The 53,035-nt window shown below is 64.4% G+C and carries 60 protein-coding genes, 1 tRNA gene, 2 rRNA genes and 7 pseudogenes (2 of these 70 only partly in view); 45 read left to right on the forward strand and 25 right to left on the reverse strand.

Annotated features, from left to right (window positions below; translation table 11 throughout):
* The 3 genes from E3U25_RS24030 to E3U25_RS24040 form a co-directional block, all read left to right on the forward strand.
* Positions 1-853, forward strand: a 23S ribosomal RNA gene (locus E3U25_RS24030) (it extends 1,994 nt beyond the left edge of the window).
* A 139-nt stretch (positions 854-992) separates the two neighbouring features.
* A 5S ribosomal RNA gene (rrf, locus tag E3U25_RS24035) occupies positions 993-1,107 on the forward strand.
* Positions 1,108-1,168: 61 nt separating this feature from the next.
* Positions 1,169-1,245 (forward strand) — tRNA-Met (locus E3U25_RS24040).
* Here E3U25_RS24040 and E3U25_RS24045 read toward each other — a convergent pair.
* The 4 genes and pseudogenes from E3U25_RS24045 to E3U25_RS24060 all read right to left on the reverse strand — a co-directional run.
* A complete protein-coding gene (locus E3U25_RS24045) occupies positions 1,202-2,860 on the reverse strand; it encodes a recombinase family protein (protein WP_116222834.1) in 1,659 nt (552 codons plus the stop codon). The genes E3U25_RS24040 and E3U25_RS24045 overlap by 44 nt on opposite strands.
* A 19-nt stretch (positions 2,861-2,879) precedes the next feature.
* A complete protein-coding gene (locus E3U25_RS24050) occupies positions 2,880-3,062 on the reverse strand; it encodes a hypothetical protein (protein ID WP_081465088.1) in 183 nt (60 codons plus the stop codon).
* Between the two features lie 183 nt (positions 3,063-3,245).
* Positions 3,246-3,671, reverse strand: a pseudogene (locus E3U25_RS24055) (hypothetical protein); the annotation flags it as partial.
* Positions 3,670-4,200: pseudogene (locus tag E3U25_RS24060) on the reverse strand (Mu transposase domain-containing protein); the annotation flags it as partial. The pseudogenes E3U25_RS24055 and E3U25_RS24060, both read right to left, overlap by 2 nt.
* Here E3U25_RS24060 and E3U25_RS24065 point away from each other — a divergent pair.
* The 8 genes and pseudogenes from E3U25_RS24065 to E3U25_RS24100 form a co-directional block, all read left to right on the forward strand.
* Positions 4,199-4,847 (forward strand): annotated as a pseudogene (locus tag E3U25_RS24065) (recombinase zinc beta ribbon domain-containing protein); the annotation flags it as partial. The pseudogenes E3U25_RS24060 and E3U25_RS24065 overlap by 2 nt on opposite strands.
* A complete protein-coding gene (locus E3U25_RS24070) occupies positions 4,844-5,248 on the forward strand; it encodes a hypothetical protein (RefSeq protein ID WP_072464323.1) in 405 nt (134 codons plus the stop codon). The pseudogene E3U25_RS24065 and the gene E3U25_RS24070, both read left to right, overlap by 4 nt.
* The gene (locus tag E3U25_RS24075) at positions 5,248-5,517 is read left to right on the forward strand and encodes a helix-turn-helix domain-containing protein (protein WP_232221010.1); all 270 of its coding nucleotides are present in this window, start codon (positions 5,248-5,250) and stop codon (positions 5,515-5,517) included. Before E3U25_RS24070 ends, E3U25_RS24075 begins: the two co-directional genes overlap by 1 nt.
* Entirely contained in the window at positions 5,514-7,652 is a 2,139-nt protein-coding gene (locus E3U25_RS24080; protein ID WP_028717455.1) for a type I restriction-modification system subunit M, read from the forward strand. The genes E3U25_RS24075 and E3U25_RS24080 overlap by 4 nt, the downstream gene beginning before the upstream one ends.
* Complete coding sequence (locus E3U25_RS24085; protein WP_072464324.1) at positions 7,649-9,109, forward strand: restriction endonuclease subunit S; 1,461 nt, start codon at positions 7,649-7,651, stop codon at positions 9,107-9,109. The genes E3U25_RS24080 and E3U25_RS24085 overlap by 4 nt, the downstream gene beginning before the upstream one ends.
* A gap of 2 nt (positions 9,110-9,111) precedes the next feature.
* A complete protein-coding gene (gene darT, locus E3U25_RS24090; protein WP_028717457.1) occupies positions 9,112-9,783 on the forward strand; it encodes a type II toxin-antitoxin system toxin DNA ADP-ribosyl transferase DarT in 672 nt (223 codons plus the stop codon).
* A 17-nt stretch (positions 9,784-9,800) separates the two neighbouring features.
* Positions 9,801-10,865, forward strand: coding sequence for a type II toxin-antitoxin system antitoxin DNA ADP-ribosyl glycohydrolase DarG (darG, locus tag E3U25_RS24095; protein ID WP_028717458.1), 1,065 nt, complete (start codon positions 9,801-9,803; stop codon positions 10,863-10,865).
* On the forward strand, positions 10,865-13,804 hold the full coding sequence (locus E3U25_RS24100; RefSeq protein WP_036698973.1) for a type I restriction endonuclease subunit R: 2,940 nt from the start codon (positions 10,865-10,867) through the stop codon (positions 13,802-13,804). The genes darG and E3U25_RS24100 overlap by 1 nt, the downstream gene beginning before the upstream one ends.
* Before the next feature lie 144 nt (positions 13,805-13,948).
* On the opposite strand, the pseudogene E3U25_RS24105 reads toward E3U25_RS24100, so the two are convergent.
* The 4 genes and pseudogenes from E3U25_RS24105 to E3U25_RS24935 form a co-directional block, all read right to left on the reverse strand.
* Positions 13,949-14,143: pseudogene (locus tag E3U25_RS24105) on the reverse strand (IS5/IS1182 family transposase); the annotation flags it as partial.
* A gap of 84 nt (positions 14,144-14,227) precedes the next feature.
* The gene (locus E3U25_RS24110) at positions 14,228-15,784 is read right to left on the reverse strand and encodes an ISL3 family transposase (RefSeq protein WP_011749544.1); all 1,557 of its coding nucleotides are present in this window, start codon (positions 15,782-15,784) and stop codon (positions 14,228-14,230) included.
* Between the two features lie 65 nt (positions 15,785-15,849).
* Positions 15,850-16,035 (reverse strand): DCC1-like thiol-disulfide oxidoreductase family protein, encoded by a 186-nt coding sequence (locus E3U25_RS24930; RefSeq protein ID WP_338117759.1) that lies wholly within the window; start codon positions 16,033-16,035, stop codon positions 15,850-15,852.
* Between the two features lie 89 nt (positions 16,036-16,124).
* Positions 16,125-16,232 (reverse strand): annotated as a pseudogene (locus E3U25_RS24935) (DCC1-like thiol-disulfide oxidoreductase family protein); the annotation flags it as partial.
* Between the two features lie 169 nt (positions 16,233-16,401).
* Between E3U25_RS24935 and tnpA the strand changes: the two are divergent.
* The 4 genes from tnpA to E3U25_RS24140 all read left to right on the forward strand — a co-directional run bounded on the left by tnpA (position 16,402) and on the right by E3U25_RS24140 (position 19,116).
* Entirely contained in the window at positions 16,402-16,785 is a 384-nt protein-coding gene (gene tnpA, locus E3U25_RS24125; protein WP_017998946.1) for an IS66-like element accessory protein TnpA, read from the forward strand.
* Complete coding sequence (gene tnpB, locus E3U25_RS24130) at positions 16,782-17,129, forward strand: IS66 family insertion sequence element accessory protein TnpB (protein ID WP_011746417.1); 348 nt, start codon at positions 16,782-16,784, stop codon at positions 17,127-17,129. Before tnpA ends, tnpB begins: the two co-directional genes overlap by 4 nt.
* A gap of 62 nt (positions 17,130-17,191) precedes the next feature.
* Positions 17,192-18,820 carry an IS66 family transposase gene (gene tnpC, locus E3U25_RS24135; protein ID WP_116222469.1) on the forward strand — a complete coding sequence of 543 codons (1,629 nt, stop codon included), beginning with the start codon at positions 17,192-17,194 and terminating at the stop codon, positions 18,818-18,820.
* Positions 18,820-19,116, forward strand: coding sequence for a hypothetical protein (locus E3U25_RS24140; protein ID WP_011746419.1), 297 nt, complete (start codon positions 18,820-18,822; stop codon positions 19,114-19,116). The genes tnpC and E3U25_RS24140 overlap by 1 nt, the downstream gene beginning before the upstream one ends.
* Positions 19,117-19,361: 245 nt before the next feature.
* Here E3U25_RS24140 and E3U25_RS24145 read toward each other — a convergent pair whose 3' ends face one another.
* The 10 genes and pseudogenes from E3U25_RS24145 to E3U25_RS24190 all read right to left on the reverse strand — a co-directional run bounded on the left by E3U25_RS24145 (position 19,362) and on the right by E3U25_RS24190 (position 28,893).
* Positions 19,362-19,655 (reverse strand): hypothetical protein, encoded by a 294-nt coding sequence (locus E3U25_RS24145; RefSeq protein WP_116222470.1) that lies wholly within the window; start codon positions 19,653-19,655, stop codon positions 19,362-19,364.
* Positions 19,656-19,664: 9 nt separating this feature from the next.
* A protein-coding gene (locus E3U25_RS24150; RefSeq protein ID WP_076611590.1) for an IS3-like element ISPbe1 family transposase occupies positions 19,665-20,752 on the reverse strand; the annotation gives its coding sequence in 2 pieces (ribosomal slippage) (positions 19,665-20,497 and positions 20,497-20,752; 1,089 coding nt in all).
* Between the two features lie 34 nt (positions 20,753-20,786).
* Complete coding sequence (locus tag E3U25_RS24155) at positions 20,787-22,592, reverse strand: ATP-binding protein (RefSeq protein ID WP_208861623.1); 1,806 nt, start codon at positions 22,590-22,592, stop codon at positions 20,787-20,789.
* 785 nt (positions 22,593-23,377) lie between these two features.
* Positions 23,378-24,742 carry a chromate efflux transporter gene (gene chrA, locus E3U25_RS24160; protein ID WP_072464431.1) on the reverse strand — a complete coding sequence of 455 codons (1,365 nt, stop codon included), beginning with the start codon at positions 24,740-24,742 and terminating at the stop codon, positions 23,378-23,380.
* Entirely contained in the window at positions 24,739-25,584 is an 846-nt protein-coding gene (locus tag E3U25_RS24165; protein WP_024844638.1) for a chromate resistance protein ChrB domain-containing protein, read from the reverse strand. Before E3U25_RS24165 ends, chrA begins: the two co-directional genes overlap by 4 nt.
* A 210-nt stretch (positions 25,585-25,794) precedes the next feature.
* The gene (gene arsH, locus E3U25_RS24170; protein WP_017998456.1) at positions 25,795-26,502 is read right to left on the reverse strand and encodes an arsenical resistance protein ArsH; all 708 of its coding nucleotides are present in this window, start codon (positions 26,500-26,502) and stop codon (positions 25,795-25,797) included.
* Entirely contained in the window at positions 26,499-27,572 is a 1,074-nt protein-coding gene (gene arsB / locus E3U25_RS24175) for an ACR3 family arsenite efflux transporter (protein WP_116222835.1), read from the reverse strand. The genes arsH and arsB overlap by 4 nt, the downstream gene beginning before the upstream one ends.
* Positions 27,573-27,584: 12 nt before the next feature.
* On the reverse strand, positions 27,585-28,010 hold the full coding sequence (gene arsC / locus E3U25_RS24180; RefSeq protein ID WP_166435598.1) for an arsenate reductase (glutaredoxin): 426 nt from the start codon (positions 28,008-28,010) through the stop codon (positions 27,585-27,587).
* A gap of 201 nt (positions 28,011-28,211) precedes the next feature.
* Positions 28,212-28,547, reverse strand: a pseudogene (locus E3U25_RS24185) (arsenate reductase ArsC); the annotation flags it as partial.
* Entirely contained in the window at positions 28,531-28,893 is a 363-nt protein-coding gene (locus E3U25_RS24190; RefSeq protein WP_010400452.1) for an ArsR/SmtB family transcription factor, read from the reverse strand. The pseudogene E3U25_RS24185 and the gene E3U25_RS24190, both read right to left, overlap by 17 nt.
* Positions 28,894-29,607: 714 nt before the next feature.
* Between E3U25_RS24190 and E3U25_RS24195 the strand changes: the two genes are divergently transcribed.
* From E3U25_RS24195 to E3U25_RS24205, 3 genes are all read left to right on the forward strand, one after another.
* Entirely contained in the window at positions 29,608-29,805 is a 198-nt protein-coding gene (locus E3U25_RS24195; protein WP_010400443.1) for a hypothetical protein, read from the forward strand.
* A 121-nt stretch (positions 29,806-29,926) separates the two neighbouring features.
* Positions 29,927-30,175, forward strand: a complete 249-nt coding sequence (locus E3U25_RS24200; RefSeq protein ID WP_017998452.1) for a hypothetical protein — start codon at positions 29,927-29,929, stop codon at positions 30,173-30,175.
* A 433-nt stretch (positions 30,176-30,608) separates the two neighbouring features.
* A complete protein-coding gene (locus E3U25_RS24205; RefSeq protein ID WP_010400439.1) occupies positions 30,609-30,968 on the forward strand; it encodes a hypothetical protein in 360 nt (119 codons plus the stop codon).
* Positions 30,969-31,038: 70 nt separating this feature from the next.
* Here the strand turns inward: E3U25_RS24205 and E3U25_RS24210 are convergent, their stop codons facing one another.
* Complete coding sequence (locus E3U25_RS24210; protein WP_072462952.1) at positions 31,039-31,971, reverse strand: IS5-like element ISPko1 family transposase; 933 nt, start codon at positions 31,969-31,971, stop codon at positions 31,039-31,041.
* A 64-nt stretch (positions 31,972-32,035) separates the two neighbouring features.
* Between E3U25_RS24210 and E3U25_RS24215 the strand changes: the two are divergent.
* Positions 32,036-32,152, forward strand: a pseudogene (locus tag E3U25_RS24215) (S1 domain-containing protein); the annotation flags it as partial.
* 54 nt (positions 32,153-32,206) lie between these two features.
* Positions 32,207-32,407 carry a hypothetical protein gene (locus tag E3U25_RS24220; RefSeq protein ID WP_011749412.1) on the forward strand — a complete coding sequence of 67 codons (201 nt, stop codon included), beginning with the start codon at positions 32,207-32,209 and terminating at the stop codon, positions 32,405-32,407.
* A 331-nt stretch (positions 32,408-32,738) separates the two neighbouring features.
* Here the strand turns inward: E3U25_RS24220 and E3U25_RS24225 are convergent, their stop codons facing one another.
* Positions 32,739-33,782, reverse strand: coding sequence for an IS5 family transposase (locus E3U25_RS24225; protein WP_116222471.1), 1,044 nt, complete (start codon positions 33,780-33,782; stop codon positions 32,739-32,741).
* Between the two features lie 130 nt (positions 33,783-33,912).
* On the opposite strand from E3U25_RS24225, the gene E3U25_RS24230 reads away from it, so the two are divergent.
* From E3U25_RS24230 to E3U25_RS24255, 6 genes are all read left to right on the forward strand, one after another.
* Positions 33,913-34,191 (forward strand): plasmid pRiA4b ORF-3 family protein, encoded by a 279-nt coding sequence (locus tag E3U25_RS24230; protein ID WP_244295329.1) that lies wholly within the window; start codon positions 33,913-33,915, stop codon positions 34,189-34,191.
* A gap of 75 nt (positions 34,192-34,266) precedes the next feature.
* Positions 34,267-34,623: a hypothetical protein gene (locus E3U25_RS24235; protein ID WP_017998434.1), complete on the forward strand. Its 357-nt coding sequence runs from the start codon at positions 34,267-34,269 to the stop codon at positions 34,621-34,623.
* Positions 34,624-34,658: 35 nt separating this feature from the next.
* The gene (locus tag E3U25_RS24240) at positions 34,659-35,012 is read left to right on the forward strand and encodes a DUF2200 domain-containing protein (protein ID WP_017998433.1); all 354 of its coding nucleotides are present in this window, start codon (positions 34,659-34,661) and stop codon (positions 35,010-35,012) included.
* A gap of 241 nt (positions 35,013-35,253) precedes the next feature.
* A complete protein-coding gene (locus E3U25_RS24245; protein WP_017998432.1) occupies positions 35,254-35,670 on the forward strand; it encodes a hypothetical protein in 417 nt (138 codons plus the stop codon).
* 482 nt (positions 35,671-36,152) lie between these two features.
* The gene (locus tag E3U25_RS24250) at positions 36,153-36,830 is read left to right on the forward strand and encodes a DNA methyltransferase (protein ID WP_028714416.1); all 678 of its coding nucleotides are present in this window, start codon (positions 36,153-36,155) and stop codon (positions 36,828-36,830) included.
* 70 nt (positions 36,831-36,900) lie between these two features.
* Positions 36,901-37,203: a hypothetical protein gene (locus tag E3U25_RS24255; protein WP_028714417.1), complete on the forward strand. Its 303-nt coding sequence runs from the start codon at positions 36,901-36,903 to the stop codon at positions 37,201-37,203.
* A gap of 303 nt (positions 37,204-37,506) precedes the next feature.
* Here E3U25_RS24255 and E3U25_RS24260 read toward each other — a convergent pair whose 3' ends face one another.
* Positions 37,507-37,932 (reverse strand): VOC family protein, encoded by a 426-nt coding sequence (locus tag E3U25_RS24260; protein ID WP_028714418.1) that lies wholly within the window; start codon positions 37,930-37,932, stop codon positions 37,507-37,509.
* Between the two features lie 121 nt (positions 37,933-38,053).
* Positions 38,054-38,263, reverse strand: a complete 210-nt coding sequence (locus tag E3U25_RS24265; protein ID WP_166435566.1) for a hypothetical protein — start codon at positions 38,261-38,263, stop codon at positions 38,054-38,056.
* A 580-nt stretch (positions 38,264-38,843) separates the two neighbouring features.
* On the opposite strand from E3U25_RS24265, the gene E3U25_RS24270 reads away from it, so the two are divergent.
* The 4 genes from E3U25_RS24270 (at position 38,844) to E3U25_RS24285 (ending at position 40,666) form a co-directional block, all read left to right on the forward strand.
* Complete coding sequence (locus E3U25_RS24270; RefSeq protein ID WP_017998428.1) at positions 38,844-39,254, forward strand: single-stranded DNA-binding protein; 411 nt, start codon at positions 38,844-38,846, stop codon at positions 39,252-39,254.
* 550 nt (positions 39,255-39,804) lie between these two features.
* Positions 39,805-40,008, forward strand: coding sequence for a hypothetical protein (locus E3U25_RS24275; protein WP_017998427.1), 204 nt, complete (start codon positions 39,805-39,807; stop codon positions 40,006-40,008).
* Between the two features lie 99 nt (positions 40,009-40,107).
* Positions 40,108-40,320 (forward strand): hypothetical protein, encoded by a 213-nt coding sequence (locus E3U25_RS24280; RefSeq protein WP_017998426.1) that lies wholly within the window; start codon positions 40,108-40,110, stop codon positions 40,318-40,320.
* 79 nt (positions 40,321-40,399) lie between these two features.
* Entirely contained in the window at positions 40,400-40,666 is a 267-nt protein-coding gene (locus E3U25_RS24285; RefSeq protein WP_028714421.1) for a hypothetical protein, read from the forward strand.
* Positions 40,667-40,776: 110 nt separating this feature from the next.
* On the opposite strand, the gene E3U25_RS24290 is transcribed toward E3U25_RS24285, so the two are convergent.
* A complete protein-coding gene (locus E3U25_RS24290) occupies positions 40,777-41,067 on the reverse strand; it encodes a helix-turn-helix domain-containing protein (RefSeq protein ID WP_244295255.1) in 291 nt (96 codons plus the stop codon).
* Positions 41,068-41,271: 204 nt separating this feature from the next.
* Here E3U25_RS24290 and E3U25_RS24295 point away from each other — a divergent pair, with 204 nt between their 5' ends.
* The 4 genes from E3U25_RS24295 to E3U25_RS24310 all read left to right on the forward strand — a co-directional run bounded on the left by E3U25_RS24295 (position 41,272) and on the right by E3U25_RS24310 (position 43,437).
* A complete protein-coding gene (locus E3U25_RS24295; RefSeq protein WP_024845688.1) occupies positions 41,272-41,532 on the forward strand; it encodes a DNA -binding domain-containing protein in 261 nt (86 codons plus the stop codon).
* A 130-nt stretch (positions 41,533-41,662) separates the two neighbouring features.
* Positions 41,663-41,965, forward strand: coding sequence for a transcriptional regulator domain-containing protein (locus tag E3U25_RS24300; RefSeq protein WP_072462957.1), 303 nt, complete (start codon positions 41,663-41,665; stop codon positions 41,963-41,965).
* On the forward strand, positions 41,883-42,434 hold the full coding sequence (locus E3U25_RS24305; protein ID WP_244295257.1) for a DUF2285 domain-containing protein: 552 nt from the start codon (positions 41,883-41,885) through the stop codon (positions 42,432-42,434). The genes E3U25_RS24300 and E3U25_RS24305 overlap by 83 nt, the downstream gene beginning before the upstream one ends.
* Before the next feature lie 103 nt (positions 42,435-42,537).
* The gene (locus E3U25_RS24310; protein ID WP_072462949.1) at positions 42,538-43,437 is read left to right on the forward strand and encodes a DMT family transporter; all 900 of its coding nucleotides are present in this window, start codon (positions 42,538-42,540) and stop codon (positions 43,435-43,437) included.
* Between the two features lie 183 nt (positions 43,438-43,620).
* Here the strand turns inward: E3U25_RS24310 and E3U25_RS24315 are convergent, their stop codons facing one another.
* Together E3U25_RS24315 and E3U25_RS24320 are read right to left on the reverse strand one after the other, a co-directional pair.
* Positions 43,621-44,019, reverse strand: a complete 399-nt coding sequence (locus tag E3U25_RS24315; protein ID WP_072462948.1) for a type II toxin-antitoxin system VapC family toxin — start codon at positions 44,017-44,019, stop codon at positions 43,621-43,623.
* Entirely contained in the window at positions 44,016-44,255 is a 240-nt protein-coding gene (locus E3U25_RS24320; RefSeq protein ID WP_017998419.1) for an AbrB/MazE/SpoVT family DNA-binding domain-containing protein, read from the reverse strand. Before E3U25_RS24320 ends, E3U25_RS24315 begins: the two co-directional genes overlap by 4 nt.
* 202 nt (positions 44,256-44,457) lie before the next feature.
* Here E3U25_RS24320 and E3U25_RS24325 point away from each other — a divergent pair, with 202 nt between their 5' ends.
* From E3U25_RS24325 to E3U25_RS24375, 11 genes are all read left to right on the forward strand, one after another.
* Positions 44,458-44,739 (forward strand): helix-turn-helix transcriptional regulator, encoded by a 282-nt coding sequence (locus E3U25_RS24325; RefSeq protein WP_011749445.1) that lies wholly within the window; start codon positions 44,458-44,460, stop codon positions 44,737-44,739.
* Positions 44,740-44,749: 10 nt separating this feature from the next.
* The gene (locus tag E3U25_RS24330; RefSeq protein ID WP_036714532.1) at positions 44,750-45,862 is read left to right on the forward strand and encodes a replication initiator protein A; all 1,113 of its coding nucleotides are present in this window, start codon (positions 44,750-44,752) and stop codon (positions 45,860-45,862) included.
* Positions 45,863-45,998: 136 nt separating this feature from the next.
* Positions 45,999-46,514: a DUF2840 domain-containing protein gene (locus tag E3U25_RS24335; RefSeq protein WP_017998417.1), complete on the forward strand. Its 516-nt coding sequence runs from the start codon at positions 45,999-46,001 to the stop codon at positions 46,512-46,514.
* Positions 46,484-47,884: a DNA cytosine methyltransferase gene (locus E3U25_RS24340; RefSeq protein WP_244295259.1), complete on the forward strand. Its 1,401-nt coding sequence runs from the start codon at positions 46,484-46,486 to the stop codon at positions 47,882-47,884. The genes E3U25_RS24335 and E3U25_RS24340 overlap by 31 nt, the downstream gene beginning before the upstream one ends.
* Positions 47,881-48,480, forward strand: coding sequence for a S26 family signal peptidase (locus E3U25_RS24345; protein WP_072462946.1), 600 nt, complete (start codon positions 47,881-47,883; stop codon positions 48,478-48,480). Before E3U25_RS24340 ends, E3U25_RS24345 begins: the two co-directional genes overlap by 4 nt.
* A gap of 1 nt (position 48,481) precedes the next feature.
* Positions 48,482-48,817: a DUF736 domain-containing protein gene (locus tag E3U25_RS24350; protein WP_072462945.1), complete on the forward strand. Its 336-nt coding sequence runs from the start codon at positions 48,482-48,484 to the stop codon at positions 48,815-48,817.
* Between the two features lie 3 nt (positions 48,818-48,820).
* Positions 48,821-49,636, forward strand: coding sequence for a lytic transglycosylase domain-containing protein (locus tag E3U25_RS24355; RefSeq protein WP_072462944.1), 816 nt, complete (start codon positions 48,821-48,823; stop codon positions 49,634-49,636).
* A 49-nt stretch (positions 49,637-49,685) separates the two neighbouring features.
* On the forward strand, positions 49,686-50,267 hold the full coding sequence (locus E3U25_RS24360; protein ID WP_072462943.1) for a hypothetical protein: 582 nt from the start codon (positions 49,686-49,688) through the stop codon (positions 50,265-50,267).
* Positions 50,264-50,521 carry a hypothetical protein gene (locus E3U25_RS24365; protein WP_139294029.1) on the forward strand — a complete coding sequence of 86 codons (258 nt, stop codon included), beginning with the start codon at positions 50,264-50,266 and terminating at the stop codon, positions 50,519-50,521. Before E3U25_RS24360 ends, E3U25_RS24365 begins: the two co-directional genes overlap by 4 nt.
* A complete protein-coding gene (locus tag E3U25_RS24370; RefSeq protein ID WP_072462942.1) occupies positions 50,518-52,311 on the forward strand; it encodes a relaxase/mobilization nuclease domain-containing protein in 1,794 nt (597 codons plus the stop codon). Before E3U25_RS24365 ends, E3U25_RS24370 begins: the two co-directional genes overlap by 4 nt.
* Before the next feature lie 32 nt (positions 52,312-52,343).
* Positions 52,344-53,035, forward strand: the 5' portion of a protein-coding gene (locus E3U25_RS24375) for a conjugal transfer protein TraG (RefSeq protein ID WP_072462941.1). Its footprint extends 1,309 nt past the window's final position; only the first 692 of its 2,001 coding nucleotides appear in the window; the start codon lies at positions 52,344-52,346; its stop codon lies off the right edge, out of view.

A 53,035-nucleotide genomic window follows, 5' to 3' on the forward strand; every position in this document is an offset into this window, starting at 1 on the left:
GCAGACTTCCCGCGGTTAGACGGAAAGACCCCATGCACCTTTACTATAGCTTCGCACTGGCATCAGGATTGCGATGTGCAGGATAGGTGGTAGGCATTGAGCCCGGGACGCCAGTTCCGGTGGAGCCATCCTTGAGATACCACCCTTCGCACTCTTGATGTCTAACCGCGGCCCGTTATCCGGGTCCGGGACCCTGCGTGGTGGGTAGTTTGACTGGGGCGGTCGCCTCCCAAAGAGTAACGGAGGCGCGCGAAGGTTGGCTCAGAGCGGTCGGAAATCGCTCGTCGAGTGCAATGGCAGAAGCCAGCCTGACTGCAAGACTGACAAGTCGAGCAGAGACGAAAGTCGGCCATAGTGATCCGGTGGTCCCGAGTGGAAGGGCCATCGCTCAACGGATAAAAGGTACGCTGGGGATAACAGGCTGATGATGCCCAAGAGTCCATATCGACGGCATCGTTTGGCACCTCGATGTCGGCTCATCTCATCCTGGGGCTGGAGCAGGTCCCAAGGGTATGGCTGTTCGCCATTTAAAGAGGTACGTGAGCTGGGTTTAGAACGTCGTGAGACAGTTCGGTCCCTATCTGCCGTGGGTGTAGGATACTTGAGAGGAGTTGCCCCTAGTACGAGAGGACCGGGGTGAACGTTCCACTGGTGGACCAGTTATCGTGCCAACGGTAGTGCTGGGTAGCTATGAACGGACAGGATAAACGCTGAAGGCATCTAAGCGTGAAGCCCCCCTCAAAACAAGGTATCCCTTGAGAGCCGTGGAAGACCACCACGTCGATAGGCCGGAGATGTAAGCGCAGCAATGCGTTCAGTTGACCGGTACTAATCGCTCGATAGGCTTGATTTGATCCGGAAGAAGACAGACCAGCTTGTCAAGGACAAGCAGCCCGCCTTCTTCCAAAAGCATCCTTGGACAATGTCTTCCCGATCCCGAAGCGGCGAAAGCCCGAAGGGAAGCGGAAACGCCGATTTCGCTCCTTTTCCGGTCTGGTGGCTTTAGCACGAGCAAAACACCCGATCCCATCCCGAACTCGGCCGTTAAGTGCCGTCGCGCCAATGGTACTGCGTCAAAAGACGTGGGAGAGTAGGTCACCGCCAGACCTGAAAAGAAGCGAAAATCTCTCGGAACGAAAAAGCACCGCAAACCACGCGATGCAAATGGCGCGGGGTAGAGCAGCCCGGTAGCTCGTCAGGCTCATAACCTGAAGGTCGCAGGTTCAAATCCTGCCCCCGCAACCATCTTTACTTGCGCCCCCGCTGCATCCGCCGCGGGGTTTTTGCGTTGCGCCGAAAGCGTAAGGATTCCGGCAAGATCGCCCTGAACGTCGATCTCGATCCGATCCTCCCCCGGCGTCAGCACGATCCGGTCGATCAGCGAGCGGATGATCTCCGCCGCCTCGATGCGCTGCGTCTCGTCGTCGCTCTGCAGCGTCTCGTAGAGCTGCTGCACCCGCGCCCGGTATTGCAGCGCCATCGAGGGATGCAGCAGGGGCGGGGGCTCGTCGGTACTGGCCAGGAAATCCTGCAGCTCCGCCTTGCGGGCGCGCAGCTTGTCGCCGCGCTCCTTCACCGCCTCGATCGAGATGGCGTCCCGCATGTAGAGATCCATCAGCTTCTCCTCCTCGCGGGCGATCCGCTTCAGTTCCGCCTCGGCCTTGTCGATGCCGGCGCCGCTTTCCATGCGCAGCCGGTTGGTCTCCCTCGTATAGGCGTCGCAGAACTCGGCGAAGAGGTCGGGGTCGACCAGGCGGGTGCGCAGGGCGTTCAGCACCCGAGATTCCAGCTCGTCGCGGCGGATGTTCATCCGGTTGTCGCAGGTGCCCTTGTTGCGCGCCGTCGAGCAGCCGATCAGCTCCTTCGAGATCGCCGAATAGCCGCCGCCGCAGCAGGCGCACTTGGTCAGCCCCGAAAACAGGTATTTGGGCCGCCGGCGGTGGTTCACCTTGCGGACGTCGGCGATGCCGCGCGCGTCCCGTGCAACGGTATTGGTCTTCTGCCGCGCCTTCACGGCGTTCCAGAGATCGTCGTCGAGGATGCGCAGTTCCGGCACCTCCTGGATCACCCAGTCCTCTTCCGGGTTGGGACGCGCCTGGCGCTTGCCGGTATCGGGATCCTTGATGAAGCGCTGCCGGTTCCAGACGATCCTGCCGACATACATCTCGTTGTTGAGGATGCCGTTGCCGCGCTTCGGGTTGCCGTTGATCGTGCTGAAGCCCCAATCTCCGCCCGAAGGGGCGGGGATGCCGTCCTTGTTCAATGCCATGGCGATGGCCTTGGCCGATTTGCCGGCGGCATAGTCGCGGAAGATCCGGCGCACCACCTCGGCCTGCGCTGCGTTGATCGTGCGGTCGCCGCGGCTCGGCTCGCCATCGCCGTCGAACTTCTTGACCACGTCGTAGCCGTAGGAATTGCCGCCGCCGGACTTGCCGGCCTCGACCCGGCCGCGCTGGCCGCGCCGGGTCTTGTCGGCCAGATCCTTCAGGAACAGCGCGTTCATCGTGCCCTTCAGCCCGACATGCAATTCGCTGATCTCGCCCTCGGAGAGCGTGAACATCTTCACGTCGGCATAGCGCATGCGCTTGTAGATCCCGGCGATGTCCTCCTGGTCGCGGCTGATCCGGTCCAGCGCCTCGGCCAGCACTAGGTCGAAGCGGCCGCGCGTCGAATCCATGACCAGTGCCTGGATGCCGGGACGCTGGATCATGCTGGCGCCGGAGATGGAATGGTCGGAATATTCCTCGACCACCCGCCAGCCTTCCTTCTCGGCCCGCAGCCGGCACATGCGGAACTGGTCGGTGATGGACGCATCGCGCTGCTGGTCGGAGGAGTAGCGGGCGTAGATTGCGACCTTCATGGCGGCACTCCCTGTCGGATCAGGAGGCGCCGGGTTCCCTGGTCTTGCCCTGCGCCTCGAAATTGCCTCTGGCGGCCTGCCTACCCAGCAGGCGCACCAGCCTGACGAGGCGCGGGTCGGGATTGCCGCGGGGCGTGAAGCCGAGTTCCGGCTCGCCGAGCAGCAGGGCGTCGAGCAGCGCCTCGCGTTCGCTCCGCGTCATCGTGGCCTGGGTTCGGGAAGCTGGCAAGGTCATAATCGCCAGCATCGGCACAGAGATCCGCTTAAGCAATGGAAATCGCTGTGGAATAATCGGCGGTGAATGGCATGGGCCGGGGTGCGGCAAGGCAGGGTGGCGTAGAGCAGCGCGCTCCGGCGTCGTGCAATGACTTGCCGGAATCCGGGATCAGCGCGACCGATGCCGGCGCCAGACCTCGATCATCCAGCCCAGCATCACCGCATTGAGGACATGCCACAGGAAATGCGTGCCGAAGGGCAGGGCGCCGCAGAGGGGCTGATCCAGCGTGCGGAAGGTCAGCGAGACGATCAGGATCCCGGCGCCGACGGCGAGGCCGCGCGCCGTTTCCGGCAGGCGTCTGCGCAGCAGCAGCGCATAGATCAGAATCAGCAGCGGCACCGGCGCATAGCTGGCAGACGAGCCGAGGCCGGGGATCATCGCGAAGACCGGCACCGTCGCGGCAGCGTAGGGAATGAAGCCCGCCGTTACCAGGGCGGCGATCCAGGGACGCGCCCCGAAATAGTCCCGTGTGGCGGCGAAGACGTAGAGCAGGATGAAGCCGACGATCGGCAGCACGTCCATCAGCCCGGTCATAGGCCCGGATCGAGACGTCCTGATGGCCGTAAGCGACCGGCACCGAGTAGTCGTTGGTCTTGTAGCGCACCAGAGATTGCGACGAGACGCGCCCGGTCGCCTGATCGCAGGCATCAAACGGTGCCGCCGGGAGCGGGCGCATCGCGGCGAGGTCGCGCTGCAATCTCTCGCCGATCGTTTCGCTTTCGCCGCGCAGGACATCGAGCTGGCGCCGCTCGCATTGCTCCTCCAGCCAGAGGTTGAACGCGTCCCAGGTCGCGAATTCCGGCATCGGCACCATGAAGTTGCGACGACAATAGCCCACCAGGCCTTCGACATTGCCTTTGTCGTTACCCTTGCCCGGGCGGCCATACCGATCCCGGATCAGGTAATGCGACAGGAAACCGCTGAACAGCGAAGCACGCTTGCGGGTGCCGTCTGGCAGGATCTTCGCCACCAGACAGCGGTCGTTGTCATAGACGATCGACTGAGGAACCGCCTCGAAGAAGGAGAAGGCGTGGATGTGACCGTCAACCCAGGCTTCGGCCAACCGGATCGACAAGAAATATCTCTACCGGATGCTGAGCAATCGCGCCTATATCGGCGAGGCGGTCCACAAGGGCGAGCTACCCCGGCGAGCATGACGCCATCATCGACACCGGGATGTGGGACAAGGTCCACGCCATCCTGACCGAAAGCCCGCGCAAGCGTGCCGCGCGCACCCGCGCGGAGACACCAGCGCTGCTGAAGGGGCTGCTGTTCGGGCCGGACGGCGCAGCGTTCTCGCCGACACACACCCGCAAGGGCGGCAGACTCTACCGCTACTACGTCAGCCAGACGGTGCTGAAGCACGGCGCGGGGGCGTGCCCCGTCGGCCGCGTCCCTGCGGGCGAGATCGAGGCGGCCGTGCTCGACCAGTTGCGCGCCGTGTTCCGCCAGCCCGAGATCGTTGCGGGGACGTGGAAGGCGGCGCGGGCCCACACCGACGACATCACCGAGGCCGATGCCCGCGCGGCGCTGCAGCAGATCGACCCGCTTTGGGACGAACTCTTCCCCGCCGAGCAGGCTCGCATCGTGGCGCTGCTAGTCGAGAGCGTGGACATCGGCACGGACGGGCTCAACGTCCGGCTGCGCGTCGACGGGCTCAGCGGTTTGGCCCGCGAGATGCTGGCCGGCGACATCGGAGAAGCTGCATGACCCGCGGGGTTCCGATCCCGGAGACCGTGACGCTCCGCGTGCCGTTCCGCATCGTGAAGCGCGGCGGGCGCAAGGAGATGCACCTCCCCGATGGGGCCGCGACCCAGCGCCGCCCCGACGATGCCCTCGTCAAGGCACTGGCCCGGGCCTTCCGCTGGAAACGGATGCTGGAATCGGGCGAGTTCGCCACCATTGCCGAACTTGCGGAACGTGAGGGGATCGCGGTGTCCTACGTCACCCGGCTTCTGCGACTGACGCTCCTCGCGCCGGACATCGTGGAGGCCATTCTCGACGGGCGGCAGGGACCGGCGGTGACGCTGGCGCGATTGATGGAGCCGTTCCCACTGGGGTGGAAGCGCAAGTGCCCCTTGATGACAAGCAGTGACAGGAATGGGCACTGATGGACTGGCTTACCCCGGCTTCCCCTGCTAGGATCTCCGAAATCTTCGAGAGGACAGGGATGGTTATGCAGCCCGAACCCGCGATGACTGTTCGCGACGTCGCTGGTTACCTGAACGTCGATGAAAAGACGGTCTACCGCCTGGCCAAGCGGGGTGAACTGCCCGGCTTCAAGGTTGCAGGCGCGTGGCGCTTCAAGAGGGCCGATCTGGATGCATGGATCGATCAACAAAAGCAGGCTGCGCAAGATAATTCCGGGGGCGGGCATTGAGTGAACTGAACATCAGCAATTTCATCTGGAACATCGCCGATGATATCCTGCGCGACGTCTATGTCCGGGGAAAGTACCGGGATGTCATTCTGCCGATGACGGTTATTCGGCGTCTCGACGCGGTGCTGGAGCCGACCAAGGACGCCGTGCTCGCGATGAAGACACAGCTCGACAAGGCTGGAGTTGCCAATCAGCACGCCGCGTTGTGCCAGGCGTCCGGGGAAGCGTTCTACAACACCTCGCAGTTCCGCCTGCGCGACCTCACATCCCGCGCGCGTCGCCAGCAGCTGAAGGCGGATTTCGAGGCTTACCTCGATGGCTTCTCCCCGAACGTCCAGGAAGTGCTGGACAAATTCAAGTTCCGCAATCAGATCCCGACATTGGTCGAAGCCGACGCGCTCGGCTTCCTGCTCGAGAAGTTTCTCGATCCATCGGTCAACCTCAGTCCGAAGCCCGTGCTGCACGCCGATGGCACCGTTCGCCTGCCGGGCCTCGACAACCACTCGATGGGCACGATCTTCGAGGAGCTGATCCGACGCTTCAACGAAGAGAACAACGAGGAAGCCGGCGAGCACTTCACCCCGCGCGACGTGGTGGAGCTCATGTCCCATCTCATCTTCATGCCGATCGCCGACGACATCCAGTCGGGCACCTACCTCGTTTACGACGGGGCATGCGGCACCGGCGGCATGCTGACCGTGGCGGAGGAGACATTCACCAGGCTCGCGACCGACCACGGCAAGGAGGTCTCGGTTCATCTGTATGGCCAGGAGGTCAACCCCGAGACCTTCGCCATCAGCAAGGCCGACCTGATCCTGAAGGGCGAAGGGCTCGAAGCCGAGAACATGAAATTCGGCTCCACGCTCTCGTCGGATGCCTTCCCGTCCCACGAGTTCGACTTCATGCTGTCGAACCCGCCCTACGGCAAATCGTGGAAGACCGATCTCGAACGCATGGGCGGGAAGAAGGACATCCGCGATCCCCGCTTCCTGATCGAGCATGGTGGCGACCCCGAGTTCAGCCTGATCACCCGTTCGAGCGACGGCCAGATGGTGTTTCTGGCCAACATGCTCAGCAAGATGAAGACCGCGTCGCCCCTCGGCAGCCGCATTGCCGAGGTTCACAACGGATCGTCGCTCTTCACCGGCGACGCCGGGTCGGGCGAGAGCAATGTCCGGCGCTGGGTCATCGAGAATGACTGGCTGGAGGCCATCGTCGCCCTGCCGCTGAACATCTTCTACAACACCGGGATCGCGACCTACATCTGGGTGCTCAGCAACCGCAAGGCAGAACACCGCCGCGGCAAGGTGCAACTCATCGACGCCACGTCCTGGTTCAGGCCGCTCCGCAAGAACCTTGGCAAGAAGAACTGCGAACTGGGGCCCGACGATCTTCGCCGGATCACCGACGCCTTCATGCAGGGCCGCGAGGACGAGACGTCGAAAATCTTCCCCAACGCGGCGTTCGGCTACTGGAAGGTCACCATCGAGCGCCCGTTGCGCCTGAAGGTCGAATTGACGGATGCTGCGCTGCGCCGCTTCCGCAGGGCCTGCGCCGATGTGGGCGAGGACGATCTGGCGCGCGCGGTCGAGGCGGTCGCCGACCATGCGGGCGCCGGCCCGCATCTCGACTTCAACCGGTTCGCAATGCAGGCCGAGGCGGCCGCCGCCGGGCTTGGCATCCGGATGACCGCCAAGCGGCAGAAGCTGCTGATGTCGGCGCTGGGGGTCAAGGCGGCCGAGGCGGCGCCGGTCATCCGCAGGGTCGCGAAGCCGAAAGCCGGCGCCGACATCGACCACGACGCGCTGCACGGCAGCTATCGCACCACCATCGATGGCAAGCCGGTTGTCGTGGATTACGAGCCGGATACCGACCTGCGGGACACCGAACAGGTGCCGTTCCTTGAGGATGGCGGCATCGAGGCCTTCGTCCGGCGCGAGGTGCTGCCCCATGCGCCCGACGCCTGGATCGACGCCTCGAAGACGGTGATCGGCTACGAGATCAGCTTCACCCGGCATTTCTACAAGCCGCAGCCGCTGCGAACGCTCGACCAGATCGAGGCGGATATCCGCGCGCTGGAGAGGCAGACGGATGGCCTGCTGGAGGACGTGCTGGTAGGAGGCCGGGGCGCATGAGGGCGCGCGCGCTTGCCGTGGCGCCGTCGGCGGAGCGTGGGGGACTTGCCCCCTACGCCTCCTGTCGCGACAGCGGGTTGCCTTGGCTCGGCGCGATCCCGTCGCATTGGGATGTGCGGCGCGGGAAATACCTCTTTCGCGAAATCGACGACCGGACCGACACGGGGACGGAGACCTTGCTATCCTTGCGTCAGGCTCATGGCCTGATCCCGCATGCCAAGGTTTCGACCAAGCCGGTCACGCCTGACGAATTGAAGGGATACAAGCGCATTCGCGCGGGGCAGATGGTCCTGAACCGGATGCAAGCGTCGAACGGCATGTTCGCAGTGGCGCACGAAGACGGGCTGGTGAGTCCTGACTACGCGGTTTTCCAGCCCATCCAGCCGATGGAACCCGATTACTTCATCAACCTTTTCAAGACGAACATCTACCGCGCGAAATTCCGTCAGGAGTCGAAAGGGCTTGGAACCGGCATGTCGGGTTTCCTGCGCCTCTATTCGGATCGCTTCGGGGCCATTCATGTCCCGCAGCCACCGCAGGACGAACAGCGGCAGATTGTCGAGTTCGTTAGATCCTATGATCGTCGCGTCCGCCGCCTGATCCGCAACAAGCGGCGGCTGATCGGGCTGTTGAACGAGCAGAAGCAGGCGATCATCAACCGCGCCGTCACGCGCGGCCTGAACCCCGCCGCCCCGATGAAGCCCACCGGCATCGACTGGATGCCCGAGGTTCCGGCGCATTGGGAGGTTCGAAAGGTCAAGCAGGTTGCTTCCTTCAACCCCTCCAGAACGGAAAGCTCGACGGATTTTGACGACGACGATGAGGTCGTCTTCCTGCCCATGGAGAACGTTTCTGTCGCCGGTGAGGTTGACTGTAGCGCGCGTGGCAAGGTCGCGGACCTGCGGAGCGGATACACCTATTTTAGGCGGCATGACGTTGTGGTCGCCAAGATCACGCCATGCTTCGAGAATGGGAAGGGCGCGTATCTAGGCGCTCTCGACACCGAGATTGGCTTCGGCACGACAGAGTTCGTGGTGTTGAGAGCAAACCCGGAAATCGACCCCGGCTTTTTGTATCAGGTGACGATGCTGCACGCGTTCCGTCGTGATGGCGAAATGGCAATGACTGGGGCAGCGGGCCAGCAGCGTGTGCCCTTGAACTTCATGCGGGAGTTCATGTTCGGCCTCCCAGATCTGCAAGAGCAGCGACGCGTCCTCGCCTTCGTGGAACTCGAAACCCAGAAGATCAATCAGACGATCGAGAAAGCGAAATCGGAAATCTCGCTCGTCATGGAATACCGCGAGCGCCTGATTGCCGATGTCGTCACCGGCAAGCTGGACGTGCGTCACATCAAGATCACGACGCCCACCGACGAGCCGGTCATCGACGAGGACGACGCGCTGGATGAGGACCTGAACGCCGAGGACACGGACGAACTGGCGGAGGCCGAGGACTGACCATGCCGCCACCCGCCGCCCCGAAAATCTATCACATCGTGCACGTGGACCGGCTGCCCTCGATCATCGCCGAGGGCGGTCTGCTGTGCGATGCCGAGATCGTCCGGCGCGCGGCGGCCAACCCGGCCATGGGCACCACCATCGGGATGACCAGCATCAAGGAACGGCGGCTGAACGAGCTCGAGCTTTCCAGCCATCCCGGCCTGCGTGTCGGCGGCTGCGTGCCCTTCTACTTCTGCCCGCGCTCGATCATGCTCTACCTGATCCATTGCGCGAACCATGCCGAACTTGCCTATCGCGGCGGCCAGGGGCCGATTGTCCATCTGGAGGCCGACCTGCGCGACAGCGTCGCTTGGGCGAATCAGAACCGGTCCCGCTGGGCCTTCACCCTGTCGAACGCCGGGGCCTATTACTTCGAGGACCGGGCCGACCTCGAGCAGCTTGACGCCATCAACTGGGACGCGGTCCAGACGAACCGCTGGGCGGGGAACGGCATCTCGCGCTCGGTCAAGGAAGGCAAGCAGGCGGAATTTCTCATGGAACGGGCTTTTCCATGGCAGCTTGTGACCCGGATCGGGGTAAGGTCGCAACAGGTCTACGGGCAAGTCAGGGCGGCCTTGCAGGCGGCGGGCCATAAGCCGCATGTCGAAATCAAGCCGGATTGGTACTATTGATGGGGAGGGAGGCAGCGATGTTCGAATACAAGACGGGCGATATTCTGGCCGCCGATGCCGACGCCCTGGTGAATACGGTGAATTGCGTCGGCGTGATGGGCCGAGGGATCGCGCTTCAGTTCAAGAACGCGTTCCCGGAGAATTTCCGTGCCTACGAGCAAGCCTGCAAGCGTGAGGAAGTCCGGCCGGGCCATATGTTCGTCTTCGAGACCGGCCAGCTGACCAGCCCGCGATACATCATCAACTTCCCGACCAAGCGCCACTGGCGCGGCAAGAGCCGTATGGAGGACATCGACGCGGGGCTGAAGGATCTGCAGCGAGTCATTCGGGAGAGGAAGATTCGGTCAATCGCCATTCCCCCGCTTGGCAGCGGGCTGGGCGGCCTCGACTGGAATGAGGTCCGGCCAAGGATCGAAGAGGCGCTGCGCGGCTTCAGCGACCTGCATGTCATCATCTTCCAGCCGAATGGCGCCCCGGAACCGGCCCGGATGGCAAGGCGGCAGACGGCCCCGAACATGACCCCCGGCCGTGCGGCGCTGGTCGGCCTGATGGACCGTTACCTCAGCGGGCTTCTGGATCCGTTCGTGACGCTGCTTGAGGTGCACAAGCTCATGTATTTCATGAAAGTCAGTGGCGAGCCGTCGATGGAGCGGCTTCGGGTGGTGAAGGGTCCATACGGCCCGTATTCGGAGAACCTGACCCACGTCCTGCGCGAGATCGAGGGATATTTCGTCTCCGGCTACCGCGACGGGGGCGATGCGCCCAACAAGCAGCTCGAGCTTGTGCCGGGAGCGGTGAAGGACGCCGACGAATTCCTCGAAGAGCATCCAGACACGCGGGCCCGTTTCGACAAGGTGGCCAGCCTCGTCGAAGGCTTCGAGACGCCATTCGGGCTTGAGCTTTTGTCAACGGTCCACTGGGTGATCACGCACGAGTCCCCGCACTCGATCAATGAGGCGGTCTCCAAGGTTTACGGGTGGAATGATCGCAAGAAACAGTTCTCGCCGAGGCAGGTCGCACTGGCGGCGGAGGTCCTTCAGAAGAAGGGCTGGATCGATGCCGGTGCATTGCAGGCGGGCTGATGACGACGGACACCAGCGAGAAAGGCCTCGAAGCCCTCATCGTCCGCTCGCTCATTGACGAGGCGGGTTACGTCGCCGGGGCTTCGAAGGATTTCGACCGGGACCACGCCGTTGACCTGACGAAGCTGTTCGACTTCCTCAACGCGACACAGCCCGAGGCTGTCGAGGCGCTCGGCATCGGCGAGGATGGACCGAAGCGGCTGCAGTTCCTGCACCGACTGCAGGGCGAGATCGCCAAGCGCGGCGTCATCGACGTGCTGCGCAACGGCGTGAAGCACGGCCCCGGCTCGGTGGAGCTGTTCTTCGGCACGCCGACCCCGGGCAACGCCAAGGCCGAGGCGTTGTTCGCCGCGAATATCTTCAGCGTCACCCGCCAGCTGCGCTATTCGAAGGACGCCACCAAGCTGTCGCTCGACGCGGCGGTCTTCATCAACGGCCTGCCGGTTGCCACCTTCGAGTTGAAGAACAGCCTGACCAAGCAGACGGTCGAGGATGCGATCGAGCAATACAAGCGCGACCGCAATCCGAAGGAGTTACTGTTCCAGTTCGGCCGCTGCGTCGTCCACTTCGCCGTGGACGATCACGAGGTGCGGATGTGCACACAGCTGAAGGGCAAGGCGTCCTGGTTCCTGCCGTTCAACAAGGGCTGGAACGACGGCGCGGGCAATCCGCCGAACCCTCATGGGCTGAAGACCGACTACCTGTGGAAGGAGTATCTGACGAAGCGGAACCTCACCGACATCCTTGAGAACTACGCGCAGGTGGTCGAGGAGGTCGACGAGCGTGGCAAGAAGAAGCCGCCGAAGCAGGTCTTCCCGCGGTTTCACCAGCTTGACGTGGTGCGCAAGCTGCTGGCCGATGCCGAAGCCGTAGGGGCCGGAAAGCGGTACCTGATCCAGCACTCGGCCGGTTCGGGCAAGAGCAACTCGATCGCCTGGCTTGCCCATCAATTGATCGGCTTGGAGACGGCCGGAAAGACGACCTTCGAGTCCGTCATCGTGGTCACCGACCGGCGTGTTCTGGACAAACAGATCCGGGACACGATCAAACAGTTCGCGCAAGTGTCATCCGTCGTGGGCCACGCCGAAAAGTCCGGCGACCTGCGCGCCTTCCTGAAGGCCGGCAAGAAGATCATCATTACGACGGTGCAGAAGTTCCCCTTCATTCTCGACGAGATCGGCGACGAGCACCGTGGGCGAACCTTCGCCATCATCATCGACGAGGCCCATTCCAGCCAGGGCGGTCGCACTGCCGCGAAGATGAACATCGCGCTCGCGGCGAATGGCGCCGAGGAGGAGGACGAGACGGTCGAGGACGCCATCAACCGTCTGATGGAAGCTAGGAAGGTGCTGCCGAACGCCAGCTATTTCGCGTTCACTGCGACGCCAAAGAATAAGACGCTGGAGGTATTCGGCGCTCCGGTCCCGCAGGACGACAAGGTCAAGCACGTGCCTTTCCACAGCTATACGATGAAGCAGGCGATTCAGGAGGGCTTCATCCTCGACGTGCTGAAGCACTACACGCCGGTTGACAGCTACTACCGGCTCATGAAGACGGTTGAGGACGATCCCAAGTTCGACACGAAGCGGGCGCAGAAAAAGCTCCGCAAGTATGTGGAATCCCATGACCATGCGATCCGGAAGAAGGCCGAGATCATGGTCGATCACTTCCACGACCAGGTCATCGCGCACCGCAAGATCGGCGGCGCGGCCAGGGCGATGGTCATCACCAACGGGATTCAGCGCGCAATCCAGTACTTCCACGCCTTCCAAGCCTATCTGAAGGAACGTAAGAGCCCGTACCAAGCTATCGTCGCTTTCTCGGGCGAACATGACTATGGCGGCCAGAAGGTCACGGAAGCGACGATGAACGCCTTTCCGAGCAGCCAGATCGAGGAGCTGATTCAAAAGGATCCGTATCGCTTCCTGATTGTCGCGGACAAGTTTCAGACCGGCTATGACGAGCCGCTGCTGCACACGATGTACGTGGACAAGACGCTGTCCGGCGTGAAGGCGGTGCAAACGCTGTCGCGCCTCAACCGGGCGCATCCGCAGAAGCACGATACCTTTGTTCTCGACTTCATGAACGACTTCGACGCGATCAAGGCATCCTTCGAGCCGTACTATCGGACCACGATGCTCAGCGAAGAGACCGATCCCAACAAGCTGCACGATCTGAAGACCTCGCTGGACGGCTACCAGGTCTATTCTTGGGAACAGGTGGAGGACTTGGTGGCGCTCTACCTCGGCGGCGCGGACCGGGACAAGCTCGACCCGATCCTCGACTCTTGCGTGGCCGTATACAAGGCAGACCTCGACGAGGACGGACAGGTCGACTTCAAGGGCAAGGCGAAGGCGTTTACCAGGACATACGGCTTCCTGGCTGCGATCCTTCCCTTCAGCAATGCCGATTGGGAGAAGCTGTCGATCTTCCTGAATTTCCTGACGCCGAAGCTGCCGGCCCCGGAGGAGCCGGACCTGTCAAAGGGTATTCTCGAGGCAATCGACATGGACAGCTATCGGGTCGAAGCTCAGGCAACCATGGCCATCGTGTTGCCCGACGCAGACGCAGAAATCGGGCCCGTGCCGACCACGGGGGGCGGCGGCCGGCCCGATCCCGAGCTCGATCTCCTGAGCAATATTCTGAAGGTCTTCAACGAGATGTTCGGCAACATCGATTGGAAGGACAAGGACAAGATCGGGAAGGTGATTGCAGAGGAGCTGCCCGCGAAAGTCTCGGCGGACAGGGCGTATCAGAACGCCATGAAAAACTCGGACAAGCAGAACGCCCGGATCGAGCACGACAAGGCGCTTGAACGCGCGGTGATCGAGCTGCTCTCCGACCATACCGAGTTGTTCAAGCAGTTCTCCGACAACCCGTCGTTCAAGAAATGGCTGTCCGAAACGATCTTCACAGCGACATACGCCGATGCATCGTAACGGCGCGACCGGACAAGTTCGACGTGAGGGGCGACAGGAAGCGAAGGGAACCGGGATCGGAGTCCGCGCTGGTTCGAAATAAAATCATTTGTGGACAGATGCTTACAAGCTGTTCACCTAAACAGTCCGGCCTGAACAACTCTCTCAAGCGGCGGATGCGACGCTGTGACGGCGCCTCTCGCACAGGGTGACGGCGTTGATGAGGTAAAGCAGCAGACACCAGAAAGCCCGGAGATGGGCGAGGATTTTTCGGATGTTGTGGCCGCAGCCACAGAGGATGGCGAAGATCGCGTCGCCGATGCGGCCCTTCAGCGGGCACCTGGCGAGGCGACCGTCTGTTGACCGGCGTGGAATAAGGACCCCGCTTCTGGGGTGATCGGCGTCCAAAAGGGGGTCTGACTCAAAGTTGGTGCATTTTCTGGTTTACGCCGGGGCGAGGAGCCGTGCCCTGAGCAGATCGATGTTGGCGCGGCCATACATCTGGCGTTTGAGGGTCTTCAGCCGATTGATCTGCCCCTCTGTCTGCCCGTTCGACCAAGGTTCGCGCAAGGCGGCGGCAACGGCGGCGCAGTCGCTGCGAAGGCCACGGGCAAAGGAAGCGATCATGCTGTCTGCCGCCTCATCGAGCCAGCTGGCCAAGACATCCTCACGCCCGTTTCGAACCATATCCGTGAACCTGTCGGCGAGCGCCCGGGCGGTCGCAAGGGCTGGCGATGCCGCTTCGATCTGCGCGACCTGAAGCGCATCGGCTCTGGACAGGTGATCCCGCCCCATGGTCAGGAGCCGCGCAATCCTGCGGGCAGGTGGCGATTTCCCCATCCCGTTCGGCACAGCTTGCTCGGCGCGGCGCTGGCGTGTCGCCCATTCTCCGACGACCCGAAGACTGCCGCGGAAACCATCCTCCCTGAGGCGGCGCCAAAGCTCGGCGCCATTCCGGCAACCACCGTTCCATTCCCGCTCCAGCCGTGGCAGCCAGGGTGTCAGACTGCTTTCGCGGATGCGGAAGACATCTTCGCGCTCGCCACGCAGGATCTGGCGAACGAGCTTGCGGCTGAGGCCGGTCGAGCGGACGATACGCTTGATGGGCAGGCCCTCATCGGCCATCGTCCTCACCATCCGATTGGTTTGCTGGCGACGCCGAAAGCCTTCGTATTGCAGCCTTTCCGCTGCCGTCAGCAGCGCGGGATCGAGCGTCTTCGCCCCGATCGCCCTGCGGATGACGGGCATGCTGCGCTGCACGGCCGCCAGGAATGCGGCACTCGCGTTCTCAAGCAGATGCCAACGATCGGCGACCTGAACCGCCTGTGGCAAGGCACGGGTGGCGGCACCGCCATAGCCGCCGTTGCGGTCGCGGGCGATAATCCGGATGCCGGGATGTGCGCGGAGCCACGCTTCCACGGTGGCAGGCTCGCGATCGGGCAGCAGGTCGATCACCTGCCGCCGTTCCAGGTCGCAGATCATCGTGCCGTAACGCTGCCCCTTGCGCCATGCCCAGTCATCGATGCCGATGACACGCGGTGGTTCGGAGACGGGGCCCATCAGGCTCCGCGCCCCACGCAAGAACGTGTCTTTGCTTGCAGGCACGAGAAGGCGCCGGGCGAGCGCCTGAGCAGGTCGTCCGCCGAGGGCAAGACCGAGGTGACGCACAAGATCCTGCAAGCGCGAGGTGCGTCGCATATGCGGTCGGGTGACGCCGGACGGAAACCGTTCGGCGAAAATCCGGGCCGGACAGCCGGGCGCGCGGCAGCGAAAGCGACGAACCTGCAAGACGATTTCCACGGCTCGCCCATGCGCAGGAACATCGGCCGGGCGACGTCGATACCGACTGTGGACATGCTCCGAAATGCTCCCGCAGTGTGGACAGGCGGCCGCGGCCGCCGAAGAGCGGGCATGGATACGGATGGTATTGCCATCGAGCTCGATCTGATCGGCCGTAAGCCCTGCCGGCAGAAAATCTCGGCGTGAAAACCATGACGCCATCGGTAACCTCCCTGAAAGAAGGCCAAAATGTAGCGAGGTTGAAGCTCAACTGCACCAAATCTGCGTCAGACCCCCTTTTGGACGCCGATAAGGGGGCACTCTTCAACGCCGATTGACACGGCGCGGCCGAACAGTGCATAGCGGTTGCGTGCGAAGCGCCGGTAGAGCCAGTTGCGCACCGGCCGGGGGAAGATCCGCAGCACGCCGGCCATCCGGGTCCATCCGCCCAGGCGGCGGCCGGCCTGAAGCACGGCGTCGCAATCGACATGCGTCCCCCCCCGCCATCGATGAACAGCCAGCTCGAGGGATCCTCCCGCTCCAGCCCGTAATGGCGCAGCAGGGCCGCGCCCAGTGGACTCTGGATCGGGCAGATGCGCACCGTTCCGGTGCGGTCGAGCCGGTGGATCATCCGCGCGCCCCAACTGCACAGGGCGCATTCGGCATCCATCACCGCGACGGGCTGGAGATCGTCGAAATCCGGCACCGCCGGATCCTCGCGGAAGGAAAAGGGTTCAACCGTAACGGCCCGATTGTTACCGCCTGCCTGAGTTTGGGCTGATGGATTAAGGCACGTGCATAGTGACGTCGTTAATGACGTGTCTTATGCGGGTGTGGGGATGCGGGGCGATATTCTTGGACTGGAGCGGCGGCGGCGGTGGAGCGACGAGGAGAAGCTCGAGATCGTTTTGTCGGTCGGCGTGGACGGGGCGACGGTGACGCAGGTTGCACAGCGGCACGATGTGACGCGGCAGCAAATCTATGCCTGGCGGCACCAACTGAAGAAGAAGGGCGTGGTTTCGGCGTCTCCGGAGACGCTGTTTCTGCCGGTTGGATTGGACCGGCCCACGGAATTGGTGATGCAGACAGCGGCCATCTGCACAGGAGCGCCTCGGCCTGCCCAGATCGAGTTGCAGTTGGCGAATGGTCGCTGCCTGCGCTTCGATCCGGCTCTGGATACCGTGACGCTGACACATGTGATCCGTGCGGTGGAAGGGGCATGATCGGGCCGGGAACCGGCGTTCGTGTCTATCTGGCCTGCGGCGTGACCGACATGAGGAAGGGAATCTCCGGGCTGGCTGCACTTGCCCAGGATGTTCTGCGCCAGAAGCCGGCCGGCGGTGCGGTTTTTGCATTCCGCGGGCGTCGCGGCGACAGGTTGAAATTGCTTCATTGGGATGGTCAGGGCTTCTGCCTGTATTACAAGGTGCTGGAGAAGGGGCGCTTTCCCTGGCCGATGCGCGGGGATGGTGCGGTTCGCCTGACCTCGGCGCAGCTGGCCATGCTGTGGGAAGGCATTGACTGGCGCAGGCCGGATTGGGGCGCGCCACCGGCCCGGGTGGGCTGATTTACCCTGCTAAAACGCCTTGTTTTTATGGCAATTTTGCCTGCCTTGTGGTAGGTGGGCGCATGTCGAATGCGGCCCAGACCCTTCCTGATGATCCGGCGCTTCTGAAGTCGCTGATCGCGGCGTTGCAGGCGGAAAACGCGAAGATCTCGGCCACGTTGCGCGCCCATGACCAGTTGATCCAGTCCCTGCGGCTGCGCATTGCCAGGCTGAAGAAGCAGGTCTTCGGCCAGTCCTCGGAAAAGATCGAGCGCGAGATCGAACAGCTGGAGCTGGCGCTCGAGGATCTCATGATCGCAGCGGCCGAAGGCCAGCCTGACGTCGTGAACGACGGCCAAAACGATGATGGGTTGGAAACGGCACCTGCCGATGAAGCTGCCGAGCGCCCATCCCGCCGACGTCCCCGGGTCTCGGACAGCACGCCGCGCGAGCGGCGGGAGCTCGACCCCGGCAGTTGCTGCCCCGATTGCGGCGGCGATTTGCGCCTGGTGGGCGAAGATGTCAGCGAGATGCTGGATCTGATCGCGGCACAATTGAAGGTTGTCCAGATCGCCCGCCTGAAAAAGTCCTGCCGCCGCTGTGAACGCATGGTGCAGATGCCGGCCCCCAGCCGGCCGATCCCCGGCAGCATGGCCGGTGCGAACCTGCTCGCCCACATCCTCGTCTCCAAGTTTGATGATCACCTTCCGCTTTATCGCCAGCATGAGATCTTCACCCGGATGGGCGCCGACATCCCGGACAGTACCTTGGTCGACTGGAGCGGTCGCGCCATGAAGGTGCTGGCACCGCTGATCGAGCGGATCGAGGCAGACGTGATGGCCAGCGACCTCCTTCATGCCGATGACACACCGATCCGGGTGCTGGATCGCGCGGGCCGCGACAAGGGATTGGGCAAGGGTGTGAAGAAGGGACGGATCTGGGCCTATGTCCGCGATCAGCGCCCTTGGGCAGGCACGTTGCCACCCGGCGCGGTCTATGCCTTCGCGCCGGACTGGAAGGAAGAGCATGTCCATCGCCACCTCGCCAACACCTGCGGCATCCTGCAGGCCGACGGCTACAAGGGTTATGCCAAGCTCTACGATCCAGGCCCGGACGGGACTCCCTGCCTGCGGGAGGCTGCCTGTTGGGCTCACCTGAGGCGCGACTTCCATGATGAATGGACCAAGACCAAATCCGCGATCGCCCGCGAGGCGCTCGACCGTATCGGCGCGCTCTATGACATCGAGCGGGAGATCACCGGCCATCCCGCCGATATCCGCCTTGCCGCGCGCCGGAAACACAGCGTTCCGAAGGTCGAGGTCTTCTTCGCCTGGTCAGAGCAGCAGCTCTCGCGGATCCCCGGCAAGGGCGATCTGGCCAAGGCCTTTCGTTACGGGCTGAGCCGCCGGGACGCTTTCAGCCTGTTCCTTGAGGACGGCCGGGTGGCGATCGACAACAATCCTGCCGAGCGCGCGCTGCGCCCGATCGGTGTCGGGCGCCGCAACTGGCTCTTCGCCGGTGCGGATACCGGAGCCGAAACGCTGGCCCGCGCCATGACCATCGTTGAAACCGCCAAGATGAACGGCCTGGACCCCCAAGCCTATCTGGCCGACATCCTGGCCCGCATCCATGATCACAAGATCAATCGGCTCGACGATCTGTTGCCCTGGAACTGGTCGCCGCTGCCCTCCGCCCTGCACGAGGCCGCCTGATGGCAACCGTCACCCACGTCTGCACCCTCGACTACATCGCAAAGATGCTGGGCGAAGACCCCGAGCTTCTCAAAGCCATCGTCTACAACGACGACAACCTGACCTATGGCTCGATCATCAGCGTCTATACCGGCCCGGATGACACCGTCACCGCCCTGACCGATGACGGTATCGATGAACTGAAAGACATGCTCAGGGACGCGCGCATCACCACCGAAACCTGGCACGCGTTCCTCGACGACTTTGTCGATGACGCGGAACTCGTCGCCCGCATCAAGGCTCAGTCGCCGCGGTAACAATCGGCCGGTTACGTTCAACCATGACACCGGTGCGGCGCAATCCAAAGCTGCTGGGCATCGCGTGGCCTTCGCGCTGGTTGCGAACTGACAGTGAATGCCGGCGGCCGCCTATTGGGGCAGGAAGTTTGTCGCGTTGTATCCCAACGGCCGTTTCCGGGAGTGCTGCTTAGCAGCGCGCCGCAGCCTATCCGGCCGTAAAGAGCCGTCGACTTGACCTGCCAATACGTCCGGCGATGGCCGATCTACTCCGGGCTGAAGAAGCTCTTGCCAGAAATCCCAGCACGGTCGAAGAAGGCTTGGTTTCGCCCACGGGCGTCGCTGAGCAGGGAGTCCCAGCCAATCAACTCGATGGAGCCGCGGAAACCGTCGCGGGGCAGATAAATGCGCCCTCGTCCATCGGCCGTTCGCTGCCACGAGAAGGTCCACTCATCGAGCTTGCCGACGATATCAGCGACAATGAAGCAGTAGAATATCGTGTTCTGGTCGAGTTTGATGGGTCGCCCTTTGGTAATCCCCCCATTTTTAGCGGGGTGCATCCGTAGAATTCACGCGGCCATCTTCAGTTTCTGTGCGGGTGTGATGCCGCCGATGCCCATGTTCGGGCGGTCGTTGTTGTAAGTCCAGAGCCATTGCGTGGCGAAGTCCTGAGCCTCCTCGATGGTTTCGATGATGTATTGATCGAGCCATTCATGCCGTACGGTGCGGTTGTAGCGCTCGATATAGGCGTTCTGCTGGGGCTGTCCGGGTTGGATGTGCTGGATGGTGATCTTCCGCTTTTCGGCCCATTCCATCAGCTTGCCGCTGATGTATTCCGGGCCATTGTCGACCCGAATGGTGCCGGGTTTGCCGCGCCATTCAATGATCCTGTCGAGGCTTCTGATGACCCTTTCCGCTGGCAGTGAAAAGTCGACCTCGATGCCCAAGCCCTCCCGGTTGAAGTCGTCCAGCACGTTCAACAGCCGGAACTGGCGGCCATCCCCCAGACGATCGGCCATGAAGTCCATGGACCAGGTCAGGTTCGGCGCATCCGGCACGGCCAGAGCCTCGGGCTTCTCACGCTTCAGCCGTTTGCGGGGCTTGATCCGCAGGTTCAGTTCCAGCGCGCAATAGATGCGATAGACACGTTTGTGGTTCCATGGATGCCCCTTCACGTTGCGCAAATGCAGGAAACACAGGCCAAACCCCCAGGTCTTGCGGGCGTCCGTCAGCCCGACCAGCAGATCGGCGATCTCCTCGTTCTCGTCCTTCAGCTTCGGGCTGTAGCGATAACAGGTCTCGCTCACCCCGAAGGCCCGGCAAGCCAGCGCAATGCTGACCCCGTGTCGCGCCACCGCTTTCTCGGCCATCTCGCGGCGTTGAGATGGCCGCGTCATTTTTTTCCGAGAGCCTCCTTCAGCAAATCGGCCTGCATGCTGAGATCAGCGTACATCCGCTTCAGCCGCCGGTTCTCCTCTTCCATAGCCTTCATCTGGCTGATCAGGGACGCGTCCATGCCCCCATACTTCGCCCGCCACTTGTAAAACGACGCGCTGCTCATGCCATGCTCGCGGCACAGCTCGGCCACCGGCATCCCGCCTTCGGCCTGACGCAGGATCGAAAGGATCTGCGCTTCAGTGTATCTGCTTGTCTTCATTCAGAATCTCCTCGTTCATCTTGCCGAGAAAATTCTACTTATGCAGCCCCTTACTTTCGGGGAGGATTACCGGTCGCCCTTTGACGTCCCGCATATTACCAGCCTGCAACCGCCGCACATAGCGCTCAACCTGTAAGGCGGGATTTTCATTGTCGGCGTAACTCGAGCGCCCAGGCCGCTTAAACTCGACTAGTAAGACCTTCGAGGGCTCTTCGACTTGGCGCAAGCCGTGGACATGATCGAAGATCAGGACATCGGGCCGCTCGTCACTTTCAATCGCGTCCGACAAGACCGAGAACTCCTCGTCGGAGCTGAAGTACTGCGCGAACGTCAGTCGCTCATCGACGATCCAGAGGTCGTGCGATGCGGCGGCCTCGACCTTGCGGCTGCCATCCTCCAGGGTGTTGACGCGCAACGGGCAGATGAAGGAGTGCAGGACATCTTCGCGCTGGTAGGCACTGTCGCGCGTATCGTCGCGAACCTTCTCCAAAAGGATTTCGATGAAATCCAGCACCACCTTGCGACGCACGACATACTCAGCAAGACTGCGCTGTTCGGAATCCTCCAGCGCCTTGCCCGCTTCGGCGATCGCCCCCGAGAACGATGACACGTCGGCCGCGCCGTCCTTGAGTCGGGTCAAGACCGTACGGATCTTTTCGGCTTGGCGCTGATCGCGACGGAAACGCTCGCGCGAGAGATGGCCGTAGATCGCGTCGCCATTTAGTTCGCCAGAAGGCAGCTTAGATTGTAGTTCGGCGGTGTTACCGAACGCCACCGAAGGGTAGGTCTCGGTGATCTCCTCGATCTTGATGCGCTGCTCACCACTTAGCTTGGACAACGGCTCGGCGAGGAACGCCTCGATATGATCGGTGCAGACGTCGTTGATGATTCGCTCAAGCACGGCGTCTTCGAACATGAACGCTGTCCGCTCCTGGTTGACGTTTTGATCCAGAAATTCACCGGTCAGGATGGCATGGAAAACACGATCGTTGTTCTCGCCAAAATACTTAAGCCCCAGCTTGCCATCGATGCTCTGGGAGTGGACCGTGCGGTCGTGAGCGATGAAGTGCACGAAGTGCGAGCCCTTCAGGTCGGCGCTGGCGACCTTGTCGCATTCCATCAGGGTAAGGAAGAGCGTACCGTATGCTTCGGTCTCAAGCCTCAGAGCCGTCTGCTTGCGATGGACGATTTTGTCGATGTCAGCGGGAAAGTGACGGGTTTCGTCGCCGACCAGCACCGTGACCTGGGGACACCGGCCGCTGATGAAGGTCGGCAGAAAATGAGAGGTCAGGTGCTGGAAGACGAAACTGTCGCGACCGGGGAACTTGTTGAAGTAAGCGTTGTCGCGTAGCCCGGTAAACTTGACGTGGAACGAAGTTTCGCGGCCGGGGGCCGCGGCCTCGATGACGTGGTTCTGGATCTGGTCCTCGTTGGCCAACACGAACGCGAAGCGCCGCTCTTTGCGCACGCCGTCTTCGTCATCGAAGACGCTCATAACCTGGGTTTGCCGAAAGCAATCGAGCCAAAGTAGCCGTCCAACACCCTTGCCGCCGATCAGAATCTTGTTGTCGCTGTCGGTAGTGGTAAACGACTCCCAATTCCGCTCATCGAGGCCGACGCCGTTGTCCTCGACCGTAGCCCAAACGTTCTCCTTCTTGCGATCAGTGCTGACCGTGACGACGATGCGCCCCTTGGACGTTACGTTATGGCCGAACTTGGCCTGCACTGAGTGGATCGAGTTGCTGATCGCCTCGAAAAGGGGCTGCATGGCCGCCGCGACATTCGATGGCTTGGGCAGGCGATCTATGCGTTTGACCAGATTGGGACGCAGCGAAGTCATTGCGCGACAACCCCATAGCGCCGGACGCGCATACACTTAGCCCTCATATCCGCGATCAAGGTAGATGTCTCCGAGTCTCTTTTGATGCGCCGATCATACCCGCGACGAAAATGATTTCGATGGAAAAAGCCGAACCGGCATTTCGCTGCGCCGACAAACCAGATCAGCTTCGTGGGCTTTGCTCCGCCTCACGCCCTTCGCGTACAAAAACCTTAACCCCATGCTTATCAGAAGTGAACCAGCCTGAAGGGCGCCCGGCAACAGGGTTTCTCAACAGTATCAGTCCAAAGCAGACACTAGCCTCTACCGCGGCGATCAGCAGAAAGTTCCGTATCACTACCATGATGACCGGGAACTTGCTGCGGAACCTGTTGAGTGTCCGCTTCCGGGAATGCCGCCGCGCAGCAAGGACAGCACTTGACCGACCGCTATGGGCCGCACCTTGCCTGTCCGGGGGCAGATCGCCCGGCTCAGCCAAACCTGCCACTTGCTGTCCCGCAGCATGTTGCTCGAGAGTCCATTGCTGCCGTTGGAACTGATCCGGCGCAAGTGATCGGCCCCGGATGTTCCGTTCACTATTCCCAGGTGTGGTCAACCGGCTGTACTCGCCACCGAGCTGCAAGGTGAGCGTCACGTTGCCCGTTACCATGCCGCCCGACCATCCCCATGTGATGCGGGCCAGGGCAGGCACCACCATCAACTGATCGTGGGCGACCCGCATCCGCCCTGGCATCGCGGATAGCCGGGTTTCTTCGGGGTTCGGGCAGCGGCCTCGCCATCCGCCGTCAGATCGCCCCGGCCAGGTGCAGGCCGAGGCCCGCCAGTGCCGCACCACCAAGCACGAGGCCGATGCCGAGCTTCAGACGGAACACCGCGAGGATCGCCAGCGCCGAAAGGGCCATCGCCCACCCATCCAGTGTTTCCAGCACCGGAATGCTGGTCGAGACCGGCCCCCAATTGAAAGGCTCGACTTCGCGCCAGGCCACATGGATCGCGAACCATATCGCGAGATTGAGGATCACCCCCACGACCGCCGCGGTGACCGAAGCCAGCGCCGCCGCGAGCGCCCGGTTTTCCCGCAGCCCTTCCATGAACGGTGCCCCGAGCAGAATCCACGCGAAGCAGGGCGCGAAGGTCACCCATGTCGTCAGGATGCCCCCGAGCGTTGCCGCCAGCAGCGGCATGGCCCATCCGGCCTCGCGCATTGCCCCCATGAAACCAACGAATTGCAGCACCTTGATCAGCGGCCCCGGCATGGTTTCGGCCATGCCGAGACCGTCGAGCATCTCACCCGGCTGCAGCCAGCCATAGCTGCCGACCGCCTCCTGCGCGACCCAGGCCAGCACGGCATAGGCCCCGCCGAAGGTCAGCACCGCGAGTTTCGAGAAATAGAGCGCGATGTCGGTGAAGACGCTGCCCGGTACCAGGGCGACCAGCAGCGCCACCGGCAACAGCCAGAGCGCGACCGCCACCCATCCCGCGCGAAAGGCGTTTCTGCGCGCCGAGGGCGGAAGGTCAAGTTCTTCGCCAAGGATTGTGTCGGCGTCGCTGACATATGCGCCACCTGTCGAGCCATGTCCGCCGCCGCCCCGGAAGGCCGCAATCCCGGCCTTTGCCCCGATCCAGCCGATGGCCGCCGCCAGCGCCACGATCACCGGGAAGGGTGCATCGAACAGGAAGATGGCCAGGAAGGACGCGGCGGCCAGGCCGAGCATGACATTGTTCTTCAGCGCGCGTTCGCCGATGCGGAACACCGCTTGCAGCACGATCGCCAGCACCGCGGCCTTCAGCCCGAAGAACAGCGCGGTCACAACCGGCACATCGCCATAGAGCGCGTAGACCCAGCTCAGCACCATCATGGCGATGAAACCCGGCAGGATGAACAGCATCCCCGCGATCAGCGCGCCGCGCACGCCGTGCATCAGCCAGCCGATATAGGTCGCCATCTGCTGCGCCTCGGGACCGGGCAACAGCATGCAGAAGTTCAGGGCATGGAGGAATCGCGCATCCCCGAGCCATTTCCGCTCATCGACCAGTATCCGGTGCATCACCGCGATCTGGCCGGCCGGCCCGCCGAAACTCAGCGCGGCGATCCTGGCCCAGACCCCGGTGGCCTGGCCCAGCGTGGGAAATCCATCACGCCGCTTCATGTCGCGCCCCGGCCCGTACCCCTGGCGTTGGCGGGCCAGTTGTGGATCTCGTCCGTGGCATCGCGCGCCCAACGGTAGAAAGCGTCATAGAGCTGCAATCCGGCATCGAGTTGTTCCAGATCGTCGGAATACATCCGCGACAGGCCCAGGGACGCCGCAAGCAAACCTGCCGCTTCGGGGGCGAGGTCCAGGCGGGCGGTATCCGCGCCGCGCACGATCAAAGCCAGCCGGTCGAGCGCCGGGATGCTCAACCGGGTTTCCTTCAGCAGCGCGTCGAAGGTGCAGTCCTCGCCGCGATGGCTCCAGAACACGCCTTCGACATCGAAGGGCATGGCGCCGAACCGCTCGGCCACTGCGGGCACCTCGGCCGGGGCGACGAACAGAAACACCGCCCGTGGATCGATGAAGCGCCGGATCAGCCAGGGGCAGGCGATGCGATCGATCTTGGGCCGCGCCCGTGTGACCCACAGGCTGCGGCCCTGCGGATCATGGCCGGTGATCCTTGTGGTCGTGACGAGTGGCAGGCCGGCGGCGAGCCATGCCGCCATGCCTCCCTCCAGATACTCGGCTGCGACCCCTTCATGGCGCAGCCAGGCGGCGACGCCCTGACTGCGCCCGTGTCCCTCGGCGCATAGGACCACCACCGGACGATCCAGGCTGCGGGCCAGTTCCGAAAGCGCCGCAGGGGTGATTTCATCCTCAGCCAGCCATCGGGCGGAGGGGATGAGACGGGGTTCGGCGTCTCTCGCATCCGCCCGGCGCACGTCGACGACGACGGGGCATCGTGCGGTGCCGATCAGCTTGGCGAGCTTGTCGCAGGTTATGGCGTCAGGCGCAGGCATCTGCGTTCCCTCCATTGAGTGAGTTGTCGGAATGGAACGCGAACTTCGGCTGGCGCCTCGTGGGGCGTCGCAAGACCCCATGCCGGAAAATTCCGACGGCGACGATGGAATGTCAAGACGGTTGCCCGGTTCAGACCCGGTTCGGTCGCCCTTTACGGCGCGATCCGGGTGCATCTCGCGATCGCTCCCCGATATCGCGCTTCTCCAGCCTCATGTCGCGGCCTTGAGGTTCAGCCGTTCCTCAAGCTTTGCGGCCGTCTCCTTGCGCTCGCTGTAGCGGTCGGTCAGGAAGGCCGACAGGTCGCGGGTCAGCAGGGTGAACTTCACCAGTTCCTCCATCACGTCGACGATGCGGTCGTAATAGCTCGACGGCCGCATCCGCCCGGCCTCGTCGAACTCCTGATACGCCCTGGCGACCGAGGACTGGTTCGGGATCGTCAGCATCCGCATCCAGCGGCCCAGCACCCGCATCTGGTTCACCGCGTTGAAGCTTTGCGAGCCGCCCGAGACCTGCATCACCGCCAGCGTGCGGCCCTGCGTTGGCCGGATCGCGCCCATCGACAGCGGGATCCAGTCGATCTGCGCCTTCATCACCCCGGTCATCGCCCCATGGCGTTCCGGGCTGGTCCAGACCTGGCCTTCGGACCACAGGCACAGATCGCGCAGCTCCTGCACCTTCGGATGCGACGGGTCGGCATCCTCGGGCAGCGGCAGGCCGTTGGCGTGGAACACCCGCGTCTCGCAACCGAAATGCCGCAGCAGGCGCTCGGCCTCCAGCGTGGCGAAGCGGCTGTAGGAGCGTTCGCGCAGCGAGCCGTAGAGCAGCAGGATGCGCGGCGGATGGGTTGCTCGCGGCAGGTCGGGAATCGCGGGCGCGCGCAGGCAGTCGGGCGACAGGTTCGGCAGGTCGGGGATCATGCGCGGGCCTCTTGCGGGGTTGCTTCGGGGAACCAGCGGCGGCCCAGCCACAGGGCGGCGTTGACCAGAAGGATCAGCACCGGCACCTCGACCAGCGGGCCGATGACCGCGGCGAAGGCCACGGGCGAGGCCAGCCCATAGGCGGCGATGGCGACGGCGATGGCCAGCTCGAAGTTATTGCCGGCGGCGGTGAAGGCGATGGCGGTGCTGCGCGGATAATCCCTGGCGATCAGCCGGCCCATGGCAAAGCTGACCAGGAACTGGATGGCGAAATACAGCACCAGCGGCACGGCGATCCTGACGGTGTCGAGCGGTAGGCGCACGACATCGCCACCTTTCAGGCTGAACATCGCGACGATGGTGAACAGCAGCGCGGCCAGCGTGATCGGGCTGATCTTCGGCAGGAAGACGTTTTGATACCACTCCTCGCCCCTGCGCCGGATCAGCACACGCCGGGTCAGGAAGCCGGCGGCGAAGGGGATGCCCAGGTAGATCACCACCGCCTCGGTCACGGTGCGGAAGCCCACCTCGATCACGCTGCCCTGCAGCCCGAACAGGGGTGGCAGCACGGTCAGGAACAGCCAGGCGTAGGTCGAGAAGAACAGGATCTGGAAGATCGCGTTGAAGGCCACCAGCCCGGCGACATATTGCCCGTCGCCGCGCGCCAGCTGGTTCCAGACCAGCACCATGGCGATGCAGCGCGCCAGGCCGATCAGGATCAGCCCGGTCATGTATTCGGGGCTGTCGCGCAGGAAGATCACCGCTAAGGCGAACATCAGCACCGGCCCGATCAGCCAGTTCTGCACCAGCGACAGCACCAGCACGCGCCTGTCGGCAAAGACCTGGGGCAGTTCCTCGTAACGCACCTTGGCCAGCGGCGGATACATCATCAGGATGAGCCCGATGGCGATGGGGATGTTGGTCGAGCCGACCGCCATGGCGTTCAGCGCATCCGGCAGGCCGGTGAACAGCGTGCCCAGCAGGATGCCGAGCGCCATGGCCGCGAAGATCCAGAGCGTCAGGTAGCGGTCGAGAAAGGAAAGCCGGCGGGCCGGGCTGTCGGGGGGCATCATCTGTTCCTTTCAGGCCGGGCGAATGCGGTTGCCTTGGGCATCCACGACTTGCTCGCCATCCTCCTTGCTGAAGGCGGCGCGCTGCGGCGGCAGCAGGTCCAGCACCTGCTCCGAGGGCCGGCAGAGCCGCACGCCCCTGGGGCTGACCACGATGGGCCGGTTGATCAGCACCGGATGCGCCAGCATCGCCTCGATCAGCGCGGCGTCGGTCAGCGCCGGGTCGTCCAGGCCAAGCTCGGCATAAGGCGTACCCTGCTGGCGCAGCAGATCGCGCGGCGCGATGCCCATGCGGGCGATAAGCTGCTCCAACATCGCGCGCGAGGGCGGCGTCTTGAGGTATTCCACCACATGCGGCTCGATCCCGGCATTGCGGATCAGCGCCAGCACGTTGCGCGAAGTGCCGCAGTCCGGGTTGTGATAGATCACGACGTCCATGCTGTCTCCTGCCTCGCTTGTGCCTTCGGAGCATCCGATCTCGTGCAGCCTGGAGACGAGGCTGGCGCGGTCCAGGGTGCCGATCGGCAGGGCGGCAAAGGCCTGGATGCGCGCCTTCATGTAGCGCAGCGTCTCGATGAAGGCCATGTCGCGCTGCAACTCGCTGCCGGTCGCGGCTGCCGGGTCTGGAAGGCCCCAATGCGCTGTCATCGGCTGGCCCGGCCAATAGGGACAGGCCTCGCCCGCCGCGTCGTCGCAAACGGTGAAGACGAAATTCATCACCGGCGCGTCGGGCCCGGCGAATTCGTCCCAGGTTTTCGAGCGCAGCCCTTCGGTCGGGTAATGGTAGTTCTGCAGGATCTTCAGGGTCCGCGGATGCACCTCTCCCTTCGGCTGGCTGCCGGCCGAGAAGGCGCGGAACCGCGCGCCGCCCTCCTTGCGCAGCACGCTTTCGGCGATGAGCGAGCGGGCGGAGTTGCCGGTGCAGAGAAACAGCACGTTGAAGACACGAGGCGAGGCGTCAGCCATGCAGGGCATCCTTGCTGGGTTCACAGGAACAGGACAGCGCGGCCGCGACCGGCGCGCAGATCTCGGGGTGGCCGTCGCAGCAATCGCGCATCAGGAATGCGATCAGTCCGGCCAATGTCGCAAAGACGGCGCTGTAGATGATGAAGCGCCCCTCGCGCCGGGACCGGATCAGCCCGGCATGTTCGAGATGGGTCAGGTGAAACGACAGCCGCGAGGTGCTGGCACCCCCCAGGGCCTCGCCGATGGCCCCGGCCGCCATGCCCTCCGGCCCGGCCTTGACCAGCAGCCGGACGATGCGCAGCCGGGTCTCCTGCGACAGCGCCGCGAAGCCGGCAAGGGCGCGTTGCTCTTCCATCGAATCAACCACTCAAGATATGTTGAGACAATGAAGGTGAGACCTGATGTTGTCAAGCCAGCAGGTGCGTCTCGACGACGGCTGCTCGGGGAATCCGCGGAAGGTCAACCTTGAAGCGGACGCAGTTCAGCATCTGTAAAGTCTCGTTACCCATGTCCTGGACGCGCGGAGGAAATAGCTGACGTGACATCATCGTATCTCGAGGGCGCGGACCCCGACGGTCGGTAACGACGCTGGCGGCGCTTTAGGTGCCACCAGACCGGCGCAACATTCTTTCCAGCCATATGACCAGCTTGCACGATAGTTTCGATCCGGAGGGCGCAATTCCACCCCTTCGACCCCATGTCTTGTTCATCCGAGCGGGATCTCCGGGCGGTGCCATGGAGGACCCCATTGTGGGCACCGGCCCAAAGAACGACACTCTGGACCCGAGGGACACCCGTCAGGGCCAGCAGGGCGAGCTGCCGGAAGCCCCGCAGCAGGGCGACAACGATCCGAAAGACGACCCCATGCGGAAGCCTGCTGACCACAGATGACGGCCGGCTGCCATTCGAAAGGCGAAGCGGGCGGAAACCTGCGGACCCCCGATCTTCCGGTAAATTGCCGCACCAAGGCGTGGTCCAAATCTGCGCTGGTATGCGGCATTCAAAAGCTGGAAGGTGAAGCGGCGGATCCAGGTCCGCCGTTTTCGCTCGTCCAGATAGCGAGGTTTCCATGACCAAACGTGTTGCCCTGACCGACGCGCTCACCGGAGCTACCGAAATCTTTGCTCAGCCGCCGTGGCATCTTGAGGGGATCCGCCATTTCCAGAATGGGGATCTGGTGAAGCTCGTCCATGACGACGGAACAACCCGGCTCATTCCGATCAGATCCTGCACGTCCGGGCTGTTCGAGCGGTTCCGGGACTGGTGACGCGACACGCGCCAGCCATGCTGACGGTCAAGCCGGCCGATACCGCTGCAAAACGGGTATCCGGTCTTCGTCCTTTGGGGCAACCAGCAATCGCCTGACACGAGTCGCCAGGCAGCAACCGATGGAAGGCAGGAAGGTGGCAATCGAAAGCCCGGATCAATACGAAGCCGCCATAGAGCACCTGCTGCAAATGCTCTTTCTGGCCACCGAGCGGCCCGGCCTGCTCATGACGACGGATCTGCGGGAACACCTCGCTCTCGCCGCCCAGAAGCGCGACAGGCACGGAGATTTCGGCGCAGCGCGATTGCTGATCGAATGGGCCGACCGGATCGACGCGGCAGCGGAAAGAACCGATCCCGCGCCTGAATAGGAATCGCAAAAGCCGACCGACGCAAAACTCGTCGTAACGGCCATCGACTGCGCTGACCTCATCCTGCCGTTGCAGAACCGCCTCGTCGTCACCGAGATTTCTTTCTCGGGCTTTCCGGAGGTTGGTCGATAGGCGCATGTCTCCTATGGCCTGCAGCCCCCTGACACCCCATATCAGCCGTGCCTGTTCGAATTTTTTCGTCCGGCAACAGGGAGACCCAGACCGTGGATTCCGCAGACATCGCCAGCACCCCCGAGAAACGACCCGAGCCGCAGCATGATGCAGGAGTGCGCCGGCGTCGGAAAAGGGACGGGAACGAGCGCGGCATGCCGGTTCGTGCTGCGAGCGGCATGGACGATCCGACGACCGATCAGGCGTGATCGATGGGCCGGCAGGCCCAAGAGGAGCGACCGCATAAAGGGAGGGGGCGAAAATGGTCTCATTGGTCGAGAACAGCGACAGAGATATCAAGGAACGGCTGAGCGATATCGAGCTCCGCTTGAGCGAGCTGGAACTGCAGGGCCTCCAGGGCGGGGTCTATTCCAACCCCGGCGGCAAGGAGCAGAGCCTGAGGGATGTCCTGGCCTGGCTGGAGCGGATGACCCCGGTGGTGCGCCGGCTCTACTGGGCGATCAAGGAGGCGGCTCCCCAATTCGATGGGCCGGACAGAAAGGCGCTCGACCAGGCCGTGGGCGCGCTCGATGCATGGCAATCCGCCCATTCGCGGCTACATGAGACGATAGCGGAAACGAACGCCCGGGAACTGGACGGCAAGGAACAGGGCGAAAGCTGAGGTTTGGAGTCTGCGGGGCTCTGTTGCACAAATCGGCTGATGGCCGGGGTTCCCCTTTCCCCGGACAGACTTATCCCACGGGCTCTGTGACAGGGATGCCGAGCGCGGTGTAGCCGTTCAGAACGGCGATACGGACCTGACGCTCCGCGACCTGTCGGTCGAAGTCCCGCGCCATGAGGCGCTGCCCCAGCAGTTTCACACAGTGCATCTTCGTTTCGACGCGGCTTCGGCGGTGGTATCCGCTCCATCGTCGCCAGAGAGCACGACCGAGGTATTTCGATGCCCGCAGCGCTTCGTTTCGTGCGACCGCGCCGGCGGTGACGGTCTTCCACGGCTTGGCATTCTTGCGAGGCGGAATGACAGCGCGGGCGCCGCGGTCAGCGATTGCATCGTGGCATTTGCGGGTGTCGTAGGCACCGTCGGCAGTGACGCTGCTGATCTGCTCGTACGCTGGGATCTGGTTGAGCAGGTCGGGTAAGACCGGTGCATCGCCGATATGGCTCCCTGTGACCTCGACTGCGCGAACCTCCAGTGTTTCCTCGTCGATCCCGAGATGGATCTTGCGCCAGACGCGCCGTTTGGGTCCACCATGCTTGCGGGCGTGCCACTCGCCTTCGCCCTCGACTTTGATACCCGTGCTGTCGATCAGCAGGTGCAGCGGCCCCTTGGAGCCGCGATACGGGATGTTCACGGCCAGGGTCTTCTGGCGGCGGGACAGGGTGCTGAAGTCGGGCACCGCCCAGTCGAGGCCGACCAGCCGCAGCAGGCTTTCGACGAAGCCTGTCGTCTGCCGAAGCGCCATGCCGAACAGCACCTTCATCGAAAGGCATGTCTGGATGGCGGCATCGCTGTAGGTCTGCTGGCGGCCACGCCTACCTGTCGGCGCGGCATCCCAGCTCATCTCGGGATCGAACCAGATCGTCAGCGAGCCGCGGCGCTTGAGCGCTTCATTGTAGGCTGGCCAGTTCCTGGTCCTGTAGGTCGGGGGTGTAGGTCTGCTCATGTATCCCAGCTACCACGCTGGATTCATGAGATGAATCCCACACGGGATTTGTGCAACAGAGCCCATCTCGGCCCTCGAGCGGGCCGGGCTTAACAGCGTTGCGGATGGTCAGGCCGTGACCTTCGAAATCGAGTCGGGCCGCGATGGTCGCGAATCGGCCAGCAGGCTGGCGCTCGCCTGATCCTGTCGAACAGCCTGGCCATCTGGCCGGGCTGAACCCCTTCGGGAGACCCGTATGTTGGCCAAGGCGAGAAACCTTTTCCGCGACCCTGCGCCCCTGACGGCGATGGATCGCACCACTTCCGAGGCGAAGCTCATCGTCGATGAACAGGCCCGCAAGAGGAGCGAGCTGACGGCATCCCTCAAGGCTGCACGGTTGGCGAAAGAGGCGGCAGACGCCGCCACCGGCGTGCCTGCGAAAAAACGCAAGAAATAGCGGATGCGCGGGGGCACCTGCTTTCTTCGCTGTAACGCCGACTCTCACTACGGCCGAAACGTTGCGCGAAGATGTCTCGATCCATTTCCCATGATTCCGATTGGACGGGATGCAGGGGATATTCATCTTTTTTTAGGCCAGCGCTAGGGTCAGGATTCATAACCAATAAATGGGCACCTCGATTTTTCACCGCTTCCCGCTGATCGAGGCCCGCCTCGCTGCCTGAAACCTGCCGAGAACGGCTTGTGAGGATGTTCGGGGGCGTGATCAGCCGCCGTTCTGCCCGGTCACGGCGTGCTTCGGCCCTCTCGGCCTGACGTCCACGCCCGGATCACGCCGGGCAGGGGTTCAGACTGCGCAGCTGGACGAGGCGACGCATGTTGTAGGCGAGGTTCTTCATCCCGATCTTGGCCTTCGCCCTCACCAAGCCGATGGTGCGCACCAGCGTGCCGCCCATGTCGTTGGTCTGCGCGCCGAAGACATGCTCGACCCGGGCGCGCACGGTGGATTTCGTCCGGTTGCTGGCCTTGCCTTGTTCGGTCAGTGGCTTGCCCCGCTTGCCCTTGCGGTGGACGTGGCTCTTCAGCCTGGATGCGCGGAGCCTCGCCTCCATCTCTGCGGACCGATACGCCGGATCAGCCCAGACCCCTGCGCCGGTGTTGCCCTTCATCAGCAGATGATCCACTGCCTGGCTGTCATGCAGGGCCGCATCGCTGACATGGTAACGCCGCACCAGCTTGTGCTGGCGGTCCACGTTGACATGGTTCTTGTAGCCGTAGTGGGATTTCCCGTGCTTCTTGGTCCAGCGGGCATCGACGTCCTTCTGCGATCGCTTGGCCGGCTTGTCGGACCAGCTCTCGGGCTCCTCGCCGGCCTTGATCGCTCGGTTTTCATCCCGCGTGTTGTGGTTCTTCGGCACCGGCACGATGGAGGCATCCAGGATCTGGCCGCCCCGCGCGATGTAGCCCTGCCGCGCCAGATAGCCGTCGAACTGCTGAAACAGCGCCTCGACCATGCCCGCCTGCGCCAGCCCCTCGCGATAGAGCCAGACGGTCTTGGCATCGGGTACGCGGTCCTCCAGTCCCAGACCAAGGAACCGCATGAAGGACAGCCGGTCGCGGACCTGATACTCGATCTGGTCGTCGGACAGGTTGTAGAGGGCGCCCAGAACCAGCGTCTTGAACATCACCACCGCGTCCATCGGCTTGCGCCCAGCCCGCGATTTGCGCGCCGCCTCAGGCTTGCGCCAGACACCTTCAAGCGTCGGCCTGAACTCCTCCCACGGCACGATGGCATCGATCTCGACCAGCGGGTCCCGCTTGGCATCCAGGCTTGCGTAGCGGTCTGAAAGATCAAAGAAACCCATCTGCGCCATTGTCACGCTCCAGCAGCCACATGCCCTCCGATGTCTATCCCGGCAGAAAGGTCAGGGCAATTTTTCGAGGCGCCCCTATGCCTATGATTTCGGAGACGGTTGGGCGCACCTGATCCGGATCGAGGATTGGCTGGCGCTCGACCCGGCGCCACGTCATGCCCTCTGCCTGGAGGGCGCGCGGGCAAGGCCGCCCGAGGACGTCGGCGGGCCGTGGGGCTACGAGGATTTCCTCGGGATCATCCGCGACCCGACGCACGATGACCATCGCTCCACGCTGCGATGGGCGGGCGGGCATTTCGATCCGGAATGGTTCGATCTCGACTTGATCAACAAGGATCTGCGCAATGCCTTTCGTGCGAACGCGCGGCGGCGGTTGCATCAGCCGAGGCCGAAGGCGCCGAAGGATTAGCAACGTCTCCCGTTGCGACCCTTCCCCGGCCTGCGCGAAGCTGACCATCCGCCCGACTCTTGCCACGACGCCCCCATGACCGAGATCGCACCGCACCCCCGGATCAAGTTGTCGAAGCTGCGCGATATCGGCTGGTCGCTCTGGGATCCCATCGGATTGCTGGACCCGGAAGGCCGGCCGGGCAGATGGGACGACGAAGCCAACCTGTCCTTTGCGGACGAATATGACGGCTATCTGATCTCGGCGGCCTCGCAACTGCGCCGGGGAACGTCCCCCGATGAGGTCGTCGTGTTTCTGGTCGAGATCGAGATCCGGCATATGGCGATGGGCGACAAGCAGAGCGCCCGGTCGAGGGCGGAAGCGGTCGTGGATGCGATCCTCGCCGACGAGACCATTTGGACATGGCCCGACGCGCAGGGGCGGTTCGGTTAGGGTATGATGCGCATCGCCAGAACCTGGGAGGCAACATGACCAGGCACAGGATCTTCACCACCAGCTTTGCCAGCGTATATCCGCATTACGTGGGCAAGGCGGAGAAGAAGGGCCGGACCGGGGCCGAGGTCGACGAGATCATCCTCTGGCTGACCGGCTACAGTCCGGAGGACCTGACGGCCCGGCTGGAAGACCGGACGGATTTCGAGAGTTTCTTCACCGAGGCCCCGCACATGAACCCGGCGCGCTTCCTGATCAAGGGCGTGGTCTGCGGCGTCCGGGTCGAGGAGATCGAGGATCCGCTCATGCGGGAGATCCGCTATCTGGACAAGCTGATCGACGAACTGGCCAAGGGAAAGCCGATGGAGAAGATCCTGCGGAGGGGGTGAGGGGTCCGAGCCTCCACGACAAGCACGCGAGTTGGCGGCTTGTCGCTGATCGGTGACCGTCTTGGGCGCCTATCCGCATCATCTCCTTAGCCTTCCGCCTGTCGGCTTGACCCGTCGCAGGGTCTTGGGAATGCTGCTATCCGCAGCAACGGCGTAGTGAACCCTGGTCGCAGGCGCGAGCGCATTATCTTCTGGCCGCCTGTCGTGCACGATTCCCGATCCCCTTGGTCCGGAGGCTTCCATGACGCTGATCCTGCTGGCCGTCATGCTCACCGCGCTCACCTGCGTCATCGCCTGGTATCTGGCCATCTATGCACTGCCGGTGATGGTCGCGGTCGAGACATTCCGTCTCATTCATGCGACGGAGGCCGGATTCCTGCTCTCGGCCTTGGTCGCAGCCACCGTAGCGTTGCTGTCGGTGGGGCTGGTGCTCGCGGTGCTGTTCAAGGCGAGGAATCCGATTCTCTGCCTGCTGGCGCGGGCCGTGTTCGTGATCCCGGCGATGATCGCCGGCTATGCCGTCGTGCATGGTGTCACCCACGATGCCATCGAATCCGCCATCGCGCTGAAACTGCTCTGCGGCACCGCCGGGCTGATCACCGGCATTGCTGCGCTGATGAACCTGAACGGCTTCGGAGAACTGGCGCCGCAGGTCTGATACCGACGGCCACGAAGCGTTCACCGGATCTGCGTCGAACGACAGCGCCTCCTCGCAGCCCCGTTCAGCCGACACCGGCTATGTCACTTTGATCCGATGTGATCCGCGCGCCGGGCGCGGATCGTGTTTGCGCAGAAGCCGGGCAGGGGGTTCGACCGGGCCTTGCCCGGCTCACCCCCGGCCCGACGGCTTTCCTGTCTCAAGGATTTGTCCGCCACGCATCCGCCTGTCTGGCCGTCAAAGGGCAGGCGCCGCCCGAGGGCGTCGTCGGGGCGCAGGGCCGTGTCCTCGCCTGCGGCTGCGGGCCGCCCCACCCCCTGCGCCCCGACCCAGGACCGCCAGCCATGCGGCCGCGGGTCGGGCTGCGCCCTCGCCGCTCTGCCTCCGGGGAAACATGCGTTTCCCGAAGTCAGACCGGCGAGGCGCGGCCCATCGGCGGATCAGGGCAAGGGCCCTCCGCCCCAACCCGAAAGGACAGAGACATGACCGGCAAGACCAGCACCCCCCGTAACCTCGTCATCAACGCCGATTGCATCGAGGCGATGCAGGCTTTTGACAGCGGAACGGTGGATTTCATCCTGACCGATCCGCCCTATGTGACCCGGTTCCGCGACCGGCAGGGCCGCACCGTCGCCAATGACGACAACGCCCGCTGGCTGCGCCCGGCCTTCGCCCAGATGCACCGGGTCCTGAAGGACGGCGGTTTCTGCGTCAGCTTCTACGGCTGGAACAAGGTGGATTTGTTTGTCGAGGCCTGGAAGGCGGCGGGCTTCCGCATCGTCGGGCATCTGGTGTTTCGCAAGCGTTATGCTTCATCCGCGCGGTTCCTGCGCTACGAGCACGAGCAGGCTTATCTGCTGGCGAAGGGCGATCCGGTTCTGCCGGCCCATCCGGTGCCCGATGTGCTGGACTTCCCCTATACCGGCAACAGGCTGCATCCGACCCAAAAACCGGTGGCGGCGCTGCGCAAGCTGATCGGCGCGTTCACCCAGCCGGGCGATCTGGTTCTGGACCCGTTCAGCGGCAGCGGTTCCACGCTGGCGGCGGCGCATCTGCTGGGCCGCGACTGGATCGGGATCGAGCTGGACGTGGCGCATTACCAAACCACCAACCGGCGGATGGCGGCCTTGCAAGAGCGGGACCGGAAGGCGGCGGCATAGGCTGGCGACCCAAGGTGCCCGTCATCGGGGCGGGCGCCACACCCCACAGCTTCACGGAAAGGATTTTGATATGCGCTGGATTGTGACGAAGGACCATCACGGCGGTTGCATCGGACTGGGCGAGGATGCCGACGGCGTTCCCGCACGCGGCAAACCCGAAGAAGGCGATGCCCTGCCGGTGGAGTTCCGGCTTTATACCGCGCGCGGCAAGCTGCTGTTCGAAGGCCGTTGCGGCGACATCGCCGCCGACTGGTGGCACGGCATGGAGCCGCTGCTTTACGCCTGGGCCACGTTCCGCTGCCGCCGTCTGACCTGGCGCCCGGCAGGGACGGGTGAATCTTGGCGCCCGCTGCGGCCATGGATTCGACACTAGCCCAAAGCATCACGGCCGCCGGTCCATCGGATCGGCGGCCGTCGCGCGTCCGATCCCTGCCGCACGCCCCCAAAAAAATCGCGCTCGCCGGGCATGGCCCGGCTCGCAAGACAAGGCGAAGATATCGGCAGACGCGCCAATGGCTGATGCGAACGGCGCGAATGGCGCGGCGTGATCCGGACGGGCGGAGACCACCCCTATCGGAGCCCGGCCGGATCACGCCGGGGGCGGGGAGAGGCGATGCTGCGAGGAGTCCCGGGAGCCACTGGCCCCAGTGAGGGGTCAGCGGCTTCCGGGGGTTACTCAATCGCCTGTCGGAAGCAGGTCCGGGTTCCAGACGATTTCCCACAGATGTCCGTCGGGGTCGCGGAAATAGCCGGCATAGCCGCCGTAGAACGTGTCCTGCGGAGGTTTAACGATCTCTGCCCCTGCCTGTTCGGCAGCGTCCATGATTTGATCGACCTCTTCCCGCCGCATGACATTGTGGCCGATGGTGAAGGCGGTCGGACTGACCGGCCGCATCGGCAATCCGGTATCGTGGGAGATGTCGGCCTGTGCCCAGAGCGCAAGTTTCAGCCCGCCGGAAAGATCGAAGAACGCCACCGCGCCATGCTCGAATTCCTGGCCGACGATGCCTTTCGTGGGCAGCCCAAGCCCGTCGCGGTAGAAGGAAAGCGATCGTTCGAGATCGGCGACGCCGAGTGTCAGAACGGAAATCCTGGGTTTCATGTCACGCCCTTTCTATCGGCGCCTGCACCGCGCAGGGCCTTGATAGTCTTGGGCCGTCGCCAGCAACGGAAGGACCCGCAGGGCGCGGGGGCCGGGCCAACCTTCCCGAGCCTAACCTGTTTCAGACCAGCAAATGATAGGCCGGGTGCCGCAGGCGGTCAACGGTGCCGGTGTCCCGCCTTGCGTCCGCGATCTGCTGCGCCCGTGGAAACACCAGACGGTTGACACCACCAAGCCCTCGACCTCCAGCGCAAAGGGGAATGTCATCGCTGATGAACCGGCCCGCGTCGTTGTTTTCGGCCGGCAACACCCGGCTGCGGAAATCCTGCATCGCCGCCGACCCCGCTGCCATATCGATCCTTGCCCTCCGCATCCTGCCATTGCGTGCCGTGAATGCCCGCCGCGATGCGACCCGCTTCCTGCCAGCCCCGCAGTATCGCCGGACGGTCCAACCCAGCACCGATGAGGTGGCAGTCATGCCATCTCGCGCCCCCGACCCGACAGCCCGATCCTTCCCGTCCCGAACGACCCGGCCTTCCGAATAGCGCGGGCGCGAGGCTGACCAGCAAACCGAAGCGAAGCGGCACCGCCGCGGGAGGTGCGGATTCCGGGGGCTTTGCCGACAGGACGGCACCGGCGAGAACGCCGCCGTTCTGCGATATGTCCCCGTCATGCCCCCGGACGCACCAATCCCTCCGCCTGTCCGAACCCCTAACTCCGTGCGGTTTTCACCGGCAACCCCCAAGGCTCCGGACCGTGTTGCCGCGCAGGGCGCGGCTGCCCGCACCACTCCGAAGCCTTGCGGGCAAGCTGCCGCCCGAAGGGGGCGGCAGTTGCAGGTGCCTCCCGACGGACTTTGCCGGGTCTCGTCGGAGGGAATGGTCCCTCCTGTGAAGCAACGGAGACCTACAATGCAGAACATCGTCATCCTCGCCGGCACCATCCGCCAGGCCCCCGAGACCCGCACCACCCGCACCGGCACCGACGTTACCCGCTTCAAGCTGGTCACCTCGCGCCCGCGCTATTCGGAAGGCCGGGTCGTGCGCGACGAGAAGGGCTATCGGGTCGAGGACGCGGAATGGCACCGCATCGTCGCCTTCAACGGCCTGGGCCGGACCATCCGGCAATATTGCGAATCCGGCACGAAGGTGCTGGTGCGCGGCCGCATCCACTACACGAAATGGCAGGATGCGGACGGCAACGACCGCTACGGCTGCGAGATCGTCGCCGAGACGGTGGATTTCCTGAGCCGGGCGCCGCAGGCCGGGACCGACGACGAGGACGAAGGCCGGTTCATCGACGAAGACGACATTCCCTCCTGAACGGGAGGCCCAAGAGCCCGGCGGTTCCAGCCGCCGGGTTTTTCCATGTTTGCGGCGGATCGCGCCTTTGCCACGCCGGCAAGAGAAGGCTTCCCGACCGGATCGACCGGCCGGGAAGCCTCCGGCGGAGCCTGCTGCCTTCCCCCGACCCCATCCTTCTCCGCTGAAGAAGAAACAGGGGCTTGGGCAAAAAGGGGCTGGGGAGCGAGGCTGCTCCACAGCGCTACCGATGAGCTTTGCGTGATCGTCGGCGCGTGGTCGCGAAGGGCGTATTTAGCTTCGGAGCGGAAGGGAACGGGTGTCCACCGGCGAACGGGGTGGACACCCGTGGGCGTTTCGGCGGCTGCGGAAGAAAGTTGAAATGCCGATAACTGACTGAAAATAATGGAGAAAACGCCACAATCGGCTTGCGTTAGCGCCTTGTTTTTGCTAGACTATTCGTAAGGCACCAACATGGTCGCCAGCCACCGGTGCCATGCTCCCCGCAATGCGGGGCCGGGGTGGTGGAAGGGGCCGGATGGATCGGTCCCGGAAACCGGAGACAAGCCCGATGCATACCGCGACATTCGAGATCAACATCCCCGGCAACCCCCTGGCGAGCCGCATCCATCTCGAGGACATCGAGATGGGCATGGACGCCGATACCGGGGTCAAGGCCCGCGCCAGCCGCGACAGCATGACCCTGACGGTCATTGTCCGCGCAACCGACGCCCCTGACACCGCCAACTGGCTTCAGAAGGCAGGCTTGATCTGACCCCACCGACGGAAGCGCACAGCCCCAGGCGGAAACGCCCGAGGGGTCGGGGCAGCAGAAGCGCCCGGATCGGACCGGGGCACAGATCGGAGAGCGACCATGAACCACCCGACCACCGTGACCGAACTGATGGCCGAAGCCGCCAACGCCCTGATCCGCCGCGACCCGCACCGGCTCGAGGAACTGGAGCGGATCACCCGAGGATGGATGCAGACCTCCGACGAGGAACTGGCCCAGATCATCCTCCTGCAGGCGATGACCGAAGCCGCCGACCTCCTCCTCGATACCCCGAGCGAGATCGAAAGCGCCTGATGCCGCCGGCGCCGACAATCTGGCCCCGCCGTCGCGGGGCTTGCGGCAGCAGGAAACCACCCCACCGGGAGAAACGGACATGACCACAGCCGAACTGACCGCCCGCCGCCTCGCCAATGCCGCGACCCTCGCCACCGCCTTTGCCGAGGGCCGATTCCGCAAGGTAACGGTGCAGGAAGCATGGGGCCTCGGATGGGACGCCGAGGCCGACGAGCCGGAGATTTTCACCAAAGGCGGGTTGCACGCGATCCTGAGCGCCGATCGTACCGAGATCCAGATGATGGCCGACGATGAAGGCGAATGCTGGACCATCCAGATCGCGAGCGGAGAGTTTTGCCCCGCTTGACCCTCCACCGGGACCAGAGATCCCGCCGAGGCAAATTGACTTGCGGGCTCATGCGTCCGGCTTGTGCGGCAGGCAGGTGCCCGCTGGAAACGCAGCGGCGTCGCTCCGGGCTACTTGTCTGGCTTTGGCGGCTCCGCAGATGGCAGCCGTTTGCCTTCCGCAGGCCGCTTAAGCAGGTCGGATGCTTCCATTTCCAGGACCGAGGCCAGGCGATCCACGACATCGATGCTGGCGCCGTAAACGCGGCGCTCCAGTGAGCTGATATAGGTTCGATCGATATCCGCCCGATGCGCGAGCTCTTCCTGCGACAAGCCTCTGGCTTGCCGCGCCGCCCGCAGATTGTGCGCGAATATCTCCCGAATCTTCATCACCAACAGATCGGTGACTTGATGAGCATTCAACCACGGAGTATTCTCTACAAATCGGATGCCGAGGTGTTTGCTCCGATGTGCAGGCATTCGGAGTTGCGCCCGGTGACTGTGCCTGATTAACGATGCGGAGCAGGATCCGTCGCGTGGAACACGGTTTGTTGTGGAACGTGGCCCGGCATGGAATAGTGCTGCTGCGGGAAAACATCGCGATCACCGCCCGGACGGGAGAGGGATGTGACGGAAAAAGACTATCTGGAGGATGTGCCGACCGGCCCGGAACTGACCGATTACGACCGCCGGCACCAGAAGCTCTATATGCGGCTGCACGATTCCGCTGACGACGGAGCGGACTGGCGCGAAGCCGTCCAGATCCTCTTCGGTCTCGATCCAGAGCGCGAGCCGGAACGGGCGCGCAGGATCTACGACAGCCATCTCGCCCGTGCGCGCTGGATGAAAAAAGACGGCTACAAGCTGCTGTTGCGCGACGGCCGCTGATCGCAAGTAGAAATCCGCCGATTTGCCTCTGCCGCACCCTTCCTTGCCCGGCAGGGGGTATTAGCGCAGACAAAAACTTCCAACCCTTGGCTGAACGCGCGAGAACTGGCTTCAACCTTGGGGTATGGATATGAAACCCGACCTGTCGAAGTGGCGATCCTCGCCGAGCTACGATTTCGTTGACGAAGTTGCAGCGCCCGATCTCGCCTGGGAATGGCTGCGGCGCAACGAGGACTATCAGCAGGACTATCGCGCCGTCGCGCGGCAAGAGGCAATGGATGCGCCGGGCATCCTTCGGTTCCGGAATCGCTGGGGGCTTACGTTTCCCGGTTCGGCCGGGACTGTCCTGCGTGGATACGCCGGTCTACTGGCTGCCGTCCTGCGAGACCGGCAGCCTGGTGCTGGATGCGCTACCCTCCGTTCTGCCTGCTGAGGGCAACCTGGTCGACCTTCTCGCGGTGAAGGATGTCAGGATAGCCGATGGCACATATTTCCGTTGCGACATCGGCGGCGGCCGGAGCCTGCATCTCTTGCGGCTGGCGGGCGTCGATGCGGATGCGCCGCTGGCCGTCGTCATTCCGCTCGACGCCGATGGGCTCGACCGGATCGAGGCCGCCACGCGCCTCCTCTGCTTTCTCATGCGGCGGAGCGTGCCGCCGGACCGGCGCTTGACCGAACGTCAGCGCCAACGGGCACGTCATATGCTGCAGGCCATCGACGGGCGCATGAGCGGGGCGAGCTATCGCGAGATTGCCGGCGCGATCTACGGTGCCGACCGGGTCAGCGCAGAGGCCTGGAAGACGTCCGCGCTGCGTGACGCGGTCATGGGCTTCGTCAGGGATGCCCGAGCCATGATCACGGGCGGTTATCGCCGCCTGCTGCGACGGCGACGGCGGAAGTAGCTGCCGGGGCTGTCGGGATGGTGGCCTTCCAATCCTTCGCGCAACGTCGCAAGGTCTGCCCCGGGCCAGATGCCCGCCTCAATTCCGCTTCCCGAGAACGATCATGACCAATACGCCGGATTTGCTACGACTGATCGCGACAGTCTTCGTCGCGGTGACCTGCGTGGTCATCGGGGATACGGCGGGCAAGCTGCTGACCAGCGGCGGCGTGGACCCTTTCATCGTGGCATGGTCGCGGTTCTTGCTGGCCGCGCTGATGCTGCTGCCCTTCAGCGGATTGACCCGGCAGGAACTGCCGGCCTTGCTGACCTGGCGCGTCCTGCTGAGGGCGGGGTTCATCGTCTGCGGGATATGCTGCATCCTGACGGCCCTGAAGACGGAACCGATCGCCAATGTCTTCGGAGCCTTCTTCGTCGGCCCGGTCGTGTCCTATGTCCTGGCGATCCTGTTCCTGGGTGAACGGCCATCGACGCAGAGAAGCCTCTTGCTGGCGATCGGCTTCGCCGGCGTGATGCTTGTCGTCAAGCCGGGTTTCGGCAGTTCCGTCGGCATGGCTTTCGCCCTGGCGGCGGGGACGTTCTACGGCGCCTATCTGGTCATGACCCGTACCCTGGCGGGAACATTCCGGCCGCGCTTCCTGCTGATCTCGCAACTGTTGATCGGCGCTGTCGTCTTGACGCCCTTCGGCCTGCAAGCCGATTTTCCCGCGCCGGACATGCTCCTGCTTGCGCTTCTTCTGGTCAGCGCCGTCGGCTCGGCCCTGGGCAACTTCCTGCTGGTCACGGCCAGCAGGAAGGCCGAGGCCAGCCTGATCGCGCCCCTGGTCTACAGCCAGTTGATTTCGGCCACGGCACTGGGGATCGTCGTCTTCGGCGATTGGCCCGATCTCGTATCACTGGCGGGGCTGGTGTTGATCGCGATCTCGGGGCTGGGCTCGCTGCTGGTTCACCAGCGTGCGGGTAGGGGGCGCCTATCGACCCCGCCTTGCCCGCGCACGCCGTGATGTCGCTGGACGTCTGGAACCGCCCGCATGGAACCTCGGTAATCCTGCGTCGTCGGAAGGACGCGCGGTCCCGCCGTCTTCCGCAGGCGCCTTTGCGCGATCAATCCGAAACAGTTCGGGCTTGAATGAACCCTCCGGCGGCAACGCCCTCCTCGTTGGGGCGGCTGGGCTTGCCGCTGCCTGTCAGGATTCGAACAGCCGCATGCCGGCATGGCTGGCGGCGCCGCGGTCGAAGGTCACGGTTTCGCTGCAGCCCGCCAGCCGCCCGCCATGCGCGATCAGCGCATCCGCGAAATCCGCCTTGGTGGCGCGATAGGTGGCCAGCGCCAGATAACCGGCCTCCGTGTGCTCCACGATCAACTCGCGCGACCGCAGCAGCACCTCCACGGCATCGGCGATGGCCTCGCGCGTCATCCGATAGGCACGCGTCAGCACCCAGACGGTTTCCACCAGCACCACCTGCGAAACGAAGCCGGGCTCTTCCGGCGTAAAGCCCTCGACGATCTCCGTGGCGATGGCCGCCTGTGCGGCGTCGTCCTGCGCCAGATAGCGCACCAGCACATTGGTATCGATGCCGATCATGCGCCGGTCGCTTCGCCCAGGATCGCCGCCTGCATGTCCTCGAGGCTCACCGGCTTGTCGGGCCGCGGCACGATGCCCTTCAGCGCGCGGATCGAATGCGAGGCGGGCACGACCGCGTAATGGCCGTCGTCCATGCGCACGAAATCCACCCGGTCGCCGGGCGTCAGGCCCATGTCGAGGCGGACCTTCTGCGGGATGGTGATCTGGCCCTTCGAGGTGATGGTCGCCGTCGGCATCGGAGCGGTCCTTTCTGTCGGTAAGGATACAAGTAAGGATGACATAGCATCACGTCAAGCTTCGTGGTCTGGGAGTCAGCCAGGGGGGTGAGAATTAGTCACCCCCAACTTCGCACTCCCTGCGGCCGTTTCTTCTTCGTCACCCTGTCCTCCATACGCCGCTGCCCGCCAGCGGCCCCGCGAACCGCACGGAGGCCCGACGATGAAGCCCGATCTTACCGACCTGCCGCCGCGCTTCCTGCGCACACCGGAAGCCGCGTATTTCCTCGGCCTCTCCGGCCGGACGTTGGAAAAACACCGCAGCTTCGGCACCGGCCCGGTCTTCCACAAGCTCGGCGGCCGCGTGGTCTATGCCGTCGACGACCTGCAGGCCTGGGCCGAGCGCGGCGCCGTCACCTCGACCTCCGATCCGCGCGGCACGGTGCTGCCCGCCAAGCGCCATGCCGTGGCGCCGCCGGCCCATGCCGGCCGCTACCGGCGCTGAGGGGGCAGCGATGAGAACGTCCCGCCGCACCCGTCTTTCCGGCGAGCGCCGCCGCCTCAGCCCCTTCGTGGTGACGGGCACGGGCGGCGAGGTCCGCCCGCGCGATCAGCGCGATCTGATGGAACGTCCGTTCTTCTCGCTCGCAAAGACCAAGCGCCTGACGCCCATTCACTATGAATCCGGCGGTGTCCAGGTCCATGTCCAGGGCTTTCCCGAGCACGGCATGGCGACCATCTGGGATGCCGACGTGCTGATCTGGGCCGCCAGCCAGATCGTCGATGCCGAGAACGCCGGGCTGCAAACCTCGCGCTTCCTGCGTTTCACCCCCTACCAGCTCCTGACCGCCATCGGCCGCCAGACCGGCGCGCGCGACTATCGCCTGCTGAAAGGCACGTTGGCGCGGCTGCAGTCGACGGTGATCCGGACCACGATCCGGCATGGCGAGCACTGGCGCCGACACCAATTCTCCTGGATCGGCGAGTGGGAAGAGATGACGACAGCCGGGGGCCGGGTCGAGGGCATGGAATTCGTGCTGCCCGAGTGGTTCTATCGCGGCGTGCTCGACCGCTCGCTGGTGCTGACCATCGACCCGGCCTATTTCCGGCTCAAGGGCGGCATCGAGCGCTGGCTCTACCGCGTGGCCCGCAAGCATGCCGGCCGTCAGCCGCAGGGCTGGTGCTTCGATATCCTGCATCTGCATGCGAAGTCGGGCAGTCTGGCCAAGCCCGCCGATTTTGCCTGCGACATTCGCCGCATCGCTGCCCGCCAGTCTCTGCCCGGATACCGGCTGCGGATCGAGCGCGTCGATCACGTCGAGATGCTGCGGATCCTTCCTGCGAGTTATCCACAGTCGCCTGTGGATAACTCGGTGAGCGGTATCGGGACTTCGGGCGTCGAAACTGTGGGCGGTATCGGGACTTCAGGCGTGCCGATATCGGGACTTCGGGCGTGCCAGGGGCAGTCAAGCCTTTGGTCCGACGAACGGAATCCGGCCCGTAACTTATCTAACTTAAAAGACTCTAACATGGTAGGGGCGCGCCGGGCGGTGGATAACCCCCGCTCGGGCGCCGATACGGCCCCTCATTCTCGGACCCGGCGCGGGTCGGAAGGGGACGGAGAATGACCCCGCTCGCGCATCCGCCGTCGTGCCCAGGAGCATGCATCCGCTTTTCACGACGATACCACGATCCGCTGCGAGCACCTACGATATCCTCCGCCCCGATGCGCTTGTCTGCCGATCGGATGTCGCGGTGGCCGTCATGACGGACAGGATCGTTCCATTCGGTGAAAATGGCCTTGAGACCGCAGAGAACCCCACCCTCACCCTTGTTGACCTGATCTGGCAAGAGAAGCGGGTCGAGCACTGGCTGCGCTTCGGACGACCCAGCTCCGAACACCGGATCGACAGCCAGCGCCGGACCCTCGGCTTCGCGCCCGGCAGCATCTTCGCGCTGGTGCGCTGGGCGGGCAACGAGTACGGCACCGTGGTCTCGCGTCTCGACATCCTGCGGGCCGTCGGGCCGCGCGAGCCGTTCCAGACGCTGCCCTGCGTCCGTCCGGGCGCCGAGATCCTGCTGCGGATCAGCGGCTGGCCGAAGGTCGAGCGGGTGCTGCAGGCGGTGGATGCCGTCGAGGCGCTGGGCATCGATCCCAGCACCGTCTCGCCCGAGCACTGGCGGCATGTCCACAACCGCATTGCGGCGGGAGAGCCGTTCCGCACCTACACCAGGGCCCAGCATGCCGCATGGCTGAAGCGCCGGAAGGTGGGCGTATGAGCGCCCGTCGCACCCACCTTTCCCTGCCGTTGCGCGTACTCGACCTGTTCAGCGGCGCCGCGGGCGGCTGGTCGCTCGGCCTGCATCGGGCGGGCTTCGTCACCATTGCCGCCTGCGAGATCGTCGAATGGCGGCGCATCCTCTATTCGGAGAACTTCCCGCATGTCAGACTCTACGCGGATGTCCGCGACCTCACGGCAGCTCGACTTGTTTCCGACCTCGGCTGCCTTCCCGAGATCATCGTCGGATCGCCGCCCTGCCAGGACATCAGCAGCGCCAACACGAAGGGTAAGGGGATCGAGGGCGAACGCTCGGGCCTCTACCTCGAGGCCGTGCGGCTGGTCGGAGAGTGCCGCCCTCGCTGGTTCGCTTTTGAGAACAGCGCTAACCTCCGAACTCGCGGCGCCGACCGGCTGCTCGATGAGCTGGAAGCGCTCGGCTACGCCTGCTGGCCATGCGTGGTGGGTGCTGCGGATATCGGCGCCAACCATGTCCGCAAGCGGTCCTGGCTCATCGGCTGCGATCCCGAACAGCTTGCCCACGCCCGTGTCGCAATTCCAGCAGGGTGGCATGCGGATGGAAGGCGGATCGGGGGCGCGGAAGGCGATGAAGGACTCGGGTCTCTCCGACCTGTTCCGCAACCGTCCGCTGCCGACGCCGATGGCTTCGGACGGGATGAAGGACGGGGCCGGCGGCGGCGCGGGATCGACATATCCGCTGCGGATGATCTTCGCCACGCCAAGGAAGTCGGATGCGGACCGGGGAGGTCGGGGCGATGTTCTGAGCCAGCTTCAGGGCCACGACAGCCGCCATGCGGGGATGCTGCATGCCCCCGAGATCCTGCCCACCCCGACGAAGCGGGACCGCCGCATGGACGGCTGGAGCCCGGCCTACGACCGCCGCAAATCGCCGACGATGGACGCGGTGATGGCCAGAGCGATGGATGGTGCGATGACGGACCGGGCGCCGGACAAATGGGCCGGGGCACGGGCGCTGGCGGCGATCTTGCGGAGCCATGGCCTGACTGGAACGGCGGCATTGCCCATCACCTACGGCTGGATGCAGGGCTTTCCGCCTGGATGGCTCGCACGCGCATTGCGCTCGGCAGTAGACGCGGGACGTCTGCGGCCAGCCTGATCGTCGAGGCCTTCGGCGATGCGGTGGTGCCGCAGATCCCCGAGGCCATCGGTCGGGCCATTCTGCGCACCGAAGCCGCGCTGAACGCGGTCCTCGGCGGCGCGTCGCCGTACGACATGCCCGCTAACGACAGCCCGTCCACGAGCACAGTAGCGGGGGATGCCGCGACCGACGGCGATGCTACTGGCAGCGCAACGACCGATGATCCTGCGGATCACGGGGGCGCATCATGACCAGTTGGAAACGCGCCGCCTATCTTGCCGCAACCGGACTCGCCGTGCTGGTGACCGGGGCTGTTTCCGTCACCGAGATCGCGCCGCGGCTGATCTGGAACGCCTCGGCCAGCGTGCCGCTCGGGCTCTATGTCCTGCGGCCCGTCGGTAACCCGTCCGTCGGCGATTTGGTCGCGGTCGATCCGCCAGAGCCACTGGCCCGGTTCGTCACGGCGCGCGGCTATGTCGGCCCCGGCGTGCCGCTGCTGAAGCGCGTCGCCGCGCTGCCGGGGCAGAAGGTTTGTCGTGTCGGCAGCGCTGTCACTGTCGACGGCGTCGCGACCGCCACCGCGCTCGCCCGCGACAGCCGAAGCCGCGATCTGCCGGTTTGGCGTGGCTGCCGGGTGATTGGCGGCGACGAGATCTTCCTGCTGAATCCGGGGGTCCGCGACAGTCTCGACGGCCGCTACTTCGGATCGCTTCCAGCCGCGGCCGTCATCGGCCGCGCGATCCCGCTCTGGACCGATGCGGCGGGCGACGGCCGCTTCCGCCGGCCAGCAACTGGGGCCGAAACGGCCCCTGATCCCACCAGCAACCACCAACCCACGGAGAGATAACATGCCACAGATCGGAGAATTCACCCGCACGCAATCGGGCTACGAGGGCCGCGTCCGCACCGTCACGCTCGACCTCGCACTGGTCTTCGTGCCGACCCACAATGCCGATGTCGAGAAGGCGCCGGATTACCGGATCCATCTCGACGGCGAGGACGGCCCGGAGATCGGCGCCGGCTGGACCCATAGCGGCGAAAAGGCCGGGACCTATATCTCGGTGGCCCTCGACGATCCAGTCCTCGCACAGCCGATCCGCGCCCGGCTGTTCCAATCCGACGAGCAGGGCCGGAACTGGGGCCTGCACTGGTCGCGCCCGAGAAAACGCGACGAGCGGGATTGAGCCATGCCGTTCTCGGTTCCTCATCGTGCCGGCGGGCGGGCTTGCGCCGCCCGTCGCATCGCCGTCCTTCTTCTTTCCGGCCTGACCCTCGCCGCCGTCCCGGCTGCCGGCCCGCTGGCGCAGACCACGCCGCCGGTCGTGCAGGAAAGCCGCGATCCCTTTGCGGCCCATGTCGCGGAAGCCTCGCTGCGCTTCGGCATCCCGCCCGGCTGGATCCGCGCCGTGCGCCATGTCGAAAGCCGCGGCGATCCGCAGGCCGTCTCGTCGAAAGGCGCCATGGGCCTGATGCAAATCATGCCGGAGACATGGGCGGCGCTGCGCGCCCGCCATGCTCTCGGCAGCGATCCGTTCGACCCCCGCGACAACATCCTCGCCGGCGCCGCCTATCTGCGCGAGATGCATGACCGCTACGGCAATGTCGCCGCCATGTTGGCGGCCTACAATGCCGGTCCGGGGCGCTACGACGAATATCTGGTCTCGGACCGGACCTTACCGGCCGAGACCCGCGCCTATGTCGCCATGCTGGCGCCGCTTGGCGGCGACCCGCTGCCCGGCACCGGTTTCGCCGCCGCGCCGCCAACCGACTGGCACGAGGCCCCGCTATTCGCCGGCAGCATGATCGACGGCCCGGATGCGGAACGACCCCAGCCCGGCGGTCTGTTCGTGCGCCGGTCCGCTGCAGAACCAGTGCTGTCCGATGGTGCATTGGCTGCCGATCCGGAACCGCCTGCTGGCCCGTCCGACACCGCTTCAGACGCCGTCGCACCGCAATCCGATGCGCTGTTCGTTCGCCGCTCCGATGCGGGATCCGTGCAATGAAAAAACATTCCAAACATCACGCCACCTGCACAGTCAGGAGCCCGCAGCCATGAAGATCGCTTATGCCGACCCGCCCTATATCGGCTGCGCGCATCTCTACCGCGACCGTCCCGATTACGCCGGCGAGGTCGATCACGCGGCGCTGATCGAACGGCTGGAACGGGACTACGACGGCTGGATCCTGCACGCCGCCGCGACGCCGCACTCCTTCGCCGTTCTTGCACCGCTGGTCGAGTCGGCGGGCGCCCGGTGGATGGCCTGGGTGAAGGGTTTCGCCGCCTTCAAGCGCAACGTGCCGGTCGCCTGGGCCTGGGAGCCGGTGATCGTCAAACCCGCCCGCAAGCCCGTGGTCAGCAAGCGGCTGGTGCTGCGTGACTGGATCCAGGAAAGCATCACCCTGCGCCGCGGTTTGACCGGCGCCAAGCCGGAAGCCGTCTGTCATTGGTGCTTCGAGATGGTCGCCGCGCGGCCTGAGGACAGGCTCGACGACCTGTTTCCCGGCACTGGCGCCGTCACCGCGGCGTGGCAATCATGGCAGCGGAAATTCACCCTGCCTGACGATCCGCTGCCCGATTTTCCTCAACCGGATAGCGCCCGCCGAGGGCGATCCCGCCCGGGAGGCCCGTCATGAGCCCCAATCGCAGAAATCGCACTGCAGCGTACAACAGCGAAGGAACGGGCGGCGCGGCCTTTGGGGCCACGCCGCCCTTGGGGCTATGGCAAGGTAAAAGCCCCGGCCCGTCAAAGACCTACGCCATTGACATGGCGGGTCTTTTTCGAGGCCGGTCGGACGGCGGCGGTGCCGCGTTTTTGGGGTTTTCACGCGATTTCAACGGTGTTTTTGGCACTGTTGCGCGGATCGCGGGGCAGGGAGGGCTGTCATGAGCAGCGACGACCGCGAATTCCGCATCCGTCCGGGCCGGCCGCGCTCGACCCGGGCACCGCGCAGCGGCAGCTTCGTCAATCAGGTGTTGCGCGCGGCGCGGAAGGCGGGGCCGGTCCGAAAGGCGGGACCGGACGGGGGCTCGTCGTCCTCGGGACGACCCGTCCGCACCGGCCACTCGACCTTCGGGCGCGGGCGGGCGAGCTTCGGCCGCTCGCGGCTGTTCTCGCCGCAGCGCCGGGTGGTGGTGAAGGCGCGTGTGGTCCGGCACAAGGGGCGATCCTTCCGCTCCGCCCCGATGACGGCCCATCTCGCCTATCTCAAGCGCGAGGGCGTCCGCCGCGACGACAGCGACGGGCTGATGTTCGATGCCACCTCCGACGATGCCGACGATTCCGGTTTCGCGGAACGCTGCCAGGACGACCGGCATCATTTCCGTTTCATTGTCTCGCCCGAGGATGCGTCCGACATGACCGATCTGCGCGCCTTCACCCGCGATCTGGTGAAACAGATGCAGGCCGATCTCGGCACGAAGCTGGACTGGATCGCCGCCGATCACTGGAACACCGACAATCCGCATGTGCATCTGCTGGTCCGCGGCGCGGACGAGACCGGCAAGGATCTGGTCATCTCGCGCGACTATATCGGCTACGGCTTGCGCTCCCGCGCCGAGGATCTGGTCTCCCTCGAACTCGGCCCCAGGCAGGAGCACGAGATCCGCTTCGCCCTGGAACGCGAGGTGACGGCGGAACGTTGGACCCGGCTCGATGCCACGATCCGGCGCCAGGCCGACGAGATGGGATTCATCGACCTGCGCCCCGACGCCCCGATCCGGGGCGAACCCACCGGGCGCAGTCCCGAACCGCGGCGGTTGATGATCGGGCGGCTGCAACATCTGGAGAAGATGGGGCTCGCCACATCGGCCGGTCCCGGCGAATGGATGCTGGGGCTGGAGGTGGAGCGCACCCTGCGCGACCTGGGTCGGCGTGGCGACATCGTCAGCCGGATGCATCGGGCCTTCGCCGGGCGGGGCGAGGAACGGGGCGTTCTCGATTTTGTCACCGACAGCGGCCGGGACGGCCCGCCCGTCATCGGGAGGCTGGTCGATCTCGGGCTGCATGACGAGTTGACCGGCGAGGCCTATGCGGTGGTCGACGGTGTCGACGGCCGCGCCCATCATATCCGCCTGCGCGGGATCGAGGCCTTCGACCAGGCCCCGCCGCTCGGCGGCATCGTCGAGTTGCGCCGCTTCGGCGGGCCGGAGGATCCGAACCCGACGCTGTGGCTCGCCCATCGTTCCGATCTGGATCTGCAAAGCCAGATCGCCGCGCCGGGCGCCACCTGGCTCGATCACCGTCTGGTCGAGCGCCGGCCGATGCCGCTGGCCATGGGCGGTTTCGGCAAGGAGGTGCGCGAGGCGATGGATGCCCGCGCCGAGCATCTGGTCGGGGAAGGCCTCGCCCGGCGCGAGGGTGGGCGCATCCTGGTGCGGCGCCATCTGCTCGCCACCCTGCGCCGCCGCGAACTCGATGCGGTCGGTGCCGAGCTCGCCCGGAAAACCGGGCTGCGGCATGTGCAAGCCAGAGCTGGCGACAATGTCGCCGGCACCTGTGGCCGGCAGCTGTCCCTCTCGTCGGGCCGCTTCGCCGTCATCGACGACGGTCTGAGCTTCCAGCTGGTGCCCTGGTCGCGCGACCTCGAAGGCCAGATCGGCCGGCATGTCTCCGGCGTGGCGAAACCGGGCGACGGCATCGACTGGTCGCTGGGGTGCAGGCGCGACCTCGGGCTGTAACGCAAGAACCCTTGTTGAAAGGAGGTGTTTCCATGTTCGGCACGAAGATCCTCTGGGGCCAGATCAGCGTGGTCTTCCTGATCGTGCTGATCTTCGTCTGGTCCGGCACGCAATGGACGGCCTGGCGGCTCGGCTTCCAACCCCAGCTCGGGCCGCCCTGGTTCGAGGTCTGGGGCATTCCGGTCTATTACCCGCCGGCCCTGTTCTGGTGGTGGTATTTCTACGACGCCTATGCCCCGCGCATTTTTGTCGAGGGCGGTATCATCGCCGCCTCGGGCGGGTTCCTCGCCATCGGCATCGCCATCCTGATGTCGGTTTATCGGGCCCGCGAGGCTGCCGATGTCGACACCTATGGCTCGGCGCGCTGGGCTGGCCGCGCCGAGATCGAACGAGCAGAGCTGCTCGGTCTCGATGGGGTGGTGCTGGGCCGCTACGATCAGGGCTACCTGCGCCATGACGGGCCGGAGCATGTGCTCTGCTTCGCGCCGACCCGATCCGGCAAGGGCGTCGGGCTGGTGGTGCCGACGCTGCTGACCTGGCCCGGCTCGGCCATCGTCCATGACATCAAGGGCGAGAACTGGCAGCTGACCGCCGGGTTCAGGGCCAGGCATGGCCGGGTGCTGCTCTTCGATCCTACCAATGCGGCCTCGGCTGCCTACAATCCCTTGCTGGAGGTCCGCCGCGGCGAATGGGAGGTGCGCGACGTCCAGAACATCGCCGATAT

The organism is Paracoccus versutus, from assembly GCF_029909795.1.
In the GTDB taxonomy this organism is placed as follows: domain Bacteria; phylum Pseudomonadota; class Alphaproteobacteria; order Rhodobacterales; family Rhodobacteraceae; genus Paracoccus; species Paracoccus versutus.

Excerpts from the sequence above, each read along its gene's own strand:
- E3U25_RS24045 (WP_116222834.1), bottom strand. The coding sequence starts at position 2,860 with ATGAAGGTCGCAATCTACGCCCGCTACTCCTCCGACCAGCAGCGCGAT.
- E3U25_RS24050 (WP_081465088.1), bottom strand. The coding sequence starts at position 3,062 with ATGACGCGGAGCGAACGCGAGGCGCTGCTCGACGCCCTGCTGCTCGGC.
- E3U25_RS24070 (WP_072464323.1), top strand. The coding sequence starts at position 4,844 with ATGACCCGCGGGGTTCCGATCCCGGAGACCGTGACGCTCCGCGTGCCG.
- E3U25_RS24075 (WP_232221010.1), top strand. The coding sequence starts at position 5,248 with ATGGACTGGCTTACCCCGGCTTCCCCTGCTAGGATCTCCGAAATCTTC.
- E3U25_RS24085 (WP_072464324.1), top strand. The coding sequence starts at position 7,649 with ATGAGGGCGCGCGCGCTTGCCGTGGCGCCGTCGGCGGAGCGTGGGGGA.
- darT (WP_028717457.1), top strand. The coding sequence starts at position 9,112 with ATGCCGCCACCCGCCGCCCCGAAAATCTATCACATCGTGCACGTGGAC.
- darG (WP_028717458.1), top strand. The coding sequence starts at position 9,801 with ATGTTCGAATACAAGACGGGCGATATTCTGGCCGCCGATGCCGACGCC.
- E3U25_RS24100 (WP_036698973.1), top strand. The coding sequence starts at position 10,865 with ATGACGACGGACACCAGCGAGAAAGGCCTCGAAGCCCTCATCGTCCGC.
- E3U25_RS24110 (WP_011749544.1), bottom strand. The coding sequence starts at position 15,784 with ATGGCGTCATGGTTTTCACGCCGAGATTTTCTGCCGGCAGGGCTTACG.
- tnpA (WP_017998946.1), top strand. The coding sequence starts at position 16,402 with ATGCGGGGCGATATTCTTGGACTGGAGCGGCGGCGGCGGTGGAGCGAC.
- tnpB (WP_011746417.1), top strand. The coding sequence starts at position 16,782 with ATGATCGGGCCGGGAACCGGCGTTCGTGTCTATCTGGCCTGCGGCGTG.
- tnpC (WP_116222469.1), top strand. The coding sequence starts at position 17,192 with ATGTCGAATGCGGCCCAGACCCTTCCTGATGATCCGGCGCTTCTGAAG.
- E3U25_RS24140 (WP_011746419.1), top strand. The coding sequence starts at position 18,820 with ATGGCAACCGTCACCCACGTCTGCACCCTCGACTACATCGCAAAGATG.
- E3U25_RS24145 (WP_116222470.1), bottom strand. The coding sequence starts at position 19,655 with ATGCACCCCGCTAAAAATGGGGGGATTACCAAAGGGCGACCCATCAAA.
- E3U25_RS24155 (WP_208861623.1), bottom strand. The coding sequence starts at position 22,592 with ATGACTTCGCTGCGTCCCAATCTGGTCAAACGCATAGATCGCCTGCCC.
- chrA (WP_072464431.1), bottom strand. The coding sequence starts at position 24,742 with ATGAAGCGGCGTGATGGATTTCCCACGCTGGGCCAGGCCACCGGGGTC.
- E3U25_RS24165 (WP_024844638.1), bottom strand. The coding sequence starts at position 25,584 with ATGCCTGCGCCTGACGCCATAACCTGCGACAAGCTCGCCAAGCTGATC.
- arsH (WP_017998456.1), bottom strand. The coding sequence starts at position 26,502 with ATGATCCCCGACCTGCCGAACCTGTCGCCCGACTGCCTGCGCGCGCCC.
- arsB (WP_116222835.1), bottom strand. The coding sequence starts at position 27,572 with ATGCCCCCCGACAGCCCGGCCCGCCGGCTTTCCTTTCTCGACCGCTAC.
- arsC (WP_166435598.1), bottom strand. The coding sequence starts at position 28,010 with ATGGACGTCGTGATCTATCACAACCCGGACTGCGGCACTTCGCGCAAC.
- E3U25_RS24190 (WP_010400452.1), bottom strand. The coding sequence starts at position 28,893 with ATGGAAGAGCAACGCGCCCTTGCCGGCTTCGCGGCGCTGTCGCAGGAG.
- E3U25_RS24195 (WP_010400443.1), top strand. The coding sequence starts at position 29,608 with ATGACCAAACGTGTTGCCCTGACCGACGCGCTCACCGGAGCTACCGAA.
- E3U25_RS24200 (WP_017998452.1), top strand. The coding sequence starts at position 29,927 with ATGGAAGGCAGGAAGGTGGCAATCGAAAGCCCGGATCAATACGAAGCC.
- E3U25_RS24205 (WP_010400439.1), top strand. The coding sequence starts at position 30,609 with ATGGTCTCATTGGTCGAGAACAGCGACAGAGATATCAAGGAACGGCTG.
- E3U25_RS24210 (WP_072462952.1), bottom strand. The coding sequence starts at position 31,971 with ATGAGCAGACCTACACCCCCGACCTACAGGACCAGGAACTGGCCAGCC.
- E3U25_RS24220 (WP_011749412.1), top strand. The coding sequence starts at position 32,207 with ATGTTGGCCAAGGCGAGAAACCTTTTCCGCGACCCTGCGCCCCTGACG.
- E3U25_RS24225 (WP_116222471.1), bottom strand. The coding sequence starts at position 33,782 with ATGGCGCAGATGGGTTTCTTTGATCTTTCAGACCGCTACGCAAGCCTG.
- E3U25_RS24235 (WP_017998434.1), top strand. The coding sequence starts at position 34,267 with ATGACCGAGATCGCACCGCACCCCCGGATCAAGTTGTCGAAGCTGCGC.
- E3U25_RS24240 (WP_017998433.1), top strand. The coding sequence starts at position 34,659 with ATGACCAGGCACAGGATCTTCACCACCAGCTTTGCCAGCGTATATCCG.
- E3U25_RS24245 (WP_017998432.1), top strand. The coding sequence starts at position 35,254 with ATGACGCTGATCCTGCTGGCCGTCATGCTCACCGCGCTCACCTGCGTC.
- E3U25_RS24250 (WP_028714416.1), top strand. The coding sequence starts at position 36,153 with ATGACCGGCAAGACCAGCACCCCCCGTAACCTCGTCATCAACGCCGAT.
- E3U25_RS24255 (WP_028714417.1), top strand. The coding sequence starts at position 36,901 with ATGCGCTGGATTGTGACGAAGGACCATCACGGCGGTTGCATCGGACTG.
- E3U25_RS24260 (WP_028714418.1), bottom strand. The coding sequence starts at position 37,932 with ATGAAACCCAGGATTTCCGTTCTGACACTCGGCGTCGCCGATCTCGAA.
- E3U25_RS24265 (WP_166435566.1), bottom strand. The coding sequence starts at position 38,263 with ATGCAGGATTTCCGCAGCCGGGTGTTGCCGGCCGAAAACAACGACGCG.
- E3U25_RS24270 (WP_017998428.1), top strand. The coding sequence starts at position 38,844 with ATGCAGAACATCGTCATCCTCGCCGGCACCATCCGCCAGGCCCCCGAG.
- E3U25_RS24275 (WP_017998427.1), top strand. The coding sequence starts at position 39,805 with ATGCATACCGCGACATTCGAGATCAACATCCCCGGCAACCCCCTGGCG.
- E3U25_RS24280 (WP_017998426.1), top strand. The coding sequence starts at position 40,108 with ATGAACCACCCGACCACCGTGACCGAACTGATGGCCGAAGCCGCCAAC.
- E3U25_RS24285 (WP_028714421.1), top strand. The coding sequence starts at position 40,400 with ATGACCACAGCCGAACTGACCGCCCGCCGCCTCGCCAATGCCGCGACC.
- E3U25_RS24300 (WP_072462957.1), top strand. The coding sequence starts at position 41,663 with ATGAAACCCGACCTGTCGAAGTGGCGATCCTCGCCGAGCTACGATTTC.
- E3U25_RS24310 (WP_072462949.1), top strand. The coding sequence starts at position 42,538 with ATGACCAATACGCCGGATTTGCTACGACTGATCGCGACAGTCTTCGTC.
- E3U25_RS24315 (WP_072462948.1), bottom strand. The coding sequence starts at position 44,019 with ATGATCGGCATCGATACCAATGTGCTGGTGCGCTATCTGGCGCAGGAC.
- E3U25_RS24320 (WP_017998419.1), bottom strand. The coding sequence starts at position 44,255 with ATGCCGACGGCGACCATCACCTCGAAGGGCCAGATCACCATCCCGCAG.
- E3U25_RS24325 (WP_011749445.1), top strand. The coding sequence starts at position 44,458 with ATGAAGCCCGATCTTACCGACCTGCCGCCGCGCTTCCTGCGCACACCG.
- E3U25_RS24330 (WP_036714532.1), top strand. The coding sequence starts at position 44,750 with ATGAGAACGTCCCGCCGCACCCGTCTTTCCGGCGAGCGCCGCCGCCTC.
- E3U25_RS24335 (WP_017998417.1), top strand. The coding sequence starts at position 45,999 with ATGACGGACAGGATCGTTCCATTCGGTGAAAATGGCCTTGAGACCGCA.
- E3U25_RS24340 (WP_244295259.1), top strand. The coding sequence starts at position 46,484 with ATGGCTGAAGCGCCGGAAGGTGGGCGTATGAGCGCCCGTCGCACCCAC.
- E3U25_RS24345 (WP_072462946.1), top strand. The coding sequence starts at position 47,881 with ATGACCAGTTGGAAACGCGCCGCCTATCTTGCCGCAACCGGACTCGCC.
- E3U25_RS24350 (WP_072462945.1), top strand. The coding sequence starts at position 48,482 with ATGCCACAGATCGGAGAATTCACCCGCACGCAATCGGGCTACGAGGGC.
- E3U25_RS24355 (WP_072462944.1), top strand. The coding sequence starts at position 48,821 with ATGCCGTTCTCGGTTCCTCATCGTGCCGGCGGGCGGGCTTGCGCCGCC.
- E3U25_RS24360 (WP_072462943.1), top strand. The coding sequence starts at position 49,686 with ATGAAGATCGCTTATGCCGACCCGCCCTATATCGGCTGCGCGCATCTC.
- E3U25_RS24365 (WP_139294029.1), top strand. The coding sequence starts at position 50,264 with ATGAGCCCCAATCGCAGAAATCGCACTGCAGCGTACAACAGCGAAGGA.
- E3U25_RS24370 (WP_072462942.1), top strand. The coding sequence starts at position 50,518 with ATGAGCAGCGACGACCGCGAATTCCGCATCCGTCCGGGCCGGCCGCGC.